Annotated in this window: 45 protein-coding genes and 1 pseudogene; 23 read left to right on the top strand and 23 right to left on the bottom strand. The window is 50.0% G+C overall.

The features are described from left to right. From BZG23_RS16520 to BZG23_RS15620, 3 genes and pseudogenes are all read left to right on the top strand, one after another. Nucleotides 1–165, top strand: a pseudogene (locus tag BZG23_RS16520) (IS256 family transposase); the annotation flags it as partial. A 7-nt stretch (nt 166–172) separates the two neighbouring features. Further along, nucleotides 173–832, top strand: a complete 660-nt coding sequence (locus tag BZG23_RS15630) for an RHS repeat-associated core domain-containing protein (protein WP_241837226.1) — start codon at nt 173–175, stop codon at nt 830–832. Between the two features lie 435 nt (nt 833–1,267). Then, nucleotides 1,268–1,627, top strand: a complete 360-nt coding sequence (locus BZG23_RS15620) for a hypothetical protein (protein WP_077607457.1) — start codon at nt 1,268–1,270, stop codon at nt 1,625–1,627. A 297-nt stretch (nt 1,628–1,924) separates the two neighbouring features. Here the strand turns inward: BZG23_RS15620 and BZG23_RS15615 are convergent, their stop codons facing one another. The 6 genes from BZG23_RS15615 to BZG23_RS15590 form a co-directional block, all read right to left on the bottom strand. Beyond that, nucleotides 1,925–3,538, bottom strand: a complete 1,614-nt coding sequence (locus BZG23_RS15615; RefSeq protein ID WP_077607456.1) for an IS1634 family transposase — start codon at nt 3,536–3,538, stop codon at nt 1,925–1,927. Between the two features lie 715 nt (nt 3,539–4,253). Continuing rightward, nucleotides 4,254–4,607 (bottom strand): hypothetical protein, encoded by a 354-nt coding sequence (locus BZG23_RS15610; protein ID WP_198532196.1) that lies wholly within the window; start codon nt 4,605–4,607, stop codon nt 4,254–4,256. Between the two features lie 246 nt (nt 4,608–4,853). Next, nucleotides 4,854–7,718 (bottom strand): aminomethyl-transferring glycine dehydrogenase, encoded by a 2,865-nt coding sequence (gcvP, locus tag BZG23_RS15605; RefSeq protein WP_077607455.1) that lies wholly within the window; start codon nt 7,716–7,718, stop codon nt 4,854–4,856. Between the two features lie 15 nt (nt 7,719–7,733). After that, complete coding sequence (gcvH, locus tag BZG23_RS15600; RefSeq protein WP_074214574.1) at nt 7,734–8,111, bottom strand: glycine cleavage system protein GcvH; 378 nt, start codon at nt 8,109–8,111, stop codon at nt 7,734–7,736. 166 nt (nt 8,112–8,277) lie between these two features. Then, on the bottom strand, nt 8,278–9,576 hold the full coding sequence (locus tag BZG23_RS15595; protein ID WP_046075706.1) for a serine hydroxymethyltransferase: 1,299 nt from the start codon (nt 9,574–9,576) through the stop codon (nt 8,278–8,280). Nucleotides 9,577–9,602: 26 nt separating this feature from the next. Next, nucleotides 9,603–11,003 carry an L-serine ammonia-lyase gene (locus BZG23_RS15590; RefSeq protein WP_077607454.1) on the bottom strand — a complete coding sequence of 467 codons (1,401 nt, stop codon included), beginning with the start codon at nt 11,001–11,003 and terminating at the stop codon, nt 9,603–9,605. Between the two features lie 582 nt (nt 11,004–11,585). Between BZG23_RS15590 and BZG23_RS15585 the strand changes: the two genes are divergently transcribed. Continuing rightward, complete coding sequence (locus BZG23_RS15585; protein ID WP_077607464.1) at nt 11,586–12,188, top strand: helix-turn-helix domain-containing protein; 603 nt, start codon at nt 11,586–11,588, stop codon at nt 12,186–12,188. Nucleotides 12,189–12,252: 64 nt separating this feature from the next. Next, complete coding sequence (gcvT, locus tag BZG23_RS15580; RefSeq protein WP_077607453.1) at nt 12,253–13,368, top strand: glycine cleavage system aminomethyltransferase GcvT; 1,116 nt, start codon at nt 12,253–12,255, stop codon at nt 13,366–13,368. Nucleotides 13,369–13,464: 96 nt separating this feature from the next. On the opposite strand, the gene BZG23_RS15575 is transcribed toward gcvT, so the two are convergent. Next, nucleotides 13,465–13,812 carry a carboxymuconolactone decarboxylase family protein gene (locus BZG23_RS15575; protein ID WP_046075710.1) on the bottom strand — a complete coding sequence of 116 codons (348 nt, stop codon included), beginning with the start codon at nt 13,810–13,812 and terminating at the stop codon, nt 13,465–13,467. 240 nt (nt 13,813–14,052) lie between these two features. Between BZG23_RS15575 and BZG23_RS15570 the strand changes: the two genes are divergently transcribed. Beyond that, nucleotides 14,053–16,008, top strand: coding sequence for a methyl-accepting chemotaxis protein (locus BZG23_RS15570; protein ID WP_077607452.1), 1,956 nt, complete (start codon nt 14,053–14,055; stop codon nt 16,006–16,008). Nucleotides 16,009–16,087: 79 nt separating this feature from the next. Here BZG23_RS15570 and BZG23_RS15565 read toward each other — a convergent pair whose 3' ends face one another. Together BZG23_RS15565 and BZG23_RS15560 are read right to left on the bottom strand one after the other, a co-directional pair. Further along, complete coding sequence (locus BZG23_RS15565; protein ID WP_077578425.1) at nt 16,088–17,488, bottom strand: multicopper oxidase family protein; 1,401 nt, start codon at nt 17,486–17,488, stop codon at nt 16,088–16,090. A gap of 128 nt (nt 17,489–17,616) precedes the next feature. Beyond that, nucleotides 17,617–18,390 carry an EAL domain-containing protein gene (locus tag BZG23_RS15560; protein ID WP_077607451.1) on the bottom strand — a complete coding sequence of 258 codons (774 nt, stop codon included), beginning with the start codon at nt 18,388–18,390 and terminating at the stop codon, nt 17,617–17,619. 397 nt (nt 18,391–18,787) lie between these two features. Here BZG23_RS15560 and BZG23_RS15555 point away from each other — a divergent pair, with 397 nt between their 5' ends. Beyond that, entirely contained in the window at nt 18,788–19,402 is a 615-nt protein-coding gene (locus BZG23_RS15555) for a DNA-J related domain-containing protein (RefSeq protein WP_046075714.1), read from the top strand. 80 nt (nt 19,403–19,482) lie between these two features. Here the strand turns inward: BZG23_RS15555 and BZG23_RS15550 are convergent, their stop codons facing one another. Next, complete coding sequence (locus tag BZG23_RS15550) at nt 19,483–19,779, bottom strand: DUF406 family protein (protein WP_046075715.1); 297 nt, start codon at nt 19,777–19,779, stop codon at nt 19,483–19,485. 231 nt (nt 19,780–20,010) lie between these two features. After that, a complete protein-coding gene (locus BZG23_RS15545; protein ID WP_077607450.1) occupies nt 20,011–21,666 on the bottom strand; it encodes an AMP-binding protein in 1,656 nt (551 codons plus the stop codon). Between the two features lie 363 nt (nt 21,667–22,029). Here BZG23_RS15545 and BZG23_RS15540 point away from each other — a divergent pair, with 363 nt between their 5' ends. The 3 genes from BZG23_RS15540 (at nt 22,030) to BZG23_RS15530 (ending at nt 24,549) form a co-directional block, all read left to right on the top strand. Next, complete coding sequence (locus BZG23_RS15540) at nt 22,030–22,512, top strand: TetR/AcrR family transcriptional regulator (RefSeq protein ID WP_046075717.1); 483 nt, start codon at nt 22,030–22,032, stop codon at nt 22,510–22,512. A 322-nt stretch (nt 22,513–22,834) separates the two neighbouring features. Next, nucleotides 22,835–23,215: a hypothetical protein gene (locus tag BZG23_RS15535; RefSeq protein ID WP_077607449.1), complete on the top strand. Its 381-nt coding sequence runs from the start codon at nt 22,835–22,837 to the stop codon at nt 23,213–23,215. A 146-nt stretch (nt 23,216–23,361) separates the two neighbouring features. Then, nucleotides 23,362–24,549 carry an acetate kinase gene (locus tag BZG23_RS15530; RefSeq protein WP_077607448.1) on the top strand — a complete coding sequence of 396 codons (1,188 nt, stop codon included), beginning with the start codon at nt 23,362–23,364 and terminating at the stop codon, nt 24,547–24,549. Nucleotides 24,550–24,596: 47 nt separating this feature from the next. On the opposite strand, the gene BZG23_RS15525 is transcribed toward BZG23_RS15530, so the two are convergent. After that, the gene (locus BZG23_RS15525; protein ID WP_077607463.1) at nt 24,597–25,481 is read right to left on the bottom strand and encodes a LysR family transcriptional regulator; all 885 of its coding nucleotides are present in this window, start codon (nt 25,479–25,481) and stop codon (nt 24,597–24,599) included. A gap of 118 nt (nt 25,482–25,599) precedes the next feature. Between BZG23_RS15525 and BZG23_RS15520 the strand changes: the two genes are divergently transcribed. Together BZG23_RS15520 and BZG23_RS15515 are read left to right on the top strand one after the other, a co-directional pair. Further along, on the top strand, nt 25,600–26,706 hold the full coding sequence (locus BZG23_RS15520) for an alkene reductase (RefSeq protein WP_077578410.1): 1,107 nt from the start codon (nt 25,600–25,602) through the stop codon (nt 26,704–26,706). 10 nt (nt 26,707–26,716) lie between these two features. Then, nucleotides 26,717–27,748: a zinc-binding alcohol dehydrogenase family protein gene (locus BZG23_RS15515; RefSeq protein ID WP_443216297.1), complete on the top strand. Its 1,032-nt coding sequence runs from the start codon at nt 26,717–26,719 to the stop codon at nt 27,746–27,748. Between the two features lie 247 nt (nt 27,749–27,995). Here BZG23_RS15515 and BZG23_RS15510 read toward each other — a convergent pair whose 3' ends face one another. The 4 genes from BZG23_RS15510 to BZG23_RS15495 form a co-directional block, all read right to left on the bottom strand. Then, nucleotides 27,996–28,526, bottom strand: coding sequence for an MltR family transcriptional regulator (locus BZG23_RS15510; protein ID WP_046075720.1), 531 nt, complete (start codon nt 28,524–28,526; stop codon nt 27,996–27,998). Nucleotides 28,527–28,587: 61 nt separating this feature from the next. After that, the gene (locus BZG23_RS15505) at nt 28,588–29,736 is read right to left on the bottom strand and encodes a mannitol-1-phosphate 5-dehydrogenase (protein WP_046075721.1); all 1,149 of its coding nucleotides are present in this window, start codon (nt 29,734–29,736) and stop codon (nt 28,588–28,590) included. 67 nt (nt 29,737–29,803) lie between these two features. Next, complete coding sequence (locus BZG23_RS15500; protein WP_046075722.1) at nt 29,804–31,774, bottom strand: PTS mannitol transporter subunit IICBA; 1,971 nt, start codon at nt 31,772–31,774, stop codon at nt 29,804–29,806. Nucleotides 31,775–32,281: 507 nt separating this feature from the next. Continuing rightward, nucleotides 32,282–32,782, bottom strand: a complete 501-nt coding sequence (locus BZG23_RS15495) for a lactoylglutathione lyase family protein (RefSeq protein WP_046075723.1) — start codon at nt 32,780–32,782, stop codon at nt 32,282–32,284. Nucleotides 32,783–32,884: 102 nt separating this feature from the next. Here BZG23_RS15495 and BZG23_RS15490 point away from each other — a divergent pair, with 102 nt between their 5' ends. Together BZG23_RS15490 and BZG23_RS15485 are read left to right on the top strand one after the other, a co-directional pair. Further along, nucleotides 32,885–33,784, top strand: coding sequence for a LysR family transcriptional regulator (locus tag BZG23_RS15490; protein WP_046075724.1), 900 nt, complete (start codon nt 32,885–32,887; stop codon nt 33,782–33,784). 133 nt (nt 33,785–33,917) lie between these two features. Then, nucleotides 33,918–34,583, top strand: coding sequence for a substrate-binding periplasmic protein (locus tag BZG23_RS15485; protein WP_046075725.1), 666 nt, complete (start codon nt 33,918–33,920; stop codon nt 34,581–34,583). Here the strand turns inward: BZG23_RS15485 and clcA are convergent. Then, nucleotides 34,577–35,971 carry a H(+)/Cl(-) exchange transporter ClcA gene (clcA, locus tag BZG23_RS15480; protein ID WP_046075726.1) on the bottom strand — a complete coding sequence of 465 codons (1,395 nt, stop codon included), beginning with the start codon at nt 35,969–35,971 and terminating at the stop codon, nt 34,577–34,579. The two genes, BZG23_RS15485 and clcA, sit on opposite strands and share 7 nt — an antisense overlap. A gap of 414 nt (nt 35,972–36,385) precedes the next feature. Beyond that, nucleotides 36,386–37,678 (bottom strand): alpha/beta fold hydrolase, encoded by a 1,293-nt coding sequence (locus tag BZG23_RS15475; RefSeq protein WP_046075727.1) that lies wholly within the window; start codon nt 37,676–37,678, stop codon nt 36,386–36,388. Nucleotides 37,679–37,881: 203 nt separating this feature from the next. Between BZG23_RS15475 and BZG23_RS15470 the strand changes: the two genes are divergently transcribed. From BZG23_RS15470 to BZG23_RS15455, 4 genes are all read left to right on the top strand, one after another. Further along, on the top strand, nt 37,882–38,358 hold the full coding sequence (locus BZG23_RS15470; RefSeq protein WP_046075728.1) for a MarR family winged helix-turn-helix transcriptional regulator: 477 nt from the start codon (nt 37,882–37,884) through the stop codon (nt 38,356–38,358). 22 nt (nt 38,359–38,380) lie between these two features. Next, nucleotides 38,381–39,439, top strand: coding sequence for an HlyD family secretion protein (locus BZG23_RS15465; protein WP_046075729.1), 1,059 nt, complete (start codon nt 38,381–38,383; stop codon nt 39,437–39,439). Nucleotides 39,440–39,451: 12 nt separating this feature from the next. Continuing rightward, nucleotides 39,452–40,489, top strand: coding sequence for a DUF2955 domain-containing protein (locus tag BZG23_RS15460; RefSeq protein WP_046076038.1), 1,038 nt, complete (start codon nt 39,452–39,454; stop codon nt 40,487–40,489). Nucleotides 40,490–40,655: 166 nt separating this feature from the next. Next, nucleotides 40,656–42,260, top strand: coding sequence for a methyl-accepting chemotaxis protein (locus tag BZG23_RS15455; protein WP_046075730.1), 1,605 nt, complete (start codon nt 40,656–40,658; stop codon nt 42,258–42,260). A gap of 92 nt (nt 42,261–42,352) precedes the next feature. Here BZG23_RS15455 and BZG23_RS15450 read toward each other — a convergent pair whose 3' ends face one another. Beyond that, nucleotides 42,353–43,249: a LysR family transcriptional regulator gene (locus BZG23_RS15450; RefSeq protein WP_046075731.1), complete on the bottom strand. Its 897-nt coding sequence runs from the start codon at nt 43,247–43,249 to the stop codon at nt 42,353–42,355. Between the two features lie 142 nt (nt 43,250–43,391). Here BZG23_RS15450 and BZG23_RS15445 point away from each other — a divergent pair, with 142 nt between their 5' ends. The 5 genes from BZG23_RS15445 to BZG23_RS15425 all read left to right on the top strand — a co-directional run bounded on the left by BZG23_RS15445 (nt 43,392) and on the right by BZG23_RS15425 (nt 50,763). Then, the gene (locus BZG23_RS15445) at nt 43,392–44,540 is read left to right on the top strand and encodes an S-(hydroxymethyl)glutathione dehydrogenase/class III alcohol dehydrogenase (RefSeq protein ID WP_046075732.1); all 1,149 of its coding nucleotides are present in this window, start codon (nt 43,392–43,394) and stop codon (nt 44,538–44,540) included. A 38-nt stretch (nt 44,541–44,578) separates the two neighbouring features. Beyond that, nucleotides 44,579–45,415: an S-formylglutathione hydrolase gene (gene fghA / locus BZG23_RS15440; protein WP_077607447.1), complete on the top strand. Its 837-nt coding sequence runs from the start codon at nt 44,579–44,581 to the stop codon at nt 45,413–45,415. Nucleotides 45,416–45,845: 430 nt separating this feature from the next. Next, nucleotides 45,846–48,344: a TIR domain-containing protein gene (locus tag BZG23_RS15435; protein ID WP_077607446.1), complete on the top strand. Its 2,499-nt coding sequence runs from the start codon at nt 45,846–45,848 to the stop codon at nt 48,342–48,344. Nucleotides 48,345–48,599: 255 nt separating this feature from the next. After that, complete coding sequence (locus BZG23_RS15430) at nt 48,600–49,421, top strand: hypothetical protein (protein ID WP_077607445.1); 822 nt, start codon at nt 48,600–48,602, stop codon at nt 49,419–49,421. A gap of 808 nt (nt 49,422–50,229) precedes the next feature. Continuing rightward, on the top strand, nt 50,230–50,763 hold the full coding sequence (locus BZG23_RS15425; protein ID WP_077607444.1) for a DUF6817 domain-containing protein: 534 nt from the start codon (nt 50,230–50,232) through the stop codon (nt 50,761–50,763). A 147-nt stretch (nt 50,764–50,910) separates the two neighbouring features. Here BZG23_RS15425 and BZG23_RS15420 read toward each other — a convergent pair whose 3' ends face one another. The 4 genes from BZG23_RS15420 to BZG23_RS15405 form a co-directional block, all read right to left on the bottom strand. Beyond that, nucleotides 50,911–51,990 (bottom strand): ABC transporter permease, encoded by a 1,080-nt coding sequence (locus BZG23_RS15420; protein ID WP_077607460.1) that lies wholly within the window; start codon nt 51,988–51,990, stop codon nt 50,911–50,913. Then, on the bottom strand, nt 51,980–52,936 hold the full coding sequence (locus BZG23_RS15415; RefSeq protein WP_198532194.1) for an ABC transporter ATP-binding protein: 957 nt from the start codon (nt 52,934–52,936) through the stop codon (nt 51,980–51,982). Before BZG23_RS15415 ends, BZG23_RS15420 begins: the two co-directional genes overlap by 11 nt. After that, a complete protein-coding gene (locus BZG23_RS15410; protein ID WP_077607443.1) occupies nt 52,929–53,909 on the bottom strand; it encodes an HlyD family secretion protein in 981 nt (326 codons plus the stop codon). The genes BZG23_RS15415 and BZG23_RS15410 overlap by 8 nt, the downstream gene beginning before the upstream one ends. Next, the coding region (locus tag BZG23_RS15405) for a TetR/AcrR family transcriptional regulator (RefSeq protein ID WP_077607442.1) at nt 53,906–54,528 on the bottom strand (623 nt) is incomplete at its 5' end. The genes BZG23_RS15405 and BZG23_RS15410, both read right to left, overlap by 4 nt.

Genomic DNA, 54,528 nt, shown 5'->3' with positions numbered 1-54,528 from the left:
ACCAAGGGTGGCTTTGCCAACGAGAACGCATTGCTCAAGTTGCTGTATGCAGGTATGTTGAAGGCGTCAGAGAAGTGGACGCATCCGGTGCAGAATTGGAACCTGACATTGTCCCAACTGAGCATCCACTTCGAAGGGCGGCTCGACGACTACGTAGATCTTTAAACGTTGGGTGACACAGAACTATGAACACCCTCGAGTCTACAACCAAAGTGGCGATAAGGTAGAAAGTCACCACTACTCACTCTACGGCACAGCCAGTGGTGACGCATTTTCTCAACAACCGTTTGGATTCTCCACCAAACGTAATGACTTTGCTTCAGGGCTGGTTTACTTTGGCTACCGTTTTTATGTACCGCATCTGGGAAGATGGCTGAATCGTGATCCGTTGCAGGAAGCGGGAGGAATTAACCTGTACGCTTATGTGAATGGGGATCCGCTGGGGTATGTGGATCCGGATGGTAAGTATAGCTTTAGCTTTGATGCTTATGTCGGCCTTGGGGGTGGATTTACCATTGGTTATAGCCCCTCGACTAGTAACTTACTATTTGCACTTAGAGCTGGATATGGTTTGGAAGTTGGCGGTGGATTTGATCCAAGAGACGATCAATACCCGTCAGAAGGACTTCAGTGTGGGGCTGAGGCCAAATGGGGAGCTAGTGTTTTTGGGGTCGGGGTTGAAGGGCAAACGAGGTCTGATGGGCTAGATGTTGATGATTCCCCAGATAATAACTTATTTACCCCAAAACTTACCCTAGATGGTTTAAGTTTAGGAAAACCATCAGTGAGTAGTGGTGCACATGCTGGCGCGTATGTTGAATTTAATTTATAAAACTAATTAGGTTGACTAAAATATGGAAATCAACTACCTTTTTAAAGTTATTATGTTTTTTTGTGCATTAGGGATAATCGGTTGTGGATGGGGGGTGCCTTTTCTTATATCTAAGCAATTGTTATCAAAAGATGATGAAGTCTTTATTCCAACAATTAAAATGATATTTATTTCAAGGGAAAAGATAACCAAAAAAGGGAGGCGCATACAGCAATGGGCTAAATTGTTATTATTTTTATTTTTATTCTTGTTTTTGTTTCTATATGTGCTCAAGGTTAATTTGTTATGAGGGTTTTAATTTGAATCTAATCTCATTTTCTGCTCTGGCTAGTGGAGGTGTTGGGGTTGCCTATATTATTATTTCTACCAAAAGTATGATAGAAAGTTATCTNTTTCTATATGTGCTCAAGGTTAATTTGTTATGAGGGTTTTAATTTGAATCTAATCTCATTTTCTGCTCTGGCTAGTGGAGGTGTTGGGGTTGCCTATATTATTATTTCTACCAAAAGTATGATAGAAAGTTATCTTTTTGAAGATGTCATTGTAATTCCACCGACGCTGATTTATGGTATAGGAATGATTATCGTATTTTTTGGAATCAAGCTTAGGTATAGGTATGGGGCAATACTTTTGTTAGTGATGCCGTATTATCAAATGCTTCTTTTTTATTTGGTTCATGGTGAAGATGTTAAGGTAAACTTTTCATGGCCCTGGATTATGACTTCACTTTTATGGATAGTATTTTTTTATTATCATCTGTTTATTAAAGGGAAATGGAAGTATTTTACTAAATAACCATTTTCCATATGGCTAGGTGAGGGTGTTCATAGTTCTGTGTCACCCAACGTTTAAAGATCTACGTAGTCGTCGAGCCGAGTTTCCGCACCTAATTTAGGAATAAACCGCTTCGTATAACTGACCCAACAATTTCAGCAATCGTCGTTGATGCTCTCGTACACCGGNATTAAAGGGAAATGGAAGTATTTTACTAAATAACCATTTTCCATCACGCTTATTGAGGGTGTTCATAGTTCTGTGTCACCCAACGTTTAAAGATCTACGTAGTCGTCGAGCCGAGTTTCCGCACCTAATTTAGGAATAAACCGCTTCGTATAACTGACCCAACAATTTCAGCAATCGTCGTTGATGCTCTCGTACACCGGTAATGAAGCTCTGACCGTCGAGTTCGAGTGTGTCGATCCCTTCAAATTTTAAGAATACCCAACGTGCCGTCGGTTTAGTCGTTGTTTTGTTCTTCACCATGCTTGGGAAGAACGCTTCTGTCTTGTTAAGTTGCTCTCTGATTTTGTGCTCTAGACTTGCGTAAACAAGAAGGCTAAGCGTCATTATCATGAGCAGAGCCTCAATGCGTTGAGGTTTTTTTAAGAAGATCGAAGGCGTTAAGAACTCGGGGCTTTTCAAAAAACGAAAGCCGCGCTCTACTTTTTGTTGGGATTTGTAATGTTCAAGCAATGCAACCATGGTCAGATCCGTACTGTTAGTATCGTTGGTAGCAAGGATAAACATACCCACTTTAAGCTTAGCCAGTTTCACTTTATCTAGATCGGTATAAGGCGTGGCATCAATAAAATAGCGATATCCTGTTGGCTTAGCTCCCTTTTTAGGGCGACCATGACCCGCATAGACAGCCTCTTTAATGATGTTTTTTTGTGCAAAGCCAATGAGGTGACATTGGCTTGCAAAGTCATCGATTGCCTGCTCGGCATTTATCGCACAAGCAAACTCTTTTTTCATAAGTTGGCCCAGGGCTTTCAGCTCTTTGGTGGCATTTTTATCTAAGTTCTTGTAGAACGTTATTTCTTCTCGCTTCGTCGCTTGCTCGCTATGAACCAACAACCATTTTTGAGTGACTGCGCCATAGTTAGCGTCAATCCAGCAACCTGAATAGCCGTTACCGATATGAGTTAACTGCTCAGGTCTAAGCGCCAGCAAGGCTTCTTGGGCAGACTTAATCGTCATTGGCACACGAGTAATGAATTTCTGTTTTTGTTCATCCAAAGAGCGAATGCTGTCTTCCGTATACAGGGCGGCATCGGCGATAAAATAGCGACTATTTTGAGCCGCTTTTAAACAGTGAATATGCTTCTTAGTGACCTCAGAAAATGCCTTCGCATCATTGGTGTTACCACTGAGTGCTTGCATGTAAACAGGCAGGCCTGCTTGATTTTCACAAATCAGCTCAAGGACCACTTGGTTTAGTTCTGGACGGTGATCTCGGCTGTAGCCTTTTACCAGTTTAATCGCATTGATATCGTCGTCTTGGGCGTATTCTCCATCAACATGAAAGCTTGTGATATCAAGATGGACAGAGTCCGCTTTAAGTCCCAGTTTATCAACAACATGCTCAGCAATCGCTTGATAAAGTGCGGACACATCCGCTTCATATAAAGCATCAAGCGTGCGCCCAAGGACATCATCCGTTAAATGGTGCGCTTCAATGTCTTTGGCTAGCAATTTGGAAACAGGCTTCGTTTCGAAAAAGTCGGAAAACATATGCAGGGTTCTACTGTGAAAACCCAGCCCATTTAGGATCATCGCTAAGACGGCATCACCATGTGAAACCTTGTGCTCGGAGTACTTAGGAATGATACGATCGATAATATCTGGTAAGCCAACTTCACGACAGAAAGCAGCGATTAGCCCTAGGTGATCGAGACGTTTGATGACGGGTTGAGGAGCAGGCATAGTAAGCGACCGTTAAATAACAGTAATAGATCAAAGCTGGGGATCACGGTCAAGACATATGTGACACTAAAAGCTGCAAATGATCGCTGGATCACACTATTTTAATTCATTAATTGGCTGCGGAATGACGGCTGAAAAGGCACCAATGCACCAGCAATAACAGCAACAAGTGAAAAAAGAAAAAGAGTAATTGAAAAGTTGTAATGCATATTATTCCTCCCTTATATAATCTCTAATTTTATTGTTGCATGATTAAGTGCACTTATGAAATTCTAAAAAATTATCTCTATTATTCGCCATACGAATATATTCCATTAAATAACCTGACTATAACTAAGGAGAAAGACCAATACGATTCTTGAACAAGGTGGCGATTACTTAATTTATAAAGACAATAAGTTAGTAAACGTTGGCTGCTTGTGACACATGGTCTCAAACATGATGTGGGCTGTGCTGACCAATATTAGCTTGGTGTCCAAAAAGAAGCGTTGTTTCATGAATAGCAGCTTCTTAGAGAAGGTTTTAGCCGCAGACATACCGGCTATGGTGGAAAAGTGAACGCTAATGTGCTCGCACTGGGCGTATATAAGCCTGACAACGACATATTTTCTTCATGCCGGATGCAATAGCTGGATGATACATCATCCTTAAATGAGAGCGAGCCTTAATAAGGCTCGCCGATGTGCATGGTTTGGCGTGATGAGCATAGGTTTATCTAAAACGAGTAGGTCACGCCCAGCGCGCCGCCAAGTTGCAACTCTGGGCCGCCGTGGAAGTTAAGCTCTGGATGGACTTGGCCGTAGGCAGTGATCTGCTTGGTGATTTCCCAATCTAATCCTATCGGTAAACGAACGCCATAGTCGTCGTCCCACTCCGCCCAGCCACCGGCGCCTACATACCAATCAACCGGGACATCGGGGTTATCAAAAGTGCCTTGTTGAAAAAGATAATCAAATGCGGTGCCATCATTGCCGAGGGTAAAACGGTATTGATCGTCGATTTCCAGTACAGCGCTTAGTTGTTGATCAACGGCGAGACCCGCCGAGATGCTGGTTTTTTCTTGCGCCACCGCTTAAGTGGTGAGACCAAGTGCGAGCAGGAGACCGAGAGCGATAGGTTTCATAGTGTGCCTTAATACTGCTTTTTCAGATGGCACAGAATGTAGCGGTGTTCGGAGAACAATCTGTCAAGCGTTTGTCAGCGACATTTAAAAGTTCATACCCTTATGTCAACGTTTGCCCAGAGAAAGCCATTCATAAAAAAGGCGAGCCGAGCGGCTCGCCATTAACATCACTATTGCCGAAAGCGGAGTGGATTACTCATCCATATAGCTTTCAATGCTAGGGCAAGAGCAAATCAGGTTGCGGTCACCGTAGACGTTATCGACACGGTTGACCGATGGCCAGTATTTGCTTGCCTTGTTATGGGCAGATGGGAAGCAAGCCAACTCACGTGAATAGGCGTGAGACCACTCGTCTGCCATTAGATCTGCTTGAGTGTGGGGTGCATTGACCAATGGGTTGTCTTCCAGCGTCCACTCACCGTCTTGCACCTTGGCAATTTCCTCGCGGATGGCAATCATGGCATCACAGAAGCGATCCAACTCTTCTTGGCTTTCACTTTCGGTCGGCTCAACCATCAGGGTGCCCGCGACTGGGAACGACATGGTCGGCGCGTGGAAGCCATAATCCATCAAGCGTTTGGCGATGTCTTCTTCGCTGATGCCGGATGCCTCTTTGAGCGGACGAATGTCGATAATACATTCGTGCGCAATGCGTCCGTTTTTGCCGCGATAAAGCACGGGGTAGTAGGGACGCAAACGCTCCATCACATAGTTGGCACCGAGAATCGCCAACTCGGTCGCGCGCGTCAGGCCTTGTTCACCCATCATGGCGATGTACGCCCATGAAATAGGAAGAATCGAGGCGCTACCCATAGGTGCAGCCGAGACGGCAAATTCGTCACCTTGCTCGACATGGCCGGGAAGGAAAGGCGCAAGGTGCGATTTCACGCCAATCGGTCCCATGCCTGGGCCGCCGCCACCGTGGGGAATACAGAAGGTTTTGTGCAGGTTGAGATGCGAGACGTCTGAGCCAATGTAGCCCGGCGTTGTCAGCCCTACTTGCGCATTCATGTTGGCGCCATCCAAGTAAACTTGGCCGCCAGCCTCGTGCACCAGCTCGCACACTTGCTGCACGGTTTCTTCGTACACACCATGTGTCGATGGGTAGGTGATCATAATGCACGAGAGCGCATCGCGGTGTTTATCGATCTTGGCTTTCAGGTCGTCAATGTCGATGTTGCCATCGTCATCACAACCAACCACGACCACTTTCATTGAGACCATCGCCGCCGAGGCAGGGTTGGTGCCGTGCGCGGAGCTTGGGATCAAGCACACGTTGCGGTGACTGTCACCACGGCTTTCATGGTAGCGCTGAATCGCGATCAAGCCCGCATACTCCCCTTGTGCGCCTGAGTTCGGCTGCATGGAGATCTCGTCGTAGCCGGTGATTTCACACAGCATGTCACGCAGTGATTTGCCCAGTGTTTGATAGCCTTTGGCTTGCTCCAATGGCACAAACGGATGCAGGGCGCCAAACTCTGGCCAGGTAACAGGGWTCATCTCGGCCGCGGCGTTCAGCTTCATGGTACAGCTTCCCAGCGGGATCATACCGTGGGTGAGGGAGAAGTCTTTGTTTTCCAACGCCTTCATATAGCGCATCAGCTTGGTTTCACTGTGATAGCGGTTAAAGACGGGGTGCGTCAGGTATGCACTGCTTCGGCGGCATGCGGCAGGAATGGCGGCAAATTCATCGGCTTCAATGTCGCTCGCCACGGCTTCCGCATTGCTTTGACCGGTGAGCGCGGTAAGCAATTGATTGACTTCTTCCAGCGTGCTCGCTTCATCAAAGCTCACGCCGAGCTGGCCATCCAATTTACGTAGGTTAAAACCGGCGTCCTGCGCTTTTTGGTACAAGGTATCAGTTTGCTCGCCTGTGTTGAGTGTGACGGTATCAAAGAAGCTGTCGTGAGCAAGGCTCAAGCCGGCCGCTTGTACCGATTTGGCGAACAGCGCGGTCAGGTGATGTACACGGCGGGCAATTTTCTTCAAGCCTTCAGGGCCGTGATATACCGCATAAAAAGCAGCCATGTTGGCGAGCAATGCTTGGGCGGTACAAATATTGGAGGTCGCTTTTTCACGGCGAATATGTTGCTCACGCGTTTGCATCGCCATGCGCAGGGCTTGGTTGCCTTTGCTATCGACCGATACGCCAATCACGCGGCCGGGCATGGTGCGCTTGAGCTTGTCGCGTGTCGCCATAAAGGCGGCGTGTGGGCCACCGTAACCCATAGGTACACCAAAGCGTTGTGCTGAGCCAATCACCACATCCGCGCCCATTTCACCCGGCGCTTTAAGCAAGGTGAGTGAAAGTAGATCGGTGGCGACTGCGACTAGCGTTTTCTTGCTTTGCGCGTCTGCAATCAGCGTGCTGAGATCGCGTACTTCACCGGTGGTGCCCGGATACTGGAGCAGGGCACCGAATACGTCGTGCTGACTCAGCTTGTCCGCATGATCAACAATGATGTCATAGCCGAGGAAATTGGCGCGCGTTTTAATCACGTCCAGCGTTTGTGGGTGCACATCACTGGCAACAAAAAACGCGTTGCCTTTGTGCTTGCCGCCACGCTTACACAGGGTCATGGCTTCCGCCGCGGCAGTGGCTTCGTCGAGCAGCGACGCGTTGGCCAAATCCATTCCCGTTAAGTCCATTACCATTTGCTGGAAGTTCAGCAACGATTCGAGTCGGCCTTGCGAGATCTCGGGCTGATACGGCGTATAAGCGGTATACCAGCCAGGATTTTCCAGCACATTGCGTAAAATAGGCGGTGGGGTATGAGTGTGATAATAGCCTTGGCCGATCAGGCTACGCTTAATGGTATTTTGCGCGGCAATGTCGCTCAGTTCCGCCAACATCTGGGTTTCGCTTTTGGGGGCGCTGAGGTTTAGCGGTTGTGGCAAGCGGATATCGGCAGGGACAGTTTCTTCAATCACATGCTCGAGGCTGGTGGCATTGATCGCCGCCAGCATCGCGCTTTGTTGCTGAGTATCTGGGCCGTTGTGGCGAGCGATAAAGTCATTATCGGCCACTAGGCTATCGAGTAAACGAGTATGCGTCATGATAGTCGTCCTGAATTAGTCGTCGATGGCGGCGGTGTATGCGTCCGCGTCCATTAGATGATCCAAATTGGTGTCGTCAGCGAGTTTAATTTTGGCAATCCAGCCTCCTTCAAAAGGCGCTTCGTTAACTAGCTCTGGGCTATCTTCAAGATCCTCATTGACGGCAATGACTTCGCCATCGACCGGGGCATAGATATCAGACGCTGCCTTCACCGACTCCACCAATGAGAAGCCTTCACCTTTTTCAGTACTGTCGCCAACCTCGGGCAGATCGACAAACACGACATCGCCCAGCAGGCCTTGGGCATGATCGGTGATCCCCATGGTCACCGTGCCATCGCCGTTGTCTTTGACCCACTCATGGCTTTCAGAAAACTTTAGTGTCGCGTCCATTTGTTACTCTCCTGCGTTTAATGCGAGCTGCTCAGTCGTTGAGCGATTTACAATGTAAAGTGAGGCGGTCTGTGGATGACGATACCGCCTCCTGTGTCTTAATAACGTACGTGTCAATGGTATTGGCTTAGTCGTTGCAAGACTGTTTATGGCTTCGCGCCGCCATTTATTGGCGATATAGCGGGAAGCGCGCGCACAGCTGTTGCACCTCTTTACGAATGCGTGCCTCGATATCGGCATTGCCCTCTGGCGCTTCGACTAAGGCGTCCAGCACATCACCAATCCATTCTCCGATTTGGCGGAACTCCTCAGTGCCGAAGCCACGGCTAGTGCCGGCCGGTGTGCCAAGGCGAACGCCTGAAGTGATCATGGGTTTTTCGGTATCGAAAGGGATGCCGTTCTTGTTACAGGTGATGCCAGCGCGTTCTAACGCTTGCTCTGCTTGGTTGCCTTTTAGGCCTTTTGGACGCAGATCGACGAGCATCAGATGGGTATCGGTGCCACCTGTAACAATGTCGCAGCCACGTGTTTGTAGAACCTCGGCCAGGACTTTGGCGTTAGCAACCACTTGATCAATATACAATTTAAACTCAGGCTCCAGCGCCTCACCAAATGCCACCGCTTTGGCGGCAATCACATGCATCAGTGGTCCCCCTTGCAAGCCGGGGAATACCGCTGAATTGATCTTTTTGTTGATGTCTTCGTGATTGGTGAGGATCATCCCGCCGCGTGGCCCACGTAAGGTTTTGTGGGTAGTGGTGGTGACCACATGTGCATGGGGCAGTGGCGAAGGGTGTGCGCCGGTGGCCACTAGGCCAGCAATGTGTGCCATGTCGACCATTAAATAGGCACCCACTTCATCGGCAATGGCACGGAAACGAGCGAAGTCAATATGGCGAGGGATCGCACTGCCCCCGGCGATGATCATCTTCGGTTGATGTTCACGAGCCAGCACTGCGACTTCATCGTAATCAATTTCTAGGCTGTCTTTGCTCACGCCGTATTGCACAGCATTAAACCATTTACCGGATAGAGCAGGGCGCGCGCCGTGAGTGAGGTGGCCGCCAGCATCGAGTGACATACCTAAAATGGTGTCACCGGGTTGCAGTAGCGCCAGCATGACGGCGCCGTTGGCTTGTGCGCCCGAATGCGGCTGTACGTTGACATACTCACAGCTAAACAGCTGTTTGGCGCGGGCTTGGGCGATGGCTTCAACTTCATCAACGTGCTCGCAGCCGCCATAGTAGCGGCGGCCCGGATAGCCTTCGGCGTATTTATTGGTTAAGCAGGTGCCTTGTGCTTGCATCACGGCTTGCGAGACGATGTTCTCCGAGGCGATCAGTTCGATTTGTTGTTGCTGACGTTTGTGTTCGGCCTGCACTGCCGACATCACAGCGCCATCGGATTCCGATAAGTTAGTGGAGAAAAACTGCTCCAATTCTACATTCGGGTAGCTCGGTTTCATTGCGCTTTCCTTGTTGGCGATGGTGGCTAACAGGCCACGACGTTAATCGGGATCACATTGGTGGCGAGGCCACCTTGTGAGGTTTCTTTATATTTACTCATCATGTCGAGCCCGGTCTCATGCATGGTTTTGATCACGCTATCAAGCGAGACGTGGTGCTCGCCGTCGCCACCCATGGCTAATCGGGTAGCGTTAATGGCTTTGACGGCGCCCATGGTATTGCGTTCTATACAGGGAACTTGCACCAAGCCATCGATGGGATCACAAGTGAGACCAAGGTTATGTTCCATACCAATCTCTGCGGCGTTCTCAATTTGTTGATTACTCGCTCCCATCGCCGCGGCTAAGCCGCCAGCTGCCATGGAGCACGCCACGCCAATTTCTCCCTGACAACCGACCTCTGCGGCCGAAATAGAGGCATTGGTCTTGTACAAAGAGCCAATAGCCGCAGAGGTGGCCATAAAGGTACGGATCCCGTCTGGGTTATTGGGCGACACAAATTTGTCGTAATACGCAAGCACGGCAGGGATCACGCCTGCCGCACCATTGGTTGGGGCGGTGACCACACGACCACCGGCGGCATTCTCTTCGTTGACCGCCATGGCAAATAGGTTGACCCAATCATTGGTATCTGTGGGTAAGCCATGGGCTTGTTTATCGTGAATGGCGTCGTACATGCCTTTGGCACGTCGCTTAATGTTTAAACCACCCGGCAACACGCCACCTTGTTTAATGCCTCTATCGATGCACTCACGCATCACTTGCCAGATATGATCCAGTCCCTGGTTAACCGTGTCACGTGTGGCGCCACTATCGTGATATCGCGCGCGTGCCACTTCGTTAGTAAACATCAGCTCACTGATGGTCATGCCCGTTTTTGCACATTGGTCAAGCAACTCCGCCGCACTATTAAACGGGTGAGGAGGGACAAAATCTGTTGCCAATGCATCGGTTTCGCCTTCTTCCACCACAAAGCCACCGCCGACAGAGAAATAGGTCTTGCTGGCCAAACAGTCACCGGCTTTATCGTATGCACTGACTGTCATCCCGTTGGGGTGCTCGGGCAGTACTTGCTCATAGTGAAAGGCAATATCTGCCTGCCAATTGAATGGGATGTAGTGGCGTCCAGCAAAGGGGAGTTCGCCGCCGTTTTTGACCAGCTTGGTCATGGTATCGATTTCATCTGACTCTATGGTCGCGGGCATTTCGCCCATCAATCCCATCACACAGGCGACATCGGTGGCATGGCCTTTCCCGGTGAGCGCTAGTGAGCCGTATAAGTCCACTTTGACACGTTCGATGTCGGTCACTGAGAGCGTTTGTGCCGCGTATTGCGTAAAGCGTGCACAGGCCACCATCGGGCCTACGGTGTGGGAACTTGAAGGCCCGACACCGACTTTGAACAGGTCAAACATGCTGTGACTCATGGCCTGTCTCCTCAATCAGTAAGGTACGTTTTTGTCATTATTCATGCTGTCTTACATCGAAGATGTCGACATTGCTTCACGTTGCACTCAACAGTCGCGATCGATGGATACGCGCACTGTTGATTTAAACATTTTGTTAACGTACCTAAGCGTTCACTTTTCCGCAAAATAAATTTCCAATAAGAAACCTATGTTGTGATCATGGAGACAAAACCTTGCTCTGTTGGCCATGTAGCAAGCAACGCAAACGTTTGCCTTTTTATCTTAAACTAGGGTAAATTGCAAATAGGCAGCATTAACAACACGAAACCTTTGTCAGCGGCTAGCACTGTTATTGTGCCATGGCAATGTTTAAAACATTGTTTTTATTAATATTTAAGGTTCAATACTGCCACGTTGACTACGTATCGAATGTTGTGTTTCTTTGCCAATTCGCTTGCGAGGTCACGTTTATGGTATCGCTATTTTCCGATAGGAAACTTTTTTGTTAAAAGTGTTAAAGCGTTAAACACAGTGGGACAAACTGATAGAGGCGAAAAGCTGGTGACAACAGACCAATCAACACAGGATGTGTACCCGTCGATGCAGGTTGAACGTTCGCTGCGCGAGGGGGAAGCGAGTGAGCCCATTGCGCCGTTGCGTTTGGGCCCGCGCTTAAAAGCGGTGAGGGTCGGGTTAGGGCTGACACTTGAAGAGGCAAGCCAGCGCACAGGCTTGGCGCGTTCAACCTTGTCCAAAATTGAGAATGAGCAGATATCTCCCACCTTTCAAGCCATGCAAAAACTCGCGCACGGATTGGACATTGATATCCCGCAGTTGTTTGCCCCGCCCAAAAAACGGCAAGCTACGGGACGGCGAGATGTCACGTTTGCCGGTCAGGGTAAAGCGCATCCCACAGGCACGTACGAGCATGAATTGTTGGCAACACAGCTAAGCAATAAAAAAATGATGCCGTTTAAGTCGCGGGTCAGGGCACGTACTTTTGAGGATTATAGCGACTGGATTCGACACGACGGTGAAGAGTTTTTATTGGTGTTGGAAGGCAGCATCCAATTTTTTTCTGAGTTTTATGAAGCGATCACACTCAATGAGGGTGACAGCGTATATTACGACGCCACCATGGGACACATGCTAGCTTCCGTCAGTGATGACGATGCACTGATCTTATGGGTAACGGCGTCTTAACCAACCACATAAACGCATTGCTTAACGTGGGCAAGATGCCCGCTGGCACAATATGGAGAGAATAATGGCAGAGTTACTCACGACCCCGTTACACAGCCTGCACCTTGATATGGGCGCAAAAATGGTCCCTTTTGCTGGCTATGACATGCCAGTCCAGTATCCGCTGGGTGTGCGCAAAGAGCACCTTCATTGCCGTGAGCATGCGGGCTTGTTTGATGTGTCCCATATGGGACAAATTCGTCTTCATGGCACGGATGCGGCGAAAGCATTAGAGGGATTAGTCCCGGTTGATGTACTGGATTTACCAGAAGGAAAGCAGCGCTATGCACTGTTCACTAACGAGCAAGGTGGCATTTTAGATGATCTGATGATTGCCAACTTAGGCGATCACCTTTTTCTAGTGGTCAACGCGGCATGTAAAGCACAAGACATTCAGCACCTACGCGATAACTTGAAAGGGAATGTCTCCGTCGAGGTGCTTGAGGATCGCGCCTTACTGGCACTTCAAGGCCCGAAGGCGGCGCAAGTGCTGGCGACATTCAACCCGAAGGTTAATGACATGGTGTTCATGGACATTCAAGCTGTTGAGATTAATGGCATTGAGTGTGTAGTGAGTCGTTCCGGTTACACTGGCGAAGATGGGTTTGAGATCTCGGTGCCAGCGGAGCACGCAGAATCACTCGCCAAAGCACTGTTAGCTCGCGACGAGGTAGAATGGATTGGGCTCGGCGCGCGTGACTCACTGCGCCTTGAGTGTGGCCTTTGCCTGTATGGGCACGATCTGGACACCACCACGACGCCAGTTGAAGCAACCTTGATTTGGGCCATTAGTAAAGTGCGTCGTGCTGATGGTGAGCGTGCGGGCGGCTTCCCCGGTGAGGCGAAAATACTCGATCAAATCGCTACCAAAGCGGTGAGCCGCAAGCGCATTGGGCTGGTGGGCCAAAGCAAAGCCCCTGTCCGTGAAGGCAGCAAGCTGTTTGATGCAGACGACAATGAAATCGGCGTGGTCACCAGCGGCACCTTTGGCCCCACCAAAGGCATGCCTGTGGCGATGGGTTATCTCCCGCCTGAGTTTATTGCCCCCGGCACCGAGGTCTACGCGGAAGTGCGTGGCAAAAAACTGCCCATGACGGTCGAAAAAATGCCTTTTGTGCCGCAGCGGTATTATCGCGGTTAAGCCCTCCCTGAACGCATACGACGACGAGAAAAACGCAGCCAGAGATGGCTGCGTTTTTGTTGCAGGTCACGTCCACTTTTTAGGTGGCTGCGATCACTACGCCTCACTCAGTTGCTCAACCGCCTCTAGTGCTTGAGAGCCGTAAATCAATGACGGGCCGCCACCCATCACGATCGCGACGTTAATGGTCTCTACGCATTCTTGTTTGGTTGCGCCATGTTTGAGAGCGGCGGCCACGTGGGCACCAATACAGCCATCGCAGCGTGCGGCAATACCAATCCCTAGTGCAATTAACTCTTTGGTTTTTACGTCAAGATCGCCCTCAGCCATTGCCGCCCGGTGCAGCTGTCCGAATGCGGACAGGGTATCACTACTGTGTGCTTTGAATTGTTTATTAAGCGCCAGTTGTTGCTGATTGATTTCCTGATAGTTCTTCTTGGTCATAATGCCTCTCTTTTAATTTAGTTTTATCTAATTTAAAGGGTTTTGCGTGTTGATGCAATCTGTGTCTGCCGAGCCTCTACATTTGTCTAAAAAAGCAATCAGCTCGACGCTGTGTCGTAGGAAAAGTGAGGGGAAATAGGTTATTTATTAGATTGTCATTAATAGTTGTTCTAATTTAAAACAACACATTCAACCTTTTTACCAACATGCTCCTATGTGCTGTCACTGACGGAGGTCAGTATGAGTATTAAAAAACGATTACTCGTTGTAGTCCTGACAGGCGTTATCCTGCCCACCCTCATTATCGCTATTGTGTCACTCTATCAGTTTCGAACGAGTACATTACAAAGCTATGAGCAGAGCTCATACAAAGAAATGCAGCACATAGGCAATGCGTTTAAATTCTACTTAGAAGGGCTGGCGGCAAACGCCAAAATGCTGGGTAATAGCGACGCGCTTAAACGCTTGGATAGCTCAGTCACCAAATATATGGGCCCGACGAAGACCATGACCTCTGAGCAAAACAGCCCCGTCGAAGCACGGGCGTATGGTTTGTTGGAATCCATGGGGGACTCACGAGAGGATTTCGCCTATGTGTTTCTTGGGCTGAGCGATGGTGGGTACATTCAATGGCCACAAGGAGAGTTGGGGGATTATGACCCACGCCAGCGCCCTTGGTACCAAACGGGTCAGGGAAGTGGCAACAACCCAGTGCGTGTGCCGGCGTATCAAGATGTAAACACTGGCGCACCTCTGCTCGATTATGTGATGGAGTTTCAGGCGCAAGACGGTTTGCGTGGTGTGATTGGTGTTGATGTTACGCTAGAAGCGCTGACAAATATGTTAGGCGACGTCACCCTCGGTGAGTCGGGCTATATTGTGTTGGTGGAAGACACGGGCACAGTGCTTGCGGATCCGAACAACCCAGACAATAACTTTGAGCCTGCCCGGAGTGTCGAAAGTGTCTACAGCGGTGGGAATTTTAGTGAATCACTTACCGCCGTCTCCTTTGCTGGCAAAGACTACTTTGTCAACCAGTACAAAGCACCGGAGAGTGGTTGGCGACTGATTGGTATTGTGCCGCAGCAAGAGGTACTCGGCCAAGTAACGCAATTGCAAACGGTGATCCTGTCCATCAGTCTGATCCTCGTGCTTGCATTCGGTGTGCTTGGCTACTTTATGATCCACCGTATATCGGCATCCATCATTGCGGTCAGCGACGGGCTGAGCGATGCCGCGAGTGGCGATGGCGATCTGACCAAACGTTTACCGGTGCGTGGCGAGGATGAGCTGGGCAAAACGGCGGGCGCGTTTAATCAGTTTGTGGATGTGATTCAAGAGCTGATCATCGGTATAAAGGACAGATCGACCAAGCTGTCGTCTCATGCCGATCAAACCACCCAATTTGCGGAGCAGCTGGATGGTGCTAGTCATCAGCAGCGCTCAGGGCTAGAGCAAATTGCCACCGCGTTCCATCAAATGGTGGCCACGGCCAACGAGGTATCGCAAAACTGTAATCAAACGGCGGACTCCGCCCAGCAGTGCCAGTCAGAAGTGGACCGAGGCATGGCATTGATGAATAACACGCGTGCAGCGGTGCAAGAGATGGCCACCACGCTCAACGAAGCAGATAGTGCGATGGCGGAGCTCACCAAAGAGAACGACAATATCACCGCTATGCTAGATACCATTCGAGGTATTGCCGAGCAAACCAATTTGCTTGCGCTTAATGCGGCGATTGAGTCAGCGCGCGCCGGGGAGCACGGACGAGGCTTTGCGGTGGTCGCAGACGAGGTGCGGGTGCTATCGCAAAAAACCACCAAATCAACCGAAGAGATCGATGAACTGTTGCAGGCCTTAACCCAACGCACCAACCAGCTCTCTGAAAAGCTGCAAGGCAGTGTTGAGCATTCACAAACTACCACTGAGGCAACGGAAGAGGCCTTGAGTGTCTTTGACACCATCCAAAGTTTGGTAGGACAAATTCACGACATGGCGGCACAAATTGCCACGGCGACAGAAGAGCAACACTCGGTATCGGAAGATATTAATCAGAATGTGACCAGTGTTTTGGAAGGTGCCAACAGTGCAGCATCAACGGCAGAGCAAACCAATGCAACAGCCGCCGAGCTGCGTGTGGTGGCCTCAGAGCTATCAGAGTTAGTTAATCGCTTTAAAACGGAAAAGGACAGTTAATCGCAGCGGGTGAAAACCGAGTGACGGTATAAAGCGGCGAGCCAAGTGCTCGCCGTTTTTTATAGGCGTGATTTGGCCGCTATGCGACCTCGACAAACCCCATCAGGCCGGTTTTCATGTGCTCAATAACATGGCAATGGTACATCCATCGGCCCGGATTATCGGCCACAAACGCTGCCTTGGCGTGGCCATTTTTACCCAACAGCACGGTGTCAGTGTGGAATGGCGTGACCGGTTTGCCATCCATTTCCAGCACAGTAAAGGTGTGACCGTGCAGGTGAATAGGGTGATGGTAYTGSGTGACGTTTTTTAAATCGAAGATATAGGTCTTCCCACGTTCCAGTTTGGCGATCGGCTCAGGAATATTACCTTTACTCATTCCCTCCCAAGCGCGTTTATTCATCAGCCAGAACTCGTGTTTCCCTTTGCCTTGTTTATCGGCCGGTGTGATCGCCCCTGCCCACTCAAACACAAAGTGGCGGGTTTCGGCGTTGGCTAAATCGATCGGCGTGACGGGATTGAGCGGCAAAGCGGGCAATGGCTTTTCTTCTAGATGAGAAGGCGTCGAGGTAAAGCTGGCGAGTAAGAAAGGAAAGTCACCTTTCATATGCATCACCTCGATTTTTTCGCCAGCGTTTGGTGCAATCAGGCCAATATCTAGCCGCATCCCTGGGGCTATCTTGTGCTCCTCTAGTCGGCGTGGTGTGGCAATCGGGTTACCATCGATGGCGATTATCCAGGCTTCTGCGCCGCGCACTTGAATCGGATAGGTGAGCGTATTGTCCACATTGGCTAAGCGCAGCCGTGTGGTCGCCTTTTCTTGCAGTGTGTATTCAGGGTGATGAATACCATTCACGGTGCCCCATTCACCGGGTGTCCCCATGCGCGCGCTGTAGCGTGGAATGGCGAGATCTTTCCAATGGCCTTGTCGGTCGAGATGCCAGTGCTTAAGTGTCAGTGTGTGCTCCTCATCGAACACGACAGGCGTGGCTTCCTCGACCACAATCGCGCCGACCAGCCCTTTACCCAACTGCACGACAGAGTTCATATGCGGGTGGTACCAAAAGGTGCCGGCATCCGGTGGGGTAAAACGATAGGTAAAGGTTTCACCGGGCTGAATAGGCGCTTGGGATAAGAAAGGAACACCGTCCATTTCAATGGGGATACGTAACCCATGCCAGTGAATGGTGGTGGGTTCGTTGAGGTTATTGGTAAAGTGAATCGTCACTGGCTCGCCTTGGCGGCAGCGGAGCGTTGGCGCTGGGATGTCGCCATTAAAGGCCAGGACGTCGGTCTGATGACCGGGAACCAACGCGGCCTGACTGGGCTCGGCGCTGAGATGGTATTCCCATTGCTCGTTTTCTCGGGACGCTGAGACTAACGAGCAAGCGGGTAGGGTGGAAAGGGCTGCCACCGCTGCGGTTGTTTGTAAGAATTGACGCCGGGAGAGGCCACGTGCGTTCAGCGATTCACCATTCATTCTTTACACCTGTTCAACGCGGTAATTGCGCAACAGTATACCTTGAAAGTTGATAGCTGAGAAAGATTATCAATTGTGATTGTGAGGGAGTTAAAACAGCGAGTGCTAAGACTCGCTAAGTCGTCATCTTATTGACGGTGAAAGGCTTCTAATCCAGGTGCTTGATTGATAGGTGGTAAACACTCGAACCCGGGTTTAGCGATGTAATACCCTTGAAAGAAGTCGACGCCCAAGCCAACCAGGCACTGAAGCTCGCCTTCTGTTTCAACGCCTTCGGCAATAATTTGACGTCCCAGTTCATGACACATAGCGACACTGTGGCGCACAATGGTTTGCTTGGTAACGTCAGTGTCAATATTCCGTATCAGTGCCATATCCAGCTTAATCATATGCGTGTTAATGCTGGCCAGCGCGGTAAGACCGGAATAACCGGCACCGAAATCATCGATTGCGGTTAAAAAACCTTGTGAACGGTAATAGCGAATAATGCGCTGAATATGGCTGTAATCAAGGACTTCTTCCCCTTCGGTGAACTCAAATAAGATCCGGTTGAGCGGAAAGTTATAGTCATTCGCCGCTTTCAGCGTGGTGCGGATACAGCGCTCTGGCTCGTACACCGCATTAGGCATAAAGTTAATGCTGAGGTAACAAGGGATAGATAGTTCGGCCGCGAGTTTGACCGCCTTGATCCGGCAGGTTTGGTCAAACTGATACTGATTCTCTTTGTTGACATGCTGAAACACACTGCCCGCACCGCTACCGTCTTTGCCACGGGCAAGTGCCTCGTAGGCATAAATGGAATGCGTAGAGAGCTGAATAATGGGCTGGAATGCCATGGTAAAATCGAATGCGAGTGGCTGCGCATCCCTGCAGGCCTCACATTGTGTTGAAGATGCTGTCATAGAAAAGCGGTTGTTTAGTATGTCCTTGCAAAAAGGTTAATGGAGTTCTGGGCAGAATGCGAATTAGATGACAAAAATTATGGGGTTTGCACGGTTTAAGGTGAATGCCTTGTGATGTCGACTCGACATAAACAGACAAGACTTGGTTTTAATATGCCAAAACGGTCTCTTTTTCATCATAAGTTGGCACTGGATATGCTTAATATTTAATCGGCAACGTTGGGAGTGTCATTATGATGGCGGAGAACGCGGTCATATAGGCGTGCCTCGAAAATGGATTTCCCGATATTTGCTACAAAATAGCCAGAATTGGTTTATACCTTAATAAGGTGGCTTTACAACCAACCCCAAGAGATGCCGGTTCAAGGTAGCTGGCCAGTGACAGAGGATGAACGTCATGCTTGCTGAAAAACGGGATGAAATAGACAACCCCCTGATTTGGCCAATACTCAGTATTCTAGAATCAACGCGACAAAGCTGGAAAGTGCACCACCTACTCGGTGAGCTGCAAAAAGACACCATGATGGCCCAGCTCGATGCTGACCCCCACCTTGATTTATTCAAACGCAATTTCTTGATAATGAATGCCTTGTATCAACTACAAGAAATGTTGTTGCCACAGCAATGGTTGCAGGTTGAGTCAATGGATATCCAGCTGCAATGGCGGGTAGGTAACAGTGGCTTTGTGGCCAAAGAAATTGATTATCAGGATCCGTTGCGTGATTACTACATGGACTGGAATAACTATGACGCCAGCCAAGATGACGTGAAAGAGCTGCTGTCGTCGTTTTGGAAGCACTATCAGCGTCATATTGGCAATGAGGCGCCGGGCGAGGCCATGTTGGAGCGCAATAAGGCGTTAAAAGTGTTGGGGTTGGATGAGAATGCCAGTGAGCATGAAATCCGTCGTCAGTGGCGTAAAATGGCACTGAAGTGGCATCCAGATCGGCCCGAGGGAGATGCAACCACCTTCCGAGAGATGTGCGAGGCTTGGCAAAGTTTGCGCTTATAAACAGTGTTCAGCAACAACAGGGTGTGAGATAACACCCTGTTGCTTGAACCACTGAAACGCATGGTGTTTTCGCGTGATATTTACGCGTTATTGAGCCCGCGGCTGCGTAATTCAAAAATCAGCTTTTCGGCACTGCATTCAAACTGTAGCTTGATGTGCGCGCGATGGCCGTCGAGCTGTTGCGGGTCAAAGTCATGCTTAACGGCAGGATTAATGCTTTCTGCAAGGGCTAGGTATTGCTCGAAGCGTGCTTGCACCGCGTCGTTGCTGTCGCCGTGAATGGTCACTTCTGCCACTTCGTCGCCCTCAGAAATGATGTAACCTATTTCAGCGCTGACACCACATGCATCACAGGTGTCGGTTTGATTCTCTTTCATGGTCTTTCCCTACGTTAAAAGCAGCAGGCATGAAAAGTGTGTGGGTGGCCTGCTGTAAGTCGATACGACGATCTTTAGCAAAGTCTTGGTTGTGGCACATTGAGGCAGGTCAGGTTTTGCGATGTTTGTAGCACGGCTTATCGATATCAGCCAGGTACGGAGAAAAACATCACCCACTATGCGCGTCTATGCCAATAGTGGGTGAGTGTTATCAGGCGATGATTGAAAGGATCAGTCCCAGTCTTCTTCCCATTGCACCAAGGTGCCTTTTGGCCAGTGAGTACCGATATCATGATACTCTTGCTCCAGCTTGTGGCGGCGAATTTTCAGCGTCGGCGTGAGTTTGCCGTTTTCAATACTCCAAGGTTCTTTAATCATCAATACGCCTTTGATTTGCTGGTGTGACTCCAGCTCCCCATTGATAGTATCAATCACCTTCTTCACCCGGCGCTCATAACGCGCGCGGTCAAAATGTGGAAAATGGTGTGGCAGCGCGAGCAGAATAGGCGCAGGCATGCCTGAACCGATCACACAGAGCATCTCGGCATTAGAGAGCTCGAACAAACGCTTTTCAATCGGCACGGGCGCGACAAACTTACCTTTGGCGGTTTTAAAGGTGTCATTTTTGCGACCCGAAATACTGAGATATCCCTCGTTGTCGAGTTCACCGAGATCGCCGGTATGCAACCAGCCATCTACCAAGGTTTCTGCGGTGGCTTCTTCGTTTTTGTAATAGCCGCTAAAAAGCCCCTGACTTTTGACTAAGATCTCCTGATCGTCAGCAATCTTGATTTCAACGCCGGGACCTGCATTGCCTACAGTACCGATTTTGTCTGCTCTAAACGGATAATTGAGGGTGCTGTAGGCATAGCTTTCAGTCATGCCCCACGCTTCGGTAATGTGCAACCCAAGTTTTTCATACCATTGCAGCAGGGCAGGAGCGACAGGCGCCGAGCCACAGCCCAATACGCGCGCCTGATCCAATCCGAGGTTTTTTGCAATTTTGCTTTTGATCAGGTTATTGACCAACGGAATGCGAAGCAGGAGGTTAAGCTTGCCGTCCGGCAGCTTTTCTTGAATACGTTGCTGGAACAGCGTCCAAAGCCGAGGAACAGAAATGAACAAGGTGGGGCGATGCATTTTGACATCTTCGATAAAGGTATCGAGTGACTCTGGGAAAGCGGTTGGGATCCCGCCCATGATCGCCGAGCCCATGATATAAACCCGTTCAGTAATATGCGCCAGTGGGAGATAAGAGAACAAACGGTCATCAGGCTCAATGCCAATATGGTCAATCAAACGCTGAGCGGACCAGCAGTAGCCGCCATAACTTAAAATCGCCCCCTTAGGTAAGCCCGACGTGCCCGAGGTATACACCAAGGACATCACATCACTGTCTTGATGCACAGGGCGCTCATCTGATGCCTCATGGTTGGCGATCAAATCATGCCACTCGTAATGGCAGCTAATCGTGGGATAGGGAAAGGCAATGGTCTTTAAGCCTGGCATGTTTTCCAGTGAGGCGCTCAGGGCTTTACTGTCATCAAGCTTGCCTACAAACATGGCTTTCGATTCGCTGTGGGTCACCACATGGTCAATGGTGTCTGTCCCGGCCGTGGGAAATATCGGCACGCTGATATAACTGCCCATCATCATCGCTAAGTCGGCAATAAACCATTCAGCGCAGTTTTTGGAGATGAGCGCGACTTTATCGCCGGGTTTCAGTCCCATATCACGCAGTGCGGTAACCATGCGCAATGCTTGGTCGGCCACATCAGCAAAGGTGTAGTCATGGAAGCGGCGGCCGTGAATTTGGCGCAGAAAAACATGGCTTGGACGTTCATCGGCCCACCGCAGGATCTGATCGTTCGGTTTGATATGTGACATTGGACTTCCTCATTGTCGCAACGTAAGACTACGTTTAAACGTTATAATAATGTTAATTTAGTGATCAGGGGCGAGGAGAAGCAAGATAATCATTTAAACACGTGTTCAAATTATGACTGACGGCACTATTTGCAGTGATTTGCTTCGGATTTTTCAGTTTTTTCATATTCTTCTCAATAAGGTTTTTGGAAGTTTGATCCGCTTCAGCGTCTTGGTAAAGCGTTAGTGTCAGGCTGAGTGAGCCAGTCTGTACTATTTTAAAAGGGGCGGGACTTTTTCGTGAGTTAGCCTGACCGCGAGCCGAGTGGCGCGCGTGTCATCACAGCGCCAATGACGGCGATTGACGGGGAGAACAGATTACGCATGCCAAAACGCAGTAAAGCCCAAACACAGCAAACCATTGAGACTATCTTGGCAGAGGCGAAGCGGCAGCTGTTGGCGCTTGGTTATGAAGGAATGTCTTATACCACGCTCAGTGAAGCGACAGGCGTATCGCGCACCGGGATCAGCCACCACTTTCCCCGCAAGCAAGATTTTATGGTCGCATTAGAGCCTTTTTTGGTGGAGAGCCTGCGTACGCCCCTCGATACTCGCAGTACCATCAATGCGTTTATGAAAAGCTGGATGCAAGCGATGCATGCCGAGGGTGAGTTTAAAGCAACACTAAAGCTTTGTTTTTATGTGTTAATCAGCGGAAAAGCCGATAATGGTGCCGCATTCAGATGTTTAAAAACACTACAGCAAGAGTGTGAACAACAAATGCAAACCGATTTAACGGTCGCTTTTTCGCAACTGTTGGGCGCCAGTGTGTTGTTATGTCGTCAGCGAGCTGAAACGAAATCCTAATGTCATGGCTATTATTGATCGGGCTATGGGGTGAGAGATGACCTTCCGTTGACAGACAGTCCCTGCGTTTTTTGTTATAGTTATCATGCTTTCTAAGCAACACATGTATTTGGAGATAACCATGAACAATACCGACCATCCTCCGAGTCTTAACGGAGAAAAATAGCGACTGTTGGTATTGCTACATTTCATTGTTACCGACTGTCGTTGATAGTTGGCCCCGCCTGCTTTGTTTTTCTCCTCTCGCTGTTATACATCACTCTGCCCTGCTGGGCACTATGTTGTTGATGGTCGTTACCTGCTGCCAATCGGGAGATTCGCCATGACGGTAATGAACAACGCTTTTACTGAACCGACCACTTTTTCAACGTCAGAAATCGTGGCTGCTCGCAATGCCTTTTTGCAATATGAGCTCAACAAGCAAGTTGAATTGCTCACGGTCATGCCCCATGGGGAGTGTATGGCCGTGCTGGGTCACTGCTCAGTGGCGCATGTCCACCAGCTGCTTGAGCGGTTATATGCGCAAGGCCACCAACGTCTAGCTCATCAATATGCTCTCAGCCTAGGGATGACGGGTCCGCATCGCAGCATATTCGCGGGCGTAGGGACTTGGATCCGCCGGAGACGTGCCCTGGTTACTTATTTTTCATTAGTGTTGGCTGTCGCTGCCGTGAGCTATCTATCGGTTTTATTTTTTGCCTAGTCTGTGCGCACTTAGCTTGATCTTAAGCAGTAAATTGTTGCGCAATTATGCTATTACTATAACGACAGTTGAATTATTCAAAAATATTTTAATAATGGGGTGACGGTAGTGAGCCGTGACCCTAATTCTGCCAATAAGGTAACCCTATGAGTGATGCACTGGTACTCGTTATTAATTCAGGTAGCTCGTCATTAAAATTCGCGCTGATGGATGCGCAAACTGGCGATGCTGTGATTTCCGGCGCTGGAGAATGCTTTGGGCGCGATGACGCGCGGATGAGCTGGAAAGTCGACGGTGAAAAAACCGAGAAAACCTTAAGTGCAGGAAGCAACCACCACCAAGAGGCCATGGACATCATTGTGGGCCTTATCGAAAGCAACCAGTTGAGTGACAAACTGCAGGCCGTTGGCCACCGGGTGGTACACGGCGGTGAAACCTTCAGTCAAGCCACCTTGATAGACGATGCCGTACTGGCACAAATTGATGCACTAAAAGCCTTGGCGCCATTGCATAATCCCGCGCATGTAGTGGGCATCAAAGCGGCACGCAAAGCCTTCCCAAGCTTGCCGCAAGTCGCGGTTTTCGATACCGCATTCCATCAAACCATGCCGGAAAAAGCGTATCACTACGCGATCTCGCGTCAGCTCTATAATGATTATGGCATTCGTCGTTACGGCTTCCACGGTACCAGCCATTATTATGTGAGTCGTGAAGCCGCTAAATGGCTTAACCAAGCACCTGAGCAAACCAACGTAATCACCGTACACCTTGGCAACGGTGCCTCTTTGTGTGCGGTGAAAGATGGCCAAAGTGTCGATACCAGCATGGGTTTCACGCCATTGGCGGGATTGATGATGGGCACACGCTGTGGCGATATCGACCCATCCATTTTAGAGTTTCTCTCCAAAAAAGGCCTGAGTACCGATGAGATCCATCATGAACTGCTCGACAAAGCAGGTTTATTGGGTGTTTCGGAATTGACGAACGATTGTCGAGGCTTGGTCGAGGCGGCAGAGCAGGGCCACAAAGGCGCACAATTGGCGCTAGAAATGTTCGCTTATCGCGTAGCAAAATACATCGCAAGTTACATGGTGCCTTTATCTCGCCTGGATGCGATTGTTTTCACAGGCGGAATTGGCGAGAACTCACTGCCAGTGCGTGAGATGATCCTCAAAGAGCTGGCCATTTTTGGCTATCAAGCGGATGCCGATGCCAACGCCGCCGCGCGTTTTGGTGCCGCAGGACAAATCACCACCCAAGCGTCACCGCTAGCATTGGTGATCCCAACCAACGAAGAGCTGGTGATCGCGCAACAAGCCATGGCAATGGCCTGATTGTCGTACCTTCCACCGTCTATGAAGCGAGCCTGTGGCTCGCTTTTTTATGTTAACTGGTCGCGCAAGAACCGGTGTAACGCCTTGACTGCGGGAGTGAGTTGTTGGCGCGACGGACATAATAGGTGGAGTGGAGCGAGCTCGCCTTGCCAATCGGTGCACAAGGGCACTAACCGTCCTGCATTCAGATCCGCTTTGACATCGAGCGCCGATTTATAAGCGATCCCTTTTCCTGATAATGCCCATTGCCTTACCACGCCGCCATCATTGCTGGCGCGCCGCCCTGTCACACTGACTGCAATGTCTTCCTCTTGGCGATGAAACTGCCAACGGTTATAGCGCACTTCATTTAGCTCGTAGAACAGGCATTCATGGTGTTTCAAATCCAAAGGATGCGCGGGCGTTTTATGCTGGGCTAAATACTCGGGGGAGGCCACGAGCACCCGACGATTATCTTTAACCAACGGCATTGCGATCATACTGGAATCGCCCAACACACCATAACGAATCGCGATATCAATAGGCTGGGAAAATAACTTGGCTTGTTCGTCGGATAACGACAGGCGGGTACTGATGTTGGGGTAAAGCGACATAAACGCATCAAGCAGCGGAAGGATCACGTCACGGCCCAAATCAGACGGCGCGGAAATAAGCAGCGAACCTTGGATCTTATCGGCGTTTTGCAGTTGTTGTTGACCTTGTTGTAGCAAGTCTAAGGCTTGTTCGCTGTAGCGCAGAAACTGCTCGCCTTGTTGAGTGAGTCGCAAACTGCGTGTTGAGCGCACAAACAGAGGGCTGCCTAACTCAGTTTCTAACCGTTTTATGGCGGCACTGGCAACGGCGGGAGACACATCTAATTGTCTGGCCGCGCCAGTTAAGCTGCCGTGTTTGGCCGCTTCGACGAAGATAGCCAGATCTTGAAGTGCTTTCATTATCAAAAAAATGTTGAAAGAGATGTCTCTATAGCATGGTTTTTCTTTGTGGTGATTGTCAATAGGCTGATAGCCACTTACTAACACTATCACGCTCGACCACCACAAGGAGATCAGCATGTCTTTGTTTGATGATTACCAACAGTCTGGGCTGTCGCTCGCTAACCGCATTGTCATGGCACCAATGACGCGCGCTCGCACCGACCAGCCAGGCAATATTCCTAATGCGATGATGGCTGACTATTATCGCCAACGCGCTAGCGCAGGGCTTATCGTGACGGAAGCGACGCAAATTTCTCCACAAGGGCAGGGATATAGCTTTACGCCAGGCATTCATAGCGACGCCCAGATCGCGGGCTGGCGTCATGTCACGGATGCCGTACATGCTGAGGGAGGTAAAATCTTTTTGCAGCTGTGGCATGTGGGTCGTATGTCGCATCCCATTTTTCACGAAGACGGTTTGCCTGTCGCACCGTCGGCGTTATCTCCTGAAGCGAGTGTATGGATAGCTGACGAAAATGGCGGAAGCATGCGTCCGTGTCCTATCCCGCGTGCATTAGAAACCGACGAAATCCCACGCATTGTCGATGATTACCGGCAAGCCGCCTTGAATGCCGTAGAAGCGGGCTTTGATGGTGTCGAAATTCACGCCGCCAATGGCTACCTCATCGACCAGTTTCTACGCTCGACCTCCAATCATCGCGATGATCAATACGGCGGCAGTCGTGAAAACCGGATGCGCTTTTTGGTGGAGATCATGACAGCGATTAGTGAGGCGATTGGTGCGTCACGCACTGGGATCCGTCTGGCTCCTTTTATCACTGCGCGTGGAATGAACTGCCCTGACATTATTCCCACCATTCTTGAGGTGGCAAGCCATGCCAATCAACTGGGGCTTGCCTATTTGCATCTTGCCGAAGCGGACTGGGATGATGCGCCGCAAGTTGATGATGATTTCCGCCATCAGCTGCGCGCGCGGTTCGACAACGCGATCATTGTGGCCGGAAAATACGACCAACCCAAAGCAGAGAGCCTGATTGCTCGCGAGTTGGTGGATTTAGTGGCATTTGGTCGTCCTTTTATTGCCAACCCGGATTATGTCGCTCGTCTCCAACATGGCTGGCCACTGGCTGAATTTAACCCTCAGACCTTGTTTGGCGGCAACGAAGCAGGCTATGTCGACTATCCCAGCTATTCCGTCTCCCCCAGCTATCACACAGAATGAGGACTGCATCATGACAATACAAACGTTACCGACAGAGATGCATGCGGTTGGTTATCGCTTTGCGCACCCGATAGAAAAGGCCACATTGGCTGACATCATTTTACCCACGCCGATTCCTAACGATGATGACTTTCTGGTGGAAGTGAAGGCGGTTTCTGTTAATCCTGTGGATGTCAAAATCCGCGGCAACGTCGATGCACCTGAGGGACAGCATAAAGTGCTGGGGTGGGATGCGGCGGGAATTGTACGCCAAGTTGGTCGCCATGTGACGGGGTTTCAGCCCGGCGATAGAGTGTGGTATGCCGGCGCGCTCGATCGGCCCGGATCGAATGGTCAGTTCCAATGTGTGAATGCAAAAATAGTGAGTGCCATGCCTAAAACGCTGTCATTTGCCGATGCCGCCGCTATGCCACTGACTGCACTTACGGCGTGGGAGTTACTGTTTGATCGCTTAAAGGCTGGACTTGAGCCAGAGTCGAGCACTTTACTGATTGTGGGTGCAGCAGGCGGGGTGGGATCGGTGTTAACTCAGCTTGCGAAGCAACTGACGTCGTTGACGGTGATCGGTACTGCGTCGCGACCAGAGAGCCAAGCGTGGGTGAAAGAAATGGGCGCCGATCATGTCATTGACCATGCGAAGCCCTTACAGCCGCAGCTTGATGCGTTGGGAGTAGAAGCGGTAACCCATGTCGCGAGTCTTAATCATACCGAGTCGCATTTGGAGCAGCTGGTAGATTGTCTGATCCCTCAAGGCAAACTGGCGTTGATTGACGACCCGGAACAGCTCGGTATTCGAAAGTTAAAGAGTAAGTCGATTTCGTTGCACTGGGAGTTCATGTTCACCCGCAGTTTGTTCTCGACCGCTGATATGTACCAACAACATGTGATCTTGGCGAATGTGGCTAAATTGGTTGACCAAGGCGTGCTCAAGTCCACGGCCTCTCATCAACTAACCGGGCTTAATGCAGCCAATTTAATCCTTGCACATCAAGCCGTAGAAAGTGGCCGAACAATCGGGAAATACGTCATCGCTGAACACTAACCTTCCTTGCTTGCATGAAGCCTTATGTGATCCGTTATAAGGCTTTTTGTATATAATGGTAGACAAAGTGCATCGATTTTTGATTTGATGCTCGAAAGATAAAAAAAGATTGGTTAGGTATGAAATTGTATAACGTGATTAAGGCTTACTTACTGGAAGCCATGATTCTCGGAGGCGCGTTCGCGCTAGGCGTGTGGCTAACCCTTTCAGGCTATTTGCTTCATTAGTGATGGTGAACGTTGGCACACTAAAAAGGGCTTTCTTTGCTTAATTCATTGCAGATTTCCACGATGGCGAGTGACAACCCTGAGCGGATCACCTGCTGTTGGCGCTGCAGTTGTAGCTGATAGAATTCTATATCGACGTCATCTTCCGGCGGGCCAATATCGAGCGAAAGCATGCCCATCGTATTCGCTTTGCGCAGCTTTTTGACGGCATCGAGTACCTTAGGATCGGTAAATTGGTAATCGTCGGCATCGTTACTCAGTTGGTTTTTAAGTTTAATGATCTGTTCAATATCGTGATAAGCGTCATCTGATAACACGCCTAGACCAAACAAGAGTTTTAATCGCACAGAAAGATCACCCAGCGGCCCAGTGTCGTGCAGTAAAGGCCCCACCACTGATTCCACCGCAAAGTTATCTTTGCGAAAAACCCGCTTGATTAAGCCATCAATAGCTGTCTCAAACGTATCCACCGCGGCAACAAAAAAGCCACGCACGGTTGGCGCTTGGTTTAATCGTTCAATGATGTCTGTTTCGTCGAAATTTTCTGCCATAGACTCAATACTGCTTATTGTTATAACGGGGGAGCTAAACTCCCCCTGTAAAATGCGCGGTTTACAATTGCTGGTACAGGGTGTTAATTGCCTCAACTTCAGGGCTTTCCTCTGCCAAGCCGGTGTATGTCGCTAGCGTTTTTCTTACGCCCACCTCAGCCAATGAAGCTTGAAGCTCTTCAGCTTGTGGATCGGTGTGATTGGTGTATTTCAATGCTGCGGCAATCCCTTTTAATAGGGCTCGGTTATCTGTGCCGTACTCTATTGTACCCAGTAATGGCTTGATAAGCCTATCGTTCTGACTTAGCTTTCGGATAGGCTGGCGACCAACACGATCGACCTCATCAACCAAATAGGGGTTTGAGAAACGCCCCAAAATTTTCTCGATGTACGCTTGGTGAGCGGCGCGGTCAAATCCGTAGCGTTGGATAAGCACTTCGCCGCTTTCTTGCATCGCTGTTTTCACCAAATCACGGATTTTCGGATCGGTAATGGCTTCACGAATGGTGCGGTGGCCGCTCAAGCAACCCAAATACGCCGTGATGCAATGGCCCGTGTTTAAGGTGAAAAGCTTACGCTCGACGAAGGCCATGAGATTTTGTGTCTTCTCCATCCCTGCAATATCTGGGATTTCGCCTTTGAACTGTTGTTCATCCACAATCCACTCGCTGAAGCTTTCTACCGTGACCTCTAAGGGATCATCGTTCGCCGCTTCCGCCGGCGGCACAATGCGATCAACTGCGGAGTCGACGAAACCAATCAGTGCGTCTGCTTTCTCATGTAATGCGGGGTCAAGGTGCTTATAGACTTCGCCTTTGAGATGCGACGTACCACGGATCATGTTTTCGCAGGCAATAATGTTTAGTGGGGCCTCATTGCCGGATGCGAAACGTTTTTCAATGCCGGTGGCGATGGTCTTGGCAATAATATCAAGCACATTAGGGCCAACAGCCGTGGTCACTAAATCCGTTTTTACGATTTTATCGATAACATCATCACTTGCCGAATTGACTGCCGTGATATGAGAAACCGTGTCGATATGGCAGTCGTTACCTACCACTTTGACGTTGTAGCTTTGTTTGTGACTGAGTTGGTCAATGAGGGGCGCATCGACATCGGCAAAGGTGACCTCGACATTGGCATCCGCGAGCAATTTTCCGATAAAGCCGCGGCCGATATTGCCGGCACCAAAATGAACAGCATTTTTCATAATATTTACCTCAAACTAAAAACGGTGGTGATGAGAGGCCACCGAGGTGGCCTGCTTATTGGGTTGATTAATGGGATGACGTCATAAAGGTGACGCTATCATCACTCAATAGATTGAGGATCTCGTCAATACTGTCAGTACTGGTGAGAATATCTATTGCATCAGGCTCATCTAACGCATTAGTAATGGCGGTAATTACTTGAATATGTTCATCGTTTTTGGCGGCAATGCCAATCACCAACTTAGCGATATCCTCTTTGTCGTCGGTGAACTGCACACCCGATGGATACTGACATACCACAATGCCGGTTTGCTTGACCCCGTCTTTTGCTTTAACGGTGCCATGAGGAACGGCGATCGACTCCCCGAGGTAAGTGGGGGTTAATGCCTCACGCTCAAACATCGCGTCGACATAGCTAGGCGCTACGTAGCCAAGTTTGACAAGTTGCTCACCGGCAAATCGAATCGCTTCATCCTTGTTTGTGGCCGTTAAGCCAAGATGAATGTTTTTACGCTGAAGTTGAAAAGCAGGTGCCGGGGTTGGCTCGAAACTGTCGTCATTTGCCGCCGTCGTCGGAACTTGAAGCACTTGTGGATCGTTGGCGGCGGGATACTGTGCGGCGAGAATTTGGGTAACCAACTGGCCGTAAACATCGCCGTCTAAAAAGTTATTGAGTGAAATATGGTGTGCGGTTGGCGCGTGAGTGCGCGCACGCTCGGTCAGATCTTTATGCGTGATCACAATCTGCGCATCCTCAGGCAGGCTATTGACCGCAATATTCGTGACACCAATATCTAAGCCTGCATTTTGCACTTTTTTGCGCAGCAAGCTGGCACCCATGGCACTAGAGCCCATGCCAGCATCACAGGCAACTAAAATATGCTTTACGTCAGCAAAGTTAACTGTGGCTTTAGGCGCAGAAGAGGGGGCGGAGGTGCTTGCTTTAGCGCCTGATTTCATGTCTTTCATTTTGGCGGTCGCCTCATCAAGTGAGGCTTCGTCACCTTCACCCTCTGTGCTTTTCTGTGTTTTCATCAGTAAAGCGGCGACCACAAATGACACGCTGGCTGCGGCAATAATTGAAGCCAAGACGCCGACAATTGAGCCTTTTTGCGTCATTAACAGCACAGCAAAAATAGAGCCTGGCGAAGCGGGCGACACAATACCTGCATCAAACATAGTGAGAACGAAGACACCTGTCATACCACCCGCAATCGCGGCAAGAATAAGGCGTGGATTCATCAGAATGTAAGGGAAGTAGATTTCGTGAATACCACCGAAGAAGTGAATAATGGATGCACCGCCCGCGGTTTGACGTGCGGTGCCTTTACCAAACACCATGTAGGCAAGCAAGATGCCTAAACCGGGGCCTGGGTTTGCCTCAATGAGGAAGAAAATAGACTGGCCAGCCTCTGAGGCTTGCTGGATCCCAAGTGGTGAGAAAATACCGTGGTTGATCGCATTGTTGAGGAAAAGAATCTTAGCAGGCTCAACAAAGATAGAGGTCAGTGGTAACAGGTGTGCTGAGACCAAAAACTCCACACCTGCCGCGAGGCCACTGGATAAGAGTTTTACGAACGGGCCGATAAGGAAGAATGCGATAATCGCGCAAAGCATACCGATAATGCCGGCGGAGAAGTTATTCACTAACATCTCAAACCCGCTTCTCACTTTGCCATCGACATAAGCATCGAATTTTTTGATCGCCCAGCCGCCGAATGGACCAACCATCATCGCGCCCATAAACATGGGAATGTCAGTCCCGACAATCACCCCCATGGTGGTAATTGCACCGACAACCGCACCGCGTTCGCCGCCAACAAGTTTACCGCCGGTATAGCCGATCAGCAGTGGTAGTAGGTAGGTAATCATGGGGCCGACCATGGCCGCCAATGTCTCATTGGGGACCCAACCGGTCGGAATGAATAGTGCAGTAATAATCCCCCACGCGATGAATGCGCCGATATTGGGCATCACCATATTCGAGAGGAAGCGACCAAAATTCTGTATCTTGATCTTGGTGTCAGATGATATCATAACAATACCCCGTTTGATGTTCTCATTGAACGTGTGTGGTAGAACGGTTCGCCAAAACCGTCTGGCTAGTAAGTACCCAGTCAATTTACCACATATTTTTTCGAGAGAACTGATAACGGGGATTTATTGACTCAACTCTCATTATTCACTTCGCAACTATATGTTAGTCCAACACCTGTCACAGAAATAACATGTAAATTTAGCACAAAACACAAAAAATAAAATTGTCAATAAAATCTATATCGATGTATATCACATTTGTGATTTTTGGTTTATAAAATATATAGTGATGTAGATCACTTTTTATTTTTTTAGAATAGTGAAATAAAAAACTAGAGTGATAAATATCACACTACTAGTCTGGTCAATAATGATTCATCAAGTGATAAAGATCACACTTGTATTTTTATTACGAATAAGGTCGGTGTCGTGTGAGGTAGAAACCAAGCTCAATCGCGTTGAGCCTGGTGAGTTAAAATGCCAAGGTAGCCATTACAGACAAGAGAGTTAATACGCGCCTGCGCTGTAGATAAGCTCGTAACTGTGGCTGTAGATCTCCAAGATATTGCCAAATGGGTCTTCCATATAGATCATGCGATAGGGCTTCTCTCCAGGATAGTAATAGCGTGGTTTCTCCATACGTTTCTTACCACCCGCCTCAACAATACGTTCAGCCAGTGCTTCAACGTTAGGATCTTGCACGCAGAAGTGAAAGACGCCCGTTTTCCAGTACTCGAAATTGTTGTCAGGGTTTTGCTGATCTTTGAATTCAAATAGCTCGACACCCACTCGGTCACCGGTTGATAAATGGGCAATACGAAAGCGCTCCCAACCTTGACCAAACACATCGGTACACATCGCTCCAATTGCACTATTGTCTTCGATAATCTCGGTAGGTGTCATAATGAGATACCAGCCAAGCACTTGCGTGTAAAATTGAACGGCTTTGTCCAAATCAGGTACCGAAATACCAATGTGTGAAAATGTACGTGGATAAGGGGTTGGCATGCGTTGCTCCTTCTAAGATGACGTTGTCAGTGGTTGCAAGCATGAGGTATCACAAACATAATGTTAAATTATGGTTTGCAATAGTTATGATGACAATTTGTTATGGTTAACCCTGTTTGGCTGAAAACCTTTTGCACCCTGGTAGATGTTGGCAGTTTTACCAAAGCCGCTGATAAGTGTTTTATGACCCAATCAGGCGTCAGTCAGCACGTGCGAAAGCTCGAAGATGCTTTATCGACCACCTTACTGATTCGGAGTAAAAAGGGTATTGTCACGACGGAGGCTGGAGAGCAACTCTATCGTCAAGGAAAAGATGTACTACAAACACTCGATAACCTAGCCGTTAACATCAGCCAGGATCCCGGTTATGAAGGGGAGGTGCGTCTTATGTCGCCGGGAAGTGTTGGTCTCCGTTTATACCCTCATTTGCTCGATCTCCAGGTGACGTATCCGACACTTACGATTAACTATCGCTTTGCGCCAAATGGCGATATTCATAATGCCATCTTGAACAACACCATTGATATTGGCCTGACAACCGCATGTCCCGTTAATCCAAATATTCAGTCTGAACCCATCGGGGAAGAGCCGTTGTTGCTGGTGACACCGCGCCATGTTAGATCCCCGACTTGGGAAACACTCTGCCAGCTAGGATTCATTGATCATCCAGATGCGAGGCATCACGCCGAGTTATTACTTGGAGCGAACTTCGAGCAATACCAAACGGCGCAGTTGCGCCCCATCAAGCAATCTGGCTTTTCTAATCAAATTGGTCTTATCTTACTACCCGTTGCACGCGGACTCGGCTTTACCGTGTTACCCGCCAATGCCGTCGCCGCTTTTGCGCAACAATCGGCGATCAAAGCTCACCATTTACCGACACCGGTCAGTGAAACCCTATACCTTTCTTCTCTTGCCGGACGCGTGCTGCCCCAGCGCGCGATCAATATTTCAAACGTTATTAAAGAGCAGGTCAGTGATTCAATTGGCATGCATACATAATAAATGCGAAGAGTGACTTCATAACTAAGTGACAGTGTCACGTTCTGCGCGTGGACGACGCTTCTCCTGTCTTCTAATCTCTAAGAGTGCAAAGATAATCTGAGGTGGCAATGTGACGAGATGGTGGATATTAATGGTTTGCTGGTTGCCGTTGAGTGCGCTGGCAAACACACTGACTGTTGCATACCGCGATCATACGGGCGCGATGTCATCCGCGACCAAAACGATCGTCGAGCAGGTTTTTAACGCCGTTGACTCAAACATCGAACTATCTTGGATAGAAATGCCGCTAGCGCGAGCGGAGAATGCACTCGCTAAAGGGATCATTGATATTGACTTTGGTCGCACGCGATTGGTCTACCAAGACACGCCTCAGGTGCTTTATCCCACAGAATCACTGTTCTCCGTTGACTATTATTTGTTTGGGCACACGTATGTGCTTAATCCTGAAGATTATCAACGTGTGGTGGGGGTGATTGGTGATCAATTGGCGCTGATGATTGCGGATAGATATCAGTGGGATATGGTGCCCGTAAGAACTGAACGGGCTGCGTTAAACATGGTGAATAGTAATCGTGCACAGGCGATGGTGGGCTATGTGGGCATCGCAAGTATGCTCGAAAAAGAGCAACTGACGACCGTACGCATGGCAGACAGTCCTGTCGAATCCATTCCCATTTATTTGGCGATTCATCAGCGGCATCAAGCTCTTATTGAGCCACTGAACGCTAGTATACGCAAAATGAAAAAGAGCGGAGAAATAACCGCTCTACTCGAAAAACACGGCATCCCTCATTGAGATGCATTTTCTATCCGAAGTTTCTGCTCGCGTACTTTACGACGCAATAGCTCCGTATAAATTGGTTGTCCACCAAGCAACTGTGCGACCAAGGTGGCACCGAGGGTGGTGATGATTAACGGCAAAATCAGATAATAGTTGTTGGTCATTTCAATCACCAACAAAATACCGGTAATCGGCGCGCGCACGGTCGCGGCGAACAGAGCGCCCATGCCCGCAATAGCAAACATACCCGGCTCTATCCCCATCTCAGGGTACATGTTGGCAACCACTAACCCATACACTGTGCCTAACAAGGTCCCTAGCGCCAGCATGGGTGCAAAAATGCCCCCAGGCGCACCCGAGCTAAAGCAAATCACTGTCAGTAATGTGCGTGCCATAAAGATAAACAGCAGGGCACTGATTGAATAATTGAGGGTGACGAAATCTGGCACTAAATTAATGCCACCATGGGTCAGCTCAGGCGCATAGATAAGTAGTAAGCCAAAAAAGCCGCCTAACGTGGCACCCACTAACCAGATCCGTTTTTGGCTTTTCTGATAAAAGCGTTGGAAAAAATCCTGAAAGCGCATAATCAGAAAATTAAACAGTACGCCAAATACCCCAAAACAGCAGCCCAGAACGAGAAAGAACCACAGCGAAATAAGTGGCGGCGTTTCGTATTGTGGTAATACAATTACCGCCTCTTGGCCATTGATATAGCGAAAGACGATATCGGCCATAATCGCAGCAATGATCACCGCTTTAATTGAAATTAAGGTATAGCGAAATTGTGGTCGCATTTCCTCAACCACAAACATGATAGCCGCCAGTGGAGCATTAAAAGCCGCCGCCAGCCCCGCTGCAGCACCGGAGGCGAGCAAGGTTTGGTTACTGTTCCTGTCTTTGATGCGGCAGGTATCGGTGACCATTCGGCCAATATTGGCACCAATTTGCACGCTTGGGCCTTCGCGGCCGAGAATCATGCCAGAGCCTAACGCGCCTAAACCGCCAAAAAATTTCACCGGGATAACTCGCCACCATCGTGTGGGGCGAATGCCTTCCATCGCGCCCTCAACCTCTGGGATCCCCGAGCCTGCCGCTTCAGGGGCAAAACGATGAACAAGCCAATAGCCGAGTAAGGCGAGCCCCGCGCTAATAAGAAACGCGAGCACACCCAATGGAATCATCGAGTTGATGTTACTGTCTAACCATTCGGTTCTGGACTGAGACAGTGAGTGGATGGCGAGCTCGAAAAGGGTGACTACCACGCCGCCTAAAAAGCCAATGACTACCGCGAGTAAAAGGATAGAAACGGGCGTTTTGTCGCGAGACCATAATTTATCAAAGAAAACACTAGATTTGTAAAAGATGGCTCTCTTTTTGCCTGTTTTACTTACAATTTTCATCTGTGTGAACGCAAAGTGTGAAAAGAAAAGTGACGATGTACGGTGGCACAACTTCCTACGCCAACATCGTGCTGGGAACGTCCTATTCCCTGAGAGAACGCATTTATACTACGCCAATTAATGGAACATGCAAGCGCTCGACAGATACTTCATTGTCCAGTGATAAAGACAAAACCCGCGGGAGTAAGCGATACACTAACGAGGCAGCCGTAAGCGAACATTTTTATACGTTTTATCGGTGTGCACCGTATTGTCAGCCAGCGTACCACCTTTGTCAGCGCCAATAATTGATTTGAATTAGATCACAGTTTGTTGCGCTGAAAATGTCCGCAGCCGCTATATCGGATCGGTAACCGTGGTGTGGCCATGCCAAAGCAGCAAAGGCATGGCCATCGTCATTGGTTTAGCGGGGCGTCATTGGCCTTGAATAGCGGCAAGGCTATCGCCGATCGCTATCAGGCGATCCAAAATACGCTCACCATCGACGCCGATGCCGTTGTGTTCGTACTCGTTGGTCATCCACGCTTGGCTGTTGGCAATCTTCGCCAAGGTTTGGCGGGAGTAATCAAACTCAACAAACATGTCATCCACATAGGTGGCACAGGCGAGCGGCACCGTGTTGTGCTTGAGCACCTCGAGATCATAAAGCGCCGGCCAATCGGTTTTTTCCGCCAACAACATCGCGGCCTCTCTGAGTGGTTTGAGCGTGGCAAGTTGATCAAACATCCACGGATAGACCATTTCGCCGGTAAACCGGAACGGTTGATCGGGCTGATAGTGGAACTGCGGGAATTGATCACGCACCCGATGGGCTGACCAATGCGAGGCCTGCTGCTGGCAGTAAATCGATTCATGCAAAATAGCGTAGAAAGGGTTGGTTAAATACCCTTGTTCTGCCTGCATCGCATCAAGGAATGGATAGCTCAGCACACGCTCGCCATTCACCTCAATAAAGGCTCGTTCCAATAAATAATAAAGCGGCAGCCCCGCATGACCGCGGCCGAGATTTAGGCCAATGGTCTGGAACTGCTCCACCGTAAACGGCTGACCGTTTGGCAGCGTCACCGCATTGTTTTGCAAATACTGGGCAATCTCGTGGCAGCGGGCTTGTGCATCGGGGAACTGAGCGAAAAACTGCTGGTTCTTATCTTCCACGCGCTGATAGGTTTTTTGGTACACCCTATCGGCATGTCCTTCAATCGGCGGAATACCGCCGGTGACAAACGCACGCGATAGCGATTGCGGAAAGAAAGATAAATAGGTGAGCGCACAGAACCCACCAAAGCTTTGACCGAGGATCGCCCATTGCTTGATACCTAACGCCTCACGCAAACACTCGGCGTCTTTCACGATGCTATCGGCACGAAAATGCCTCAGATAGTCCGCTTGCTCAGCGGCAGTGAGATGGGCAAGCGTTTGGTGATTCACCGGCGAGCTTAAGCCCGTGCCGCGTTGGTCGAGCAACAACACGCGGTAATCGTCTAATGCCCGTTTTAACCAACCGCTCGCGCCATTAGGGCGAGGCGATTCCATGCCAGGTCCACCTTGAAAATACACTAGCCAGGGTAACGCTTGCTCATTTTTACGCGTATCGACGATTTCGCGGGCGAAAATCGAGAGCGAGGGGCTGTTAGCGTCATTATGATCCAGCGGCACATCAATATGATGGCTGCGATAACGGAGATGGCGATCCCATAGATCTTGCATGGTAATTCCTTTACAAACAAAAAGATGACGCGAGATAGATTACCAGAGATGGTGATGAGCAGCGAGCGCGTTTCATCCAAGCAACCTGCTATATTTTTGTGATGCTCATCACCTTTCTGTTTACTTAGCCTGCTAACTATTTTATAGTGTCTGCCTGGTATTACTTAGCCTGCTAAGTATTTTCACGATGGAAGGAAAACTCGATGACATCGCCCAATCCCGAACACATGTCTATCGCTGAGCACTTAGGGCGCACGGCGCGATTATGGCGCCGTGTGGCGAATTCAGAGCTTGAGCCTCTGGGGCTGAGCTATCCACGTTGGAGTGCGCTTTGGATGTTGCGCCGATTGGGGGATGGCATCAGCCAAAGTGAATTGGCACAGGCGCTGGAAATTGAACTGGGCTCTTTGATGCGCACGTTGAAGCATTTAGAAGCGCAGGGGCTGATCACACGGCGCTGCTCGCCCGAGGACAAGCGCACCCGTACGGTGCATGTCACCGACAGTGGTAGTGACTTAATGTCGCGCATCGAAGCGCGGGTATTGCGGGTGCGCAAGCATTTGCTCTCTGGTATTGCGGCTGAAGATTTTGACGCCTTGGAGCGGGTGTTGGTCACCATTAATCAAAATGCAATGGACTATACCGCCACCACCGAAGACGACTGCGGCACAGAAGAATAGGTAATAGAGGTAAGAAGTACGAATGACACCGGATGAAAAATTTGCACGTTGGGTAAAAGTGGCCGCCCTCAGTTTTGTTTTGATTTTTGGCTACTTTTTGGTCGCCGATAACTTGATGCCGCTGACGCCTCACGCGATGGTCACGCGCACGGTGACTAAAGTGGCCCCGCAAGTCAGTGGGCCGGTCAGTGCGCTGGCGGTAGAAAACAACCAACGGGTTCACCAAGGCGATATTCTGTTTCGGATTGAAAGTGCGCCTTATCGCATTGCGGTCGACCAAGCCAAACTCGCCCTTGCCCAGGCAAGACAGACTAACGCCCAATTGGATGCTTCACTGATGGCCGCGCGGCAAGATGTCTCAGCATTGGCATCGGTCTTGGCACAAAAAGCGCGTGAAGCAAAACGCTTAAAAGCTTTGTTCGCTAAAAATGGTGTCTCGCAGCAGCAACGTGATGATGCGATCAGTGCGGCTAACACTGCCCGTGCTAAATGGGAAGCCGCGAAAGCGCGCGTCAGTGCCCTTCAAATTCAACGTGGCGGTGACGGTGCCAGCAATATCGCCGAACAAGTGGCATTGAGTAAACTAAAAAAAGCCCAGCTTAACCAATCCTACACCACTGTTAGAGCCAGCCATGATGGGGTGGTAACCAACTTGCAGCTGGATGTAGGGGCTTATGCCAGTGCGGGTAAACCGCTGATGGCCTTGGTGTCTGAACGCGCCGATGTGATTGCCGACTTTCGCGAAAAAAGCGTACGCGATGTGCACACCGGCACGCCAGTGAATGTCACTTTTGATAGCGAGCCGGGCAAACTTTACGCGGGACACGTGAGCAGTGTCGATGCCGGGGTCAGTGCTGGGCAAATCGATGCCAATGGTCAACTGGCGTCACCGTCTAACTCCAACCGTTGGGTGCGTGATGCGCAGCGAATGCGTCTGCACATTCAGCTCGACGAATGGCCTGGCCACTCGTTGCCAACCGGGGCTCGTGCCACGGTACAGTTAATGCCTGAAAGCGCAGTAACGCAGTGGCTGGCCCGTGCGCAAGTCGGCTTTTTGAGTATGCTGCATTACATTTACTAAGGGGAGCTGATGATGAGGTTATGGCATCACCCCTTAAGTGATAACGATGTGCGCCAGTGCGCGCGCATTGCCACCGGTGCCACGCTCGGTTTTGCGGTGTGTAAGTTTTTCGGTTTTAGCTTTGGGGTGTTTTTTACCGTCACGCCGATGTTGTTGCTTGGACTTGTACCCGTGATTAACGGTCGTGCTGCACGGCAATTGCTCGCCTCCGCGGTGATCAGTGGGATAGAAGTCGGGCTGCTCGGAGGACTGTTTGGCGCGCACCCTGGATTAATGACACCGCTGGTGTTCTTGCTTTTCACCTATAAGTTTGCCTGTATGTCCAAAGGGCGCTTCTTTCTTTTTGGTGCCAACAGTGTGTTAAGCCTGAGCATTATGCTGCACTTTGCCAGCTATCCCGATTTACCGATTAACACCTTAATCTTCGGTAACCTGGGCGCGAATGTGTTATCAGTCGCGGTGGCGTATTTAGTGACCTGGTTAATTCCCGATGTCACGCCGCGTCAGCCGCCCGCCGCACCCGCAGGAGGAAAACAATCGCACCGGATGCGACACGAAGCGCTGATGGGCGCAACCTTGGCCACGGTCTCGTTTTTCATCTTCCAGTTGTTTGACTTGCGCGATTCGATTTCAGCGCAAGCCACCACCGTGTTGTTACTGTTCCCGATGCATTGGAACGGATCGCTCAGCTATGCACGAAAGCGGGCGATAGGCACTGTACTGGGGGTCGCTTATGGGATTGGTTGCCAAGTCATTTTATATGATTGGTTTAACGTGCTGATCTTAGTAATCCCGCTGCTATGGATAGGGACCATGCTGTTTGCCAACGCCCACTTAAAAGAGGCCGGTGGCTCAGGTGTGGGGTTTGGTGCCATGGCCACGCTTGGGATCTTATTCGGGCAATACTTAAGCCCGAACCAAGACTTTATGTATGATGCCTTATACAGAGTGAGTAGCAACCTGGTGGCTATCGTGCTCACCTTGATGTTGTGTTTTATGGTGCACAAGCTGCTTAACTGTTTTTCCGCGACTCGGTTTGGTGCCGCGTAAGCGTCTGAACCACCAAAGTTATTCCTCGCTTTAGTCAATCGATAATGGTTATTTTTGCGGTAAACATCCCATCCTAATTTGACTTTTGCGAGGTATCGCTTGTTTCTCCTCCGACCTGTCGCTATGCTCCATGGCAGTTATGATGCACAGATAGGAAGTCAGCGAAGTGAAAAAACTCATCCTGATCGTGGTATGCGCCATGTTTGCCGTCGCGGCGATTGCCAGTATCACCGCAACCACCTTTATCTCGCATGACGAGATAGACAACATTATTCTCAAGCGTTCGCAAGCACAGGCTGAGCTCCTGGCCGATCGTGCTGAATACATTTTAGAAAACTCTTCTACTCCCACCGCCGATTTACAAGACATGGTGTCGGATCTCAAAGGTCGCGACGACATCAGCTATGCGGTAATGATTGATAAAAACATCAAAGCCATTGCCCACAGCGACACCCAAAAGCTGGGTAAGGTGTATAGCGATAACTATACCGTCGCCGGTGCCGGCCAAGGCCAACCGCAGCATTCTCGCTGGTATGCCGATGTGCAAGATGTGTGGGTATACGACATTATGATGCCGGTTTATGTCGATGGCCGCCTGTGGGGCGCGTTTGATGTTGGCATCCCGATTACGGAGGTCGATGCCGCTGCTAATGGTATCGCCATTGCCCAGCTCACCGCGATTGGCTTGATTTTTATTGGTTGTACCCTGGTGCTGGTATGGCTATTAGGCCGTTTATTCGCGCCACTCAAAGGCCTAGAGCATGCGCTGACCGATATCTCCAAAGGCGACGGTGATTTAACGGTGCGCTTGCCAGTGACCGGGAATAACGAGATCACTCGTATCTCAGAGGCGTTTAATACCTTTGTGGAAAAAATCGACCAAATCATTGCCAATGTGGTGGAAACCGGTGAAGAGCTGGGGCGCTCGGCCGAATCACTGCGTGATAAAGCGGCGCACTCGCTGAAACGTGGTGAGTCGCAAAGCGAACAAGCCTTGCTGGTGGTCACCTCAATGAATGAGATGATCGCTACCATCAACGAGATCTCACAAAGTGCTTCGAATGCGGCAGATTCGGCGTCATCGGCGAACAGTGAAACCGAAGCCGGTAAGCAAACCTTGGCCGAAGCAACCGCGACGATTAACCAGCTCGACACCGAGATGGATAATATGTCGACGGTGATCACCTCACTGGCCGAGCGCACACAATCCATTGTGTCGATTCTGGATGTGATCCGGGGGATTTCCGAGCAAACGAACCTGCTTGCCCTAAACGCAGCCATTGAGGCAGCACGCGCGGGCGAAGCGGGACGTGGCTTTGCGGTGGTGGCTGACGAAGTGCGCAGTTTAGCGACTAAAACCTCGCAATCGACCGAAGAAATTCAATCAACCATCGATCAGCTTCAGCAAGAAGCGAAAAACGCGGTTGACGCCATGGATACCAGCAAAGCGCTGACCACCGAGGGCAACCGTGCCACCGAGCAAGCACTGACCGCACTCGAAAGCATTGCCACGCAAGTTAGCACCATCTTGGACATGAACACCCATGTGGCGACGGCGACGGAAGAGCAATCGAGCGTGGCGAATGAAATCAACGTCAACATGGATACGGTTAACCAAGCGGCCCAAGCAGGGCTGGATGATAGCCACAGCCTTGAGGCGAGCAGCCAAGACTTGGCCGGTTTGGCGCGCACCTTGGATCACCATGTCGGCGCATTTAAAATCTCGGCAATTAAACCTGCCGAGAGCGCATTGCGGGCGGCGCGCGACTAATTGAGCGTTTACCCGGAGCAACCTCTATCGCCAGCCTTGTGCTGGCGATTTTTTTGCCAGCTCGCGCATCACACTGAAACCGAACCAGGCTGTTAAATGCCTGTTCGTAGCTGCTGGGCGGGTAAGTGCTCGGCCAGAAATGCCAACCAAGCTGAGACCTTGGGCTGTAACTGCCGCCCGCTCGGATACAGCGCCCAAATGCCTTCATCTTCTACCCGATAATCGGTTAACACTTCCTCCAACTCGCCGCTTGCTAACGCGGATTGCACGTAATAATGCGGCAGTTGAGCCAGTCCTAATCCGTACTTAGCGGCATTGAGCAATGCCACGCCTGAATTGCAGCGCAACCGGCCTGATACCGTTAACGTGCGCACTTTGCCGCCGCTTTGGTAGTGCCAATGCTCGTTCGATCCCACTAAGCAGCGGTGATGACTGAGCGCACTGGGCGACTCGGGGCGGCCATTTAAAGCCAAATAGTCCGGGCTGGCGCAGATGGTTAATTGCCGCGACCCCAGCCGCTTGGCTTTCAGGCTTGAATCGGGCAAGTGGCCAATGCGGATCGCCACATCGGTGCCGGTATCTGTCATATCCACTCGCCGATTAGTCAGATGTAAATCCACCGCCACTTGCGGATACGCCACCATAAATGGCGCGAGCAGGGGGGCGATATATTGCTCACCAAAGTTAACCGGTGCGGTGACACGAATAGGCCCGGCAGGTAACGACTGAGCTTGAGTAATGGTTTGTTCGGCATCCACTAACGCGGCCATCAGCGGTCGGCAGCGCTGATAGTAGAGTTCGCCCTCATCGGTTAACGACACCTTCCGCGTAGTACGATGAAACAGCTTCACCCCCAAATACGCCTCGAGCGCAGCCACCCGACGACTCACAGACACCACCGTTGTGTCGAGTTTATTGGCCGCTTGCGTGAAACTGCCATGCTCGGCGACCGATAAAAATTCGTTAAGTCCTTCCCAGTGCGGCGCCATTGCTGTCTATCCTGTCTCTATACACACATATACATTATTTCGTGAGTGAAATAATAATTTTCAAATTTGCGGGATTATAACTAAATCTAACTTGGTTAGCATAGTCAGGTATGCAATTAACAAGAACAGAAAGGAACCTCCAATGGCACTAACCATCCAGCCAGGACAAACACATATCAAATCCAAAGCCGCGGTTGCCTGGGGACCCGGTCAACCACTAAAAATGGAAGAGGTCGATGTTGAACTGCCCAAGCCGGGTGAAGTGTTGGTCAGAATCGTCGCTACCGGCGTGTGCCATACCGATGCGTTCACCTTATCGGGCGACGATCCTGAAGGCGTCTTCCCCTCGATTCTCGGCCACGAAGGCGGCGGGATCGTCGAAATGGTTGGCGAGGGCGTCACCAGCGTGGACGTGGGCGACCATGTGATCCCGCTTTACACCGCCGAATGTGGTGAGTGTAAATTCTGCCAATCTGGCAAAACCAATCTGTGTGGCGCGGTACGTGAAACCCAAGGCAAAGGCCTGATGCCAGACGGCACGTCGCGCTTTTCTATCAACGGCGAGACCATTTTCCACTACATGGGCTGCTCGACCTTCTCGGAATACACGGTACTGCCAGAAATCTCATTGGCGAAAGTAAGCAAAGCCGCACCGCTAGAAGAAGTTTGTTTGCTCGGTTGTGGCGTGACCACCGGCATGGGCGCGGTGATGAATACCGCCAAAGTAGAAAAAGGCGACACGGTGGCGATTTTTGGTTTGGGTGGCATTGGCCTGTCAGCCATCATCGGTGCACGTATGGCCGGCGCAAGCCGCATCATCGGCATTGATATTAATGAGAGCAAATTCACCCTTGCCAAGCAGCTGGGTGCCACCGATGTGATTAACCCGCAAGACTACGACAAACCTATCCAGCAAGTGATTGTGGAGATGACTGACGGCGGCGTCGATTACTCGTTCGAATGTATCGGTAATGTGGATGTGATGCGCCAAGCGCTCGAGTGCTGCCACAAAGGCTGGGGCGAGTCAGTGATCATTGGGGTTGCCGGCGCAGGCCAAGAGATTTCAACCCGTCCGTTCCAGCTGGTGACAGGGCGCGTCTGGAAAGGCTCGGCATTTGGTGGCGTTAAAGGCCGCTCAGAGCTGCCCGGTATTGTCGAGCGTTACCTCGATGGTGAGTTTGGCCTACAAGAATTTATCAGCTATACCATGGGCCTTGATGAAGTGAACCACGCCTTTGAACTGATGCACGAAGGCAAAAGCATTCGCAGCGTGATCCACATGGACCAATAATAGGACGGCCGCCGTGGCAACGCGGCGGTAAAATAACCATGCAACTAGAAAAAATAAGCGAAAACAAAGTCGCAGGCGGTTGGCACCAACGTTGGCAGCATGACTCAAGCACCACCAACGGCAAAATGACCTTTGCGATCTTTCTGCCAGAGCAAGCGAAAGAACAACCTGTGCCGGTGCTTTATTGGCTCTCGGGCCTGACCTGCACCGACGAAAACTTTATGCAAAAGGCCGGCGCGTTTAAACAAGCCGCTACCTTGGGCATGGCGATTGTGGCACCGGACACCAGCCCACGTGGCGAGGGTGTGGCAGATGCCAATCGATACGATCTCGGTCAAGGGGCGGGGTTTTATGTTAATGCCACCCAAGCACCGTGGCAGTCGCACTACCAGATGTACGACTACGTTGCTCACGAACTGCCGGAGCTGATTGAATCGCACTTTGCGGTCAACAACCAGCGCGCGATGGCCGGACACAGCATGGGCGGCCACGGCGCGCTAGTGATTGGTTTGCGTAACCCATCACGCTACAGCAGCATTTCCGCGTTCAGCCCGATTTGTCATCCCACCGAGTGCCCGTGGGGCAAACAGGCCTTTAGTGCCTATTTAGGTGATGACGAACAAACATGGCAAGCCTACGATGCCACCGTGTTACTCGCCCAAGGCCCCACCGCCATGCCGATGCTGGTGGACCAAGGCGACAAAGACGGCTTTTTGGCCGAGCAGCTTAACCCGCAAGCCCTGAAACAAGCGGCAGAGAAACATAACTCCCCGCTCACCTTGCGCATGCAACCGGGCTACGACCACAGCTACTTTTTCATCAGTACCTTTATTGATGAACACCTCGCCTTCCACGCGACYCGCTTTGCGCGGTAAGGCACAAACCACGTCGAGACCCAAGCGGCCACCCAGGCCGCTTTTTTTGTACCCATTTCACAAAACATGGTTTGGCTAACACTTTGGACAATAGCGCACGAAAAGAAAAACAGCGCTTGATACACTAATCCGCAAATTAGCCAATAAATGGCGTGTTAGATGCCGACAACTGACCGGCGGTAGCGTGGTGGGTGGATGGTTACAGCTTAACGCTTGGGGATAGTGTGAACGCTCGAGTGGAGATAGGCGGCGTGCACACGATCTCGATAGGGGGTATACTTTATGGGAGAAAAATTTCTTCTATAACATGAAGTTAGATGAAAATGATGCATGCGGCGGTTTTGCGGAATCGAGCACGAGCGCTAATGCAATGTCAAGAACCTTTTTGGACTATTGAAAGTAATTGGATCAAAGATATAGGAATAATTAAATGAAAGCATTTCTGTCACATTCCTCTCTGGACAAAGAAATCGTTCGAGAAGTAGCGAACCAGCTAAACCGGCTTAACTGTATCTTTGATGAAAGAAGCTTCGATAGTGGTGTTGAGTTCCAAAAATCGATTGAAGAGAAAATCAGCCTGTCGACTGTTTTTGTTTTTTTTGCGACTAGAAACTCACTTGAGTCGAATTGGTGCAATTTTGAGCTAGAGCAAGCTTTTTATTCAAAGCTGAAAGGAGCACTCAAGCGCTCAATAGTGTTTATTCTTAATGATGACGTTGAGATAGGCGATTTGCCTAGCTGGTTAACAACAGCCTTAATTAAAAAGGTTAGCTCACCAAGTGCGATAGCTAGAGATATCAAGCACAGGCTTGAAGAAGCTGCGGAAGAGTTTCAGAGACCCGTGTTTCTGGGCAGGTCTAAAGAACGTGACTTACTAGAAGAGGCGTTAAACCCTATCGACGGCTCTAAGCCACCCAAAACTCTTGCCGTATTCGGACTTCCAGGAATAGGTAGGCGATCTTTGGTGAGAAATGTGACAAAAGATCTTTTCTCCCTACATAAGTGTGTTGAGATTGAGGTGGAAGCTGGTGAAACATTGAATTCACTATGCGCAAAACTAGCTGATATTATTGAGCCATATTCCTGCCAAGAAGAGCTTAGAGATATTGTAGAAGAGATAAGCTCACTTTCCGAAACTGAAGCGCTACTGCGTGTGACAAATAACATACAGTCGGTAATGTCTGCAAATGAACTTCCTATTTTCGTGGACTCAGGAGGGTTAACTCTTGATAACGGCTGTCTTTCTAATTTTATGAATCGAGTTATTGAAAGTGTAGAGCAGCTTTCGGATGCATATATTTGCTTAGTTCTTAGTCGACGAATAAGTCGAGATAATGATATTAAGTTAGATAGTGTACCTATAGAACAGCTTAGTGGTAGAGCATCATCTCAGCTGCTTTCTAAGTTGAGTCTACGCTCATCAATTAGGTTAAGCCCAGATAACATAAGGGACTTAACTGATTATATAAACGGATACCCGCCAGCAGCGTATTTTGCTGTAAAGCAGGCATCTATTTATTCTGTCGATGCTTTAATGAGTGATAAAAGAAAGCTGACCCAATTTAGTCAAAAGAGATTTATAACACACGTCCAGGATCACAATCTTACCGGTGAAGATGTTCAGGTTCTTCAAGTTTTGTCTAATTATTCGCCTTTGCCGCTTTCATGTATTTTATCGCTATATAAGAGTGAAAGGTCTCAAGCTCATGATCGAATCTATGAGCTCATAGATTGCTCGCTTGTTAGGGTTCAAGATGGACAATTGTATAGAATAGCTGACCCAATTAAGGGAGCAGTAAATGAGGTTTTCGGCTACCCATCTAATCAAGATCTTAAGGTGGTAAAAAATAATCTTAATCAATATATCGACTCAGCACAGGATGAACATAAATTAGAGATTTCTCGTGTTTTGTTTAGGCTGGGTTTCATGCTTAGTGATGAACAAGCGACAAAAAACGGAATAAAGCTAAATTCGGATTACATTAAGCTTTTAGAAAACGCTTACCATCAGCGGAAATATAGGGAAGCCATAGAAATAGGGATGGAAGCAATAAATGTTAATCCTGATAGTGCTAAAGCGAAGACATTCTTAATAAAGGCTTTAATTCAGGAAGAAAAATGGGATGCTGCTCAGAAATATTTAGATGCCCTTTATCCGTTAGATGAATATCGCAATGTTTATTATTTACAAGGTTTTCTTGAAAGAAAAAGGGGAGATTTTGCAAAGGCCATCGAAGCCTACTCTAATGCACAAAGACACGGTAGAAAAGGTTTTGCTTTATATCGAGAGTTCTCTCACTGTTATCTAATGAGTGGGGATTTAGAGTCGGCACAGAAAAACATCAACGAGGCGTTAAGAATTCAGCCAAATAACAATCAAGTTATAGATATGGCCGCTAGAATAGCTATAAAGAAAGATGACCAAGAATCTGCACAGAAATATATCAGTCAGCTAGAACTTCTTGACACGCCAGAACATTATAAACTTAGACTTTCTTCTTTTCATCTTGCTTTTGGCAGGCCGGATCTTTCACTGAAATATGCTCGAGATGCCGCAAATATCGGAGGTCAACGCTTCTTCTCCGGAAGAGTTCAATTGGTCAAGGCTCTTATAAAGGGTGGGGAGTTGGCGATAGCTGAAGAAGAACTAAGCAAGCTGAGATCTGACTTCCCAAAGAGCAAAAACGATATAAAAATCGCACTCCAGTCTAACTTAGAACTCGAGAAAGGAAGTTCCAGTAATGCATTGCGAATTGTAGAGGGCTTTGTCGACAAAACCTCTAAACAATATAAAGGAATCAAGGCTAGATGCTTAAGTGATCTTTCCAAAGATGTAACGATCTCGTATGATCAACGAAAAAAATACAAAGCAGATCTTGCTCAGCTCGGCGATTTCCATGACTTCAACTTTGATGAGATAGACTCTTAACAAAAAGGTGAAGCCGATCGGTTCTCCACTGCGCTTCGAGCCGGCGGCTTACCTAGGCGTTATGTGTATTTTTTTTCGTTCCCATGCGGGAACGTGGGAGTGAATTTTGCCATTTTTTGTGAGTTTTAGGGCGCTTTTTGACGATAATCATTAGTTCAGAGGTAGAAAATCGCACGAGCGTGCCTCATTGTTTCAACTAAGGTTTATGAGGAAATTCGTTACGTGCAGGCGTTTGACTAAGTGGGTGTATTGTTTATGCTAGTTTTTGAAGAAGAATATCGATTATTGTCTCAGGAAGGGCATTTAACTAAATCGAGTTTGCTCTCAGGCTTGGATGCTATCCGGCGAGCAAACATTGATGATTATGGAAGAGGTTTTTTTTACTCGGGGTTATTTGAGCTATCTATTGGGTTCGAACGACTAATGAAAATTGTAATTGTTCTACAGCATAAGTTAGAAAATAAGAATAATAACCCGACAAACAAACAGTTAAGGTTATATGGTCACAACATTATAGATCTTTACAGGAGATTTTGCGAAATAGCATCCAAGCATGACTTGCAAACCGAAATATCCGATAAACAGAAAAAAATTCTAGATGTATTATCCATTTTCGGAACAGGYTCTAGGTATTATAACCTTGACCAAATAACAGATTCGTCAAAGCATGAGGATCCTCTAAAAATGTGGTCTCATGTCCTCTCCCAACACATTTGGGGGTTAAATGCTAATGTTAGGAAAAAACTTGAAGAAAATGCTTTCGCGTACGTAGACATAACTGGACAAGCTGATGCTTATTATCATGGTAGAAATATTAATGGTGAGCTTATGATGGTTTCAGAGTATCACTATTTATATCATGCTACTGAAAAGGCAAATTACCAGGTTGTATGGTCAATAGTTTCTATGTTGGAACCATTTTATGGACTATTGTACGAGTTGTGTCATAAATTACACCGACTGGCTGATGCATTAGAACATAAGCAGACGGTACCCTTTATGTATGAATTTTTTCCTTTCTTTTTAACTCCTAGAAGTATTGTTGTTAGAAAAAAAAGATGGAGTGTACATTATTAGCTTAACTAGTTCTTACTCCTGGTGTCTCTCGTTCCCACGCAGGAGCGTAGGAACGAGTTAGAAATTCTAAAAATGCAGGGTAAGAGCGTACGGCTAGCTTCTGCTAACAAGTAAATCCAGGTGACGTCTGCTTCGCACCGATTCAGGCGTTGGCACTCAAAGGTGAAAAAATGGACATTTCTAGCGCATTGATACCCTTACTTAGTGCTTTTTTGGTGCTGCCTTTACTTTTTGGGGACAGAGAAAGTTACTAGAGCAGCGTGTAAGTCTTGAGTTTAATGTAAAGCAAGCTGAGCGTTTTGAAGAAGCATGCAAATTAGAGCTCGGTAAGCTCGAAGAAAAAATTGAAGAAGCGCACGCTATCGCATCAGAATTAGGTTGGGAATTTTCCCCAACAGTGCTTAATATCGACTGGGAAGCAGGTATGAGCCTAAATGAGTACGATTTAAAGTACAAAGCTCTTTTGGATAAGTGTTCGCGACTACAAGTGTTAGTTGATCTTTATGTGCCTCATTTGAGCGAAGACGTAAACAAAGTTTCGGGTAACATGAATATATATTGGGGTAACTTTCGTAATGTTCTTTCTAAAACCCATCAAGGCGTTTTACCAAACGAACTGGGTAGTGTTTTTGATACCGCATTGAAATACTCAAGATTAATACCTGATCAAACTTACTCGTTAAAACATGGCCTCTCTGATTTTTATCGCAGTAAGTCCTTCCGAAATGAGTGCTAATAAATCAACCAACAGGAAAAACGCTGTGTTAAGTGGACCGTCAACTATGACCTAGTACAGGGAATTCGCTTTATGGAAAAATTTATTGCACTTCAACAACTTGGTGCAGGAGACTTTCAACACCTCAATGGGTCCTTGGAATCGCATTTAAAAGGAACGGCGAGCCTTTTAGCCCGTTGGGGGAGCGGCGAGTTACTTCAAACAGCAGGCCTCTTTCATGCCGCGTATGGTACGGCGGGTTTCGATGAGAAAATGGTTTCACTGGAACAGCGCCAAGAAATCGCACAGGTGATTGGGCGGGAAGAAGAGGCGTTAGTCTATTTATATTGTTCATGTGATCGAGACTATGTTTTTCCTCAATTCGCTCAAAGGGTTGAGATAGAGTTTAAAGACAGGTTTAGTGGTTTATGTTTCAAACTTGAAGATAAAATCGCGAGGCTATTTTGTGAGTTAACGGTCGCTAACGAACTAGAGCTCGTATACAGCAGTAACGACTTTAAACTTCAGCACGGCGCTGAGCTTTGGGCGTTGTTTCAGAGCATGGACAGCTTTTTAAGCGATGAGGCTAGAAAGGCCTATAAGTCAGCTTTGGCGAGCTTTGGATGACGATTATTTTCTCATTCCCACGCAGGCGCGAGGGAACGATTTAAAGAGTATCTCGCGACCGGGCTGGGAACCCTTTCATAAACGCGGATGTTCATGCGTTTCCCGTGGGCCATGCGGCTAATTAGGTCACGCTCAGCCGCATGCCTACTAGTCAAGCTGCTTGTTGAAGCGCAGTGTCGCCAACACTAGGAATACTCCGAAGAAGGCTAGCAGCGGCCAGATTTCGGAATGCAGTTGGGACAAGTCAGCGCCACGAAGCAGAATCCCCCGCGACAGTCGTATGTAATGGGTCAGCGGAATCACTTCGCCGATCCACTGCGCCAGCCTCGGCATACCGTCGAACGGGAACATGAAGCCCGACAGCAATATGGACGGCAGGAAGGTGAAGATCGTCAGCTGGGTCGCCTGGAATTGGGTCTTCGCGAGGGTGGAGACGAAAAGACCGAGCGCCAGTGTGGCCAGGATGAAAATGACCGAAGCTAGGTAGAGATCGATGACGCGCCCGCGTACGGGAACGTCGAAGAGGTACTGGCTGACCCAGAGGATCAGCGTGACCTGGATGAGCCCGATCAGCACGTAGGGAACGATCTTTCCGAGCATCAGTTCTGCGGACTTCACCGGCGTGGTGATCAGCAACTCGAGGTTGCCGCGTTCGCGCTCCCGCACGATGGCGATGGCGGTGAAGAGCACCATGGTCAGGTGCAAGATCACACCGATCAGCGCCGGCACGATATTGACCGGTGAGCGGCCCTCGGGGTTGTAGTAGGTACGCGACTCGAACAGGTTGGGCGGTTGTCGCTGCCCTGGCAGGGGCATACTGCCCAACCTTCGGACGATGCCCTCTACGGTCGGGTCCGAGCCATTGATCAAAAGCTGTCCGGCCGGGCGATTGCCATCGATCAGTCGTCGCTCGAAATCGTGTGGAATATAGATCCCGACATCGATCTCGCCGGCATCCAGTAGCGCTTCGAGTTTCTCCGGGCCGGCGGCCGATTGCGTGATTTTCACGATCTGGCTGGCCTCGGTGGCGGCAATGACTTGCCTCGATAGACTTGTGTTGGCGTGATCGGACACGGCAGCATTGACGTTGCGCACGTCGAGGTCGATGGCAAAGCCGAACAACAGGATCTGCAGCAACGGCACGCCGATGATCATGCCGAAGGTCAGGCGGTCGCGCCTGAGCTGGCGCACTTCCTTGCTGGCGATGGCGAAAAGTCTACTCAGCATTGGCTTTGCCCCGTTTGTAACCGTTCAAGCGCGTGGAGGCGACGAAGACGTCCTCCAGGTTGGCGACGACGTTCTCGACGTCGCCGGCGATCTCCGCATTGGCGAGCGCATCCCGGATCAGCCCGGCCGGATCGATGATTCGCATGTCGGTCAGCGCGTGCAGCCGCGTCCCGAGCTGGGCGACACTTTGGACACCGTCGGTGCCTTCTAGGCACTCGCGGACGCGCTGGGGTGTATCGGTCTCGATTTCGACGACACCGGCGGCGATGTCGCGGATCAGGTCGCGCGGCCGGCCTTGGGCAACGAGCCGGCCCTGATCCAGGATGGCGAGGTTGTGGCAGCGCTCGGCCTCGTCCATATAGTGCGTGGACACCAGTACGGTCGTGCCTTGGTCGACCAGGTCGAACAGGATGTCCCAGAAATCGCGACGGCTTTGCGGATCCACCGCCGAGGTTGGCTCGTCGAGGATCAGCAGGCGCGGTCGATGTAGTGTCGCGCCGGCCAGCGCCAGACGCTGCTTCTGCCCGCCGCTCATGGTGCCGGCGAACTGCTTGCGTCGGTCGCTCAGCCAATACCGTTCTAGCGCACCGTCAATGCGTTGCTTGAGATCGCGGCGCGGCAGGTTGTAGATGGCGGCTAGGAAGCGTAGGTTCTCTTCCACGGTCAGGTCTTCGTAGAGCGAAAACGTCTGCGTCATGTAGCCGATGTGCAGCTTCACCTCCTCGGCCTGCCCGGGGACACGAAAACCGAGCACTTCTGCCTCCCCCGATGTGGGTGTCAACAACCCGCAGAGCATGCGAATAATGGTCGACTTGCCCGACCCGTTGGGCCCGAGAAAGCCATAGATTGCCGCCTCGGGAATCTGCAGGTTGACGTCGTCGACCGCTGTCAGCGCTCCGAAGCGCTTAGTCAGCCCCTTGGCATCGATGGCGATAACATCATTCATCGCCGACTCCGCTTGGATTAGCGGGCGCGACGGCGCGCACCGGAATGCCGCTAGGAAGCTCTGCTGCGTTCTCCAAGTCGATTTCGGCCAGGTAGCTTAGGCGGCCAGCATCGTGTTCGGTCAAGGCGTAGTAAGGCGTATAGGCCGCATCCGTAGCCAGATAGCGGACTTTCCCGGTCCTCTCACCGTGGCCGTCGATTCGCACCCGCACCGTCTCGCCTGGGCTGAACCGGCCATGCAGTTCGGCGGGGACATAAACACGTGCGTAGGGCGGCTGGTCGATGGCGCGAAGCAGGGCCAGGGGTTCACCCACGCGCGGCGTCTCCCCCCGTTCGAAAGGTAGGGCTTCCACGCGCGCCTCGCGCGGCGCGGTTACGGAGAGTCGTTCGAGGTTGAAATGCTGGCGCTGTACCGCGGCTTCGGCCTCGCGCACCACGGCGCGGGCCTGATCGAGTTTCTCTACCGTGGTGCCTTCGACCAGGGTCGCCAGCGCGGCTCGTGTGGCATCATATTCTCCCTGGGCCTGGTCGCGGGCGTTTGTCGCGCTGTCGAGCTGGCTCCCGCTGGCCAGGTTTTGCGCCGCTAGGCGCTGGACACGCTGCAATTCCTGTCGGGCCGTAGCTAGGCCGGACTCGGCGGCGGTGAGGCGCGCCCGAGCCTCATCAATGGTTTCCTGTCGCGGGCCGCGCAGCAGTTCGTCGAGCCGGCGGCGGCTTCGGTCAGCAGCGGCCTCCAGTTGCGCTAGTTCGGCTCGGGCCCGATGCGGATCGAGCTCGACCAGAACCGTCCCGGCGTCCACCTGCTGGCCTTCGCGCACGTGAATCTTGACCACGGGCTCGGCCATCTCCGCGGCCAGGGCGATGCGGTCGCGCTCGAGCGTGCCAACCACAGGGTAGGCAGGGTCGCCATTGCAGCCGGTCAACACCAGCAGCATCAGCATGGCCTGAGCACAAGTCTTGGATACCAAAGTCATGTGCTTGCTCCCTTGTAGAAGAGATTAAGGGTGTGTTCGGCCAGCACTTCGATCCGCTCCGGCGCCAGGCTGTAGTCGAGCACTTGTCCCGCTATCGGTTGGCCGACAAAAGGAAAGACGGCCATACTCAACAGCGATAGCGTGGCCAGGTCGGGATCGAGATCGGCCCTGAGCTTTCMCAGCTTCTGGGCTCGCTTGACTAAGTCGCGCACGCCGCTACCGCCGCGGCTGGCGAACCCCTTCAGAAATGTCTCGCGCATCTGACCGCCGGGCGAGAGCACGTCGCGCACGATCAGCGATGGCACGGCCGGATTCTCGGCAAGCAGCCGCATATAGCCTTGAATGAAGCGCGGCAGTAAGTCCTCATCCACGGGCGGATCTGAGCGTGCGGCTTCGAGCTGGGCGAGGATGGGCCCGAGCGCGTGCTGCAGCACCGCTTCGTAGAGATCCTGTTTGTTGCCGAAGTAGTAGTGGATCATCGCCGGCGTCGCACCGGCTTCCTTCGCGATGACGGTTACCGAAACGCCGCGAAAACCGTGCGTGGAAAACTCGCGCAGCGCTACTTCAAGCAACCGCTCGCGGATGTTCGAGTCGCCGCAGGGGCGGCCCGGTGTCCGCT

The sequence above is a fragment of the Salinivibrio sp. ML290 genome (assembly GCF_001995695.1).
In the GTDB taxonomy this organism is placed as follows: domain Bacteria; phylum Pseudomonadota; class Gammaproteobacteria; order Enterobacterales; family Vibrionaceae; genus Salinivibrio; species Salinivibrio siamensis.
This window is presented reverse-complemented; position numbering and strand designations above follow the sequence as displayed.

Excerpts from the sequence above, each read along its gene's own strand:
- BZG23_RS15450 (WP_046075731.1), bottom strand. The coding sequence starts at position 43,249 with ATGGCGCCGCACTGGGAAGGACTTAACGAATTTTTATCGGTCGCCGAG.
- BZG23_RS15560 (WP_077607451.1), bottom strand. The coding sequence starts at position 18,390 with ATGACAGCATCTTCAACACAATGTGAGGCCTGCAGGGATGCGCAGCCA.
- BZG23_RS15615 (WP_077607456.1), bottom strand. The coding sequence starts at position 3,538 with ATGCCTGCTCCTCAACCCGTCATCAAACGTCTCGATCACCTAGGGCTA.
- BZG23_RS15500 (WP_046075722.1), bottom strand. The coding sequence starts at position 31,774 with ATGATATCATCTGACACCAAGATCAAGATACAGAATTTTGGTCGCTTC.
- BZG23_RS15555 (WP_046075714.1), top strand. The coding sequence starts at position 18,788 with ATGCTTGCTGAAAAACGGGATGAAATAGACAACCCCCTGATTTGGCCA.
- BZG23_RS15585 (WP_077607464.1), top strand. The coding sequence starts at position 11,586 with ATGCAGGTTGAACGTTCGCTGCGCGAGGGGGAAGCGAGTGAGCCCATT.
- BZG23_RS15470 (WP_046075728.1), top strand. The coding sequence starts at position 37,882 with ATGACATCGCCCAATCCCGAACACATGTCTATCGCTGAGCACTTAGGG.
- BZG23_RS15415 (WP_198532194.1), bottom strand. The coding sequence starts at position 52,936 with ATGAATGATGTTATCGCCATCGATGCCAAGGGGCTGACTAAGCGCTTC.
- BZG23_RS15520 (WP_077578410.1), top strand. The coding sequence starts at position 25,600 with ATGTCTTTGTTTGATGATTACCAACAGTCTGGGCTGTCGCTCGCTAAC.
- BZG23_RS15485 (WP_046075725.1), top strand. The coding sequence starts at position 33,918 with ATGGTTTGCTGGTTGCCGTTGAGTGCGCTGGCAAACACACTGACTGTT.
- BZG23_RS15575 (WP_046075710.1), bottom strand. The coding sequence starts at position 13,812 with ATGACCAAGAAGAACTATCAGGAAATCAATCAGCAACAACTGGCGCTT.
- BZG23_RS15540 (WP_046075717.1), top strand. The coding sequence starts at position 22,030 with ATGCCAAAACGCAGTAAAGCCCAAACACAGCAAACCATTGAGACTATC.
- BZG23_RS15515 (WP_443216297.1), top strand. The coding sequence starts at position 26,717 with ATGACAATACAAACGTTACCGACAGAGATGCATGCGGTTGGTTATCGC.
- BZG23_RS15465 (WP_046075729.1), top strand. The coding sequence starts at position 38,381 with ATGACACCGGATGAAAAATTTGCACGTTGGGTAAAAGTGGCCGCCCTC.
- BZG23_RS15570 (WP_077607452.1), top strand. The coding sequence starts at position 14,053 with ATGAGTATTAAAAAACGATTACTCGTTGTAGTCCTGACAGGCGTTATC.
- BZG23_RS15435 (WP_077607446.1), top strand. The coding sequence starts at position 45,846 with ATGAAAGCATTTCTGTCACATTCCTCTCTGGACAAAGAAATCGTTCGA.
- BZG23_RS15490 (WP_046075724.1), top strand. The coding sequence starts at position 32,885 with ATGGTTAACCCTGTTTGGCTGAAAACCTTTTGCACCCTGGTAGATGTT.
- BZG23_RS15595 (WP_046075706.1), bottom strand. The coding sequence starts at position 9,576 with ATGAAACCGAGCTACCCGAATGTAGAATTGGAGCAGTTTTTCTCCACT.
- BZG23_RS15460 (WP_046076038.1), top strand. The coding sequence starts at position 39,452 with ATGAGGTTATGGCATCACCCCTTAAGTGATAACGATGTGCGCCAGTGC.
- clcA (WP_046075726.1), bottom strand. The coding sequence starts at position 35,971 with ATGAAAATTGTAAGTAAAACAGGCAAAAAGAGAGCCATCTTTTACAAA.
- BZG23_RS15425 (WP_077607444.1), top strand. The coding sequence starts at position 50,230 with ATGGAAAAATTTATTGCACTTCAACAACTTGGTGCAGGAGACTTTCAA.
- BZG23_RS15525 (WP_077607463.1), bottom strand. The coding sequence starts at position 25,481 with ATGAAAGCACTTCAAGATCTGGCTATCTTCGTCGAAGCGGCCAAACAC.
- BZG23_RS15420 (WP_077607460.1), bottom strand. The coding sequence starts at position 51,990 with ATGCTGAGTAGACTTTTCGCCATCGCCAGCAAGGAAGTGCGCCAGCTC.
- BZG23_RS15550 (WP_046075715.1), bottom strand. The coding sequence starts at position 19,779 with ATGAAAGAGAATCAAACCGACACCTGTGATGCATGTGGTGTCAGCGCT.
- BZG23_RS15495 (WP_046075723.1), bottom strand. The coding sequence starts at position 32,782 with ATGCCAACCCCTTATCCACGTACATTTTCACACATTGGTATTTCGGTA.
- BZG23_RS15410 (WP_077607443.1), bottom strand. The coding sequence starts at position 53,909 with ATGACTTTGGTATCCAAGACTTGTGCTCAGGCCATGCTGATGCTGCTG.
- gcvT (WP_077607453.1), top strand. The coding sequence starts at position 12,253 with ATGGCAGAGTTACTCACGACCCCGTTACACAGCCTGCACCTTGATATG.
- BZG23_RS15505 (WP_046075721.1), bottom strand. The coding sequence starts at position 29,736 with ATGAAAAATGCTGTTCATTTTGGTGCCGGCAATATCGGCCGCGGCTTT.
- BZG23_RS15590 (WP_077607454.1), bottom strand. The coding sequence starts at position 11,003 with ATGAGTCACAGCATGTTTGACCTGTTCAAAGTCGGTGTCGGGCCTTCA.
- BZG23_RS15510 (WP_046075720.1), bottom strand. The coding sequence starts at position 28,526 with ATGGCAGAAAATTTCGACGAAACAGACATCATTGAACGATTAAACCAA.
- gcvH (WP_074214574.1), bottom strand. The coding sequence starts at position 8,111 with ATGGACGCGACACTAAAGTTTTCTGAAAGCCATGAGTGGGTCAAAGAC.
- BZG23_RS15475 (WP_046075727.1), bottom strand. The coding sequence starts at position 37,678 with ATGCAAGATCTATGGGATCGCCATCTCCGTTATCGCAGCCATCATATT.
- BZG23_RS15545 (WP_077607450.1), bottom strand. The coding sequence starts at position 21,666 with ATGTCACATATCAAACCGAACGATCAGATCCTGCGGTGGGCCGATGAA.
- BZG23_RS15535 (WP_077607449.1), top strand. The coding sequence starts at position 22,835 with ATGACGGTAATGAACAACGCTTTTACTGAACCGACCACTTTTTCAACG.
- BZG23_RS15445 (WP_046075732.1), top strand. The coding sequence starts at position 43,392 with ATGGCACTAACCATCCAGCCAGGACAAACACATATCAAATCCAAAGCC.
- BZG23_RS15530 (WP_077607448.1), top strand. The coding sequence starts at position 23,362 with ATGAGTGATGCACTGGTACTCGTTATTAATTCAGGTAGCTCGTCATTA.